Raw genomic sequence first — 56,736 nt, 5'->3', positions numbered from 1 at the left:
CGAACTGCCCAAACTGCTCTACGACTACAGCGCCCTCGAGCCTCACATCGACGCGCAGACGATGGAAATCCACCATTCCAAGCACCATCAGGCCTACGTTACGAACCTGAACAACGCCATTGCCGGCACCGACCTGGAAGGCAAGTCCCTGGAAGAGCTGCTGCAAAACATTGCGGCGGCCCCGGCGGCCGTACGCAACAACGGTGGCGGCCACTGGAACCACTCCCTGTTCTGGACCATCCTGGGCCCGAACGGTGGCGGCCAGCCGACAGGCGCCGTGGGCGAGGCCATTACCAAGGCATTCGGCTCGTACGAGAAGTTCAAGGAAGAATTTACCAAAGCCGCTACCACCCGCTTCGGCTCCGGCTGGGCCTGGCTCTGCAAGCAGGCCGACGGCTCGGTGCAGATCTGCTCGACGCCCAACCAGGACAACCCGCTGATGCCCGACACCGGCTGCAAGGGCACCCCGGTGCTGGGCCTCGACGTGTGGGAGCACGCCTACTACCTGAAGTACCAGAACCGCCGCCCCGACTACATTGCGGCCTTCTTCAACGCCATCAACTGGGACGAAGTAAACCGTCGTTTCAGCGAGGCTAAGTAGCCTGGATCCTGACCAGAAAAAGCCCGTCCCAGCAATGGGGCGGGCTTTTTGCTATTCCGTGGGGCTATGGCGGCTTACTGGGCCACGCCGGTAGTCGGGGGCTGCAGGTAGCGCTGCAGGGCCTGCACGTAGGCCTCGAAAGCGCTGATGCCCTGCGGGGTGATGGCGCAGCGGGTCAGGGGGTAGCTGCCGTTCATCTCGCGGGTTAGCGTCAGGTAGCCGGCTTCCTTTAGCTTGCCGAGCTGCACGCTGAGGTTGCCGGCGGTGGCGCCGGTTTTCTCCTTCAGAAACGTAAACTCGGCCTCGCGCACGCTCAGCAGCAGCGACATCACCGCCAGCCGTAGCTGGGAGTGCAGCAGCGGATCGAGTTCCTCAAACGGCGCGGCCATGGCGGAAGCGAGCTTTGAGCAGATGCCCGGGAATGATATAGCTGACCAGCACGGCGGCGGCCACCAGCAGGAGCTGCGTCGGAAACGGCACCATGAACGCCGCCGTGGCCAGCAGCCAGCACGCGGCCCCGCCATACACCAAAGGCCGGAACCGCAGCGCCCCGCCGCTCACAAACGTGCCCAGGCCATACAGCGCAATCAGCAGCGGGTAGACCTGCTGCCAGCCGTAGTGCATGCCGATACCGAGCACCATGATCAGCAGCACGCTGAACCCAATCCACAGAAAGCCCATGAAGTCGCTGAGCGGGGTGCGGGCCGTGCGGCGCTTTTCCTGCCGGTAGTGGTAAATGCCCGATACGATTCCGCCCAGCGGCATCAGCGCCCAGGGCAGCCAGGGCTTATCGAAGCCCGTGAGCAGCAGCACGTAATGCGCCAGACTGGCGGCCAGCACCAGCCAGCCCCAGAACAGAAAGTCGAACGAGTTGTCGCTCAGGTCCTGCTTGGCGGCCTGAATCATCTGCTGAATCAGGTGCAGGCTTTCGGGACCGGTAAGCGGTTTTTCAGTGGTTTCCATGGGGTGCTGACAGAAAAAAGAAAGTGAAACAGCCCGCACCGTGCGGACCTGGGGGTGAACAGCAGGGCCGCCGCTAGCCGGCCTTTGGCGCGTCGAGCAGAAAGTCAAAGAAAGGATTGACCCGCAGCGGTTCCGGGGCGCCGGCGGCCGGCGGCCGGCCGGCAGAGCATTTCGCCTTTGCCGACGGCAGGTCGGATGCCCCGGCGGCCCACCAGCTTACCAGCAGGGCCAGGCCACCAACGCCCAGGACCAGGCCGTACGACGGGCAGGCCACCAGCCACACCAGCAGCCCCGCGCTGAGCGGCAGCAAAGCCGCCAGGATGAGCCGCCCCGGGTAGACCGGGCGCTGAACGGAAAAGCGGGGCAGGGAAAAGCGGGCAGTCAGCATGGCAAAACCAGTTTGTTCCGAAGTATGATGCAAATATAAACCAGTTTACAATATAAACTACACTACGCTCCAAACTTTATTTCAGCTCCCCGGCCGGGCCTGCAAAAAGCGTTTAGGGCCATTTCTGATTTTAGCTATCTTTGACGTTCCGGCTTTTCCTCACCGGGCGTTTTGTTTTCCTTGTCTCCGCTTTTTGGCTGCTCTTTGCCGGCGTGCTGCTTTTTACCCGCGCCAGGCTCCTGCTTCCTTTCACCGTTTCGCCTTCCTGCCTGCCCACGGAAATCCGCTGCCTTCCCCAAGCCGGGTTTCCCATTCCCACCCCTTACTCTTCTAACCTGCCCCTGCATGAGTACCAAGCTGCGCCTGATTGTACTGAGCTTCCTACAGTTTTTTATCTGGGGCTCCTGGCTGATAACTATTGGCGCTTACTGGTTTCAAACTAAGCAATGGTCGGGGGCGCAGTTTGGCGCCATTTTCTCCACCATGGGTATTGCAGCCATCTTTATGCCCTCCCTCATGGGCATCATTGCCGATAAGTGGGTGAATGCCGAGAAGCTTTTCGGCGTTCTGCACATCCTGGGCGGCATCGTGCTCTTTACCATTCCGATGGTGGATAACCCAACCAGCATGTTCTGGGTGATGCTGCTGAACATGATGTTCTACATGCCCACGCTGGCCCTTTCCATTGCCGTTTCCTACTCTGTGCTCAAAGCCAAGGGCGGCGACGTGGTCAAGGACTACCCGCCCATCCGGGTGTGGGGCACCATCGGCTTTATCGTGGCCATGTGGACGGTGAGCCTGCTGGGTATCGAAAAGTCGTCGAGCCAGTTTTACGTGGCTGCCGCGGCCGCCATCCTGCTGGGCTTCTACTCCTTTACCCTGCCCGCCTGCCCGCCGCCCTCCAGGAATGCCCCGACCCGCTCCCTTATCGACGCGCTGGGCCTAAAGTCGTTTGCCCTGCTGCGCGACACCAAGATGGCCACCTTCTTTGTCTTCGCCCTCTTGCTGGGCGCGGCCCTGCAGCTTACCAATGCCTACGGCGACACCTTCCTGCACGATTTCGACAAGAACCCGGCCTACCAGGGCACGCTGGCCGTCCGGTACCCGGCCATCATCATGTCCATTTCCCAGATTTCGGAGACGCTGTTTATCCTGGCTATTCCGTTTTTCCTGCGGCGCTTCGGCATCAAGCAGGTTATGTTTTTCAGCATGATTGCCTGGGTGCTGCGCTTTGGCCTGTTTGCCTACGGCAACCCTGGCAGCGGCCTGTGGATGATTATCCTCTCCTGCATTGTGTACGGCATGGCCTTCGACTTCTTCAACATCTCCGGCTCGCTGTTCGTCGAAACCCAGACCGACTCCAGCATCCGGGCCAGCGCCCAAGGCCTGTTTATGATGATGACCAACGGCTTCGGCGCCGTGCTGGGCAGCTCGCTGAGCGGCATCATCATCGAGAAATACTTTACCCTGGCCGATGGCACCAAAGAATGGCCCAGCATCTGGCTTACGTTTGCGCTGTACTCGCTGGGCATTGCGGTGCTGTTCATCATCTTCTTCAAACACCAGCACACCCGGCAGCAGGAGGTTGCGGACGCCCACCCCGAGCCGCTGCTCTCCGTTGAGCAGGTCTAGGCCGGATCCAGCCTAAAGCACCGTTCCATGTGGCAGATCCGCTTGAAAACCGGGCCGCTAGTATAAAACGAGTTTATAAATAGCCTATTTCTGGCACATAAAAAATCCCGCTCTGCAGGCTGCAGAGCGGGATTTTTTATGTGCAAACAGATCTGTTTGGGGTCGGGAGCTTAGAACTGCTCGGCGGCGGCGAAATAGAAGTCGCCTTCGATTTTGGCGTTGTCGTCGGAGTCGGAGCCGTGCACGGCGTTGGCTTCAATGCTCTTGGCGTACTTTTTCCGGATGGTGCCTTCGGCGGCCTGCTCGGGGTTGGTAGCGCCAATCAGGGTGCGGAAATCGGCTACGGCGTTGTCCTTCTCCAGGATGGCGGCCACAATCGGACCCGACGACATGTACTTCACCAGGTCGCTGTAGAAGGGCCGCTCGGCGTGCACTTCGTAGAATTTGCCGGCGCGCTCGGGCGTCAGCCGGACTTTCTTGAGCGACACAATGCGGAAGCCGCCTTCTTCGATCATACTCAGGATACCACCGATGTGGTTTTCCTGGGTCGCGTCGGGCTTAATCATCGTGAACGTGCGGTTCGTGGCCATGGGGAAGCTGTTAGTAAAGCTGAAAAATGAAGTAGCGGAAGCAGGCAACTCCGGCAGGGAATTGCGGCCGCAAAAGTAGGCGAATAATCCCGGAGTAGTAAACGGGCGGCCGCAAAACCAGAAAAGTGGCGGCAGCCCCGCCGGGTTCCGACGGCCGCCCCGCGCTGGAAAAGCGCATTTCCGGGACGGCCCGGCGGCCCCGACGAACCCAAAGTGGGACCAGCTTTGTTAGGCAGACGGAATATCTGGAGAATATTTCCGACTTTTGCCGCCTTGCTCCCGGCTTAACACCCCGAATTTCAGCCACCTATCAGTAGGCAATGTCCACTATCAGCGACCTGAAGGAGCTGCTCGCGCAGCCCCGGCAGATTTTCATCACCACCCACCACAAGCCTGATGCCGACGCCCTCGGCTCTTCGCTGGGCTTAGCGGGCTACCTGCGGAAGAAAGGCCACCACGTCACGGTGGTCACGCCTTCCGACTACCCCGACTTCCTGGCCTGGATGCCCGGCAACGACTCCGTGGTGGTGTACGACGCGCGCCGCAACGACGCGCAGGTCCGCGAAATCATCCGTTCGGCGGAAGTCATTTTCTGTCTCGACTTCAGCTGCCTCGGCCGCATCAACGAGATGGGGGAATACATCCGTCAGGCCCCGGGCACCAAGGTGCTCATCGACCACCACCTGGAGCCCGAGCAGTTTGCCGACCTGGACTTCTCAAATCCCAAGGCGGCGGCGACGGCCGAGCTGGTGTTTGAGGTAATCCGGGACCTGGGCGACCAGGACCTGATCGACGTGGGCATGGGCGAGAGCCTGTACGCGGGCATCATGACCGACACGGGCTCGTTCCGCCACCCCAGCACCTCGCGCAACGTCCACCTGATCATTGCCGAGCTGCTCAACGCCGGTATCGACCTCTCGTCGGTACACCGCCGCATCTACGACTCGCACTCCGAGATGCGCCTGCGCTTTTTGGGCTTCGTGCTCAAGGACAAGCTGGTGGTGCTGCGCGAGTACAACACGGCCTACATTGCCATTACCCAGGATGAGCTGCGCCAGTACCAGTCCAAAACCGGGGACACCGAAGGGCTGGTCAACTTCGCGCTCAGCATTGAGGGCGTCGTGTTTGCCGCCGTGCTCATCGACCGTGGTCAGGCCGTCAAGATTTCCTTCCGCTCGGTAGGCTCGTTCTCCGTGAACGAGTTTGCCCGCAAAAATTTCAACGGCGGCGGCCACCACAACGCCTCCGGCGGTATCAGCCACGAGCCGCTGGAGGCCACCGTGCAGCGTTTTCTGGCCCTGCTGCCCGACTACCAGACCCAGCTTGTGACGGCGCCGCTAGCGGTTGCGCCGCCGACGGCGTAACTTGCCCCAAATTCTCTTCCTCAACCCTTCTTTTTTCATGCTCCTTCAACGTAATTTTCTGAGCCTGGCCCTGGCGGCCGGCGCACTGAGCCTGGCTTCCTGCAACAAAGGCGCCGGTGATTTCGCCAAGACTCAATCCGGTATCGAGTACAAAATCTTCAAAAATGAAGGCGGCAAGTACAGCGGCCGGGAAGTAGCCGCCACCGGCGACGCCACCTACAAAGCGCGCATGGGCAAGATCCTGGCGCTGAACGTAGAGTACCGCACCTACAAAGACTCGATCCTGTTCAACTCGCGCAAGCAGCAGGGCCTGCCGATGCGCATCGAGCTGCAGGACGTGAAAATCAAAGGCGGCATCGAAGAAGCCATTGCCATGCTGCAGCCCGGCGACTCAGCCATCTTCCGCTTCAACGTGGATACCATTTTCGCCAAGTCCTTCAAGCAGCCCGTACCGCCCTTCATGAAGGATAAAGCGGCTACCGATAAAAAGGCGCCCTCGTTCATGACCATGTACGTGAAGGCCGAAAAGCTGCAGACCCGCGACGAGGCTACCGCCGACCAGCAGAAGCAGATGGAAGAGCAGCAGAAGAAGATGATGGCCTATGCGGAGACCCAGCTCAAAAAGGACGACGTCATTCTGCAGAGCTACATCCAGAAAAACAACCTCGTAGCCAAGAAGGACCCGTCGGGTATCTATTACGTGGTGACCAAGCCCGGCACCGGCGCCGTGCCCAAGCAGGGCCAGACGGTATCGGTACTCTACAAAGGCACGCTGCTCGACGGCAAAGTATTCGACTCGTCGGAGAAGATGGGCAACAAGCCAATCGACTTCCCGCTGGGCGTAGGCCAGGTAATTCCGGGCTGGGACAAGGGCATTGCCCTGCTCAACAAAGGCACCAAGGCGACGCTGCTGATTCCGTCGTCGCTGGCTTACGGGCAGCGCGGCGCAGGGGCCGACATTCCGGCCGATGCGCCCCTGCGCTTCGACGTGGAACTGGTTGACGTAAAGTAGTCGTTAGCATTCCTACAGGCCGTCGTACCTGCGCCCTTGGGACGGGTGCGACGGCCTTTTTTACGTCAAGCTGCAATCCATGAATAAGCGTATTTCGGGTTTTTCCCTCCGCCTGGTTGTGCTGGTGGCCCTGGCCGCGGCCAGCCTGTTGGCGGCCTGCAAGAAAAATTACGTCAAGGTCGATGACAAGCTCATCCGCCAATACCTCGACGACCAGAAAATCACGAACGGCCAGCGGCAGGAGTCGGGTCTGTACTACGTGCCCCTGACCACCGACGCCACCCAGCCAATGCCGCGCACCGGGCAGACCGTCTCGGTGCTCTATACCGGCCGCCTGCTCGACGGAACCGTCTTCGACGCCACTTCCCGGCGCAACAACGCCCCGTTCAACTTCGTGCTGGGCCGGGGCCAGGTGATTGAGGGCTGGGACGAAGGCATTGCCCTGATGCACAAAGGCGATAAAGCCCTGCTGCTGATTCCCTCCGCCATGGGCTACGGCTCGGCGGGCTCCCCCCCGACGATTCCGGCCAACGCCGTGCTGCAGTTCGAGGTAGAGCTGGTAGGCATAAAGTAAAACCTGAGAAAACGGCCCCGGTTGTGCATGCAACCCGACGGGGCCGTTTTTTCTCTACTCAAGTATGAAGATGACAATTTCAACCAAACAACTGGTGCTTGCCCGTCTGGTCGTGGCGCTGCTGGCCTTGCTGCCGATGCTGTCGGCCTGCAAAAAGGAAACCGATCTGCAGAAGGAGTCCCGGCAGCGTGAAGAGCAATACCGGGCAATTGACGATGGCCTGATCCGGGATTATTTTACCCGGCACCAGATCACCAAGTTCACCCGGCTGGAATCGGGCGTCTACCTGGTCGATACCGACACGGTAACCGAAGGCACGGGCCCTACCATTCTCCCTGGCAAACGGGTGCAGGTAAAGTACATTGGCCGGTTCATCACCCCCTCGCGCGACAATGTAATCTTCGACCGATCGTACGGCAACCAGACGCTGTGTGAGTGCTTTGAAGTGACAGTCGATGCCGGCAGCGTGATTAAAGGCTGGGACGAAGCCATCAAGAATATGAAGTTGGGCACCCACAAGCTGGTTTTCATTCCCTCCTACCTGGCTTATGGCCCGGCCGGCTCTTCGCCGCTTATTCCCGGCGACGAGCCCCTGCTCTTCGACATGCGCATCACCAAGGTTAAATAAGTTTTTTCTGTCGCCTATGCTTCGCTCCGGGCTTATTGCTGCGCTTGGCGGGCTGCTGACGCTGCTACTGCCGGCCCCGGCCCGGGCTATGCCCGTGGCAGCCGACACCATCCGGCTGCTCAGCGGCGTGCGGTACGTAGTACATGTGCCCGGCACGGGCGCTAGTGCCCAGGCCGGCGACCGGATGGCGGTGCACTACACCGGCTTTCTGCCCGACGGCCACATCTTCGATTCTTCCGTGGCCCAGGGCAAGCCGCTCCGGCTGCGGGTGGGGCGGGGTGAAGTGATTCCGGGCTGGGATGAAGTGCTGCTGCTGCTGCCGGCCGGCACCCGCGCCTGGGTTGCTATTCCGGCGGCTCAGGCCTACGGCAGCCAGGGCGTGCGCAACCCCGATGACGACCGCCGGTTTCTGATTCCACCCGGTACAGATCTGGTATTCGAGCTGGAAGTAGTCCGTATTCGGTGATAAATAGTTTAAGCCAATAAAAAGGGCCTCTTCGGATTGAAGAGGCCCTTTTTATTGGCCAGTTTACCCGGCGGCGGCTACTCAGCAGCCAGCACCTCCGACAGTACAGCCAGGGAGCGAATCTCGCCGAGCTTCTCAATGTGCAGCTGGTAGTAGCGGATCAGCACGTCGAGCAGCTCCCGGCGGACCCGGCCGTTGGGAATGGTGGCGTGGGCAGGGTCGCGCAGCAGCTCGTCGAAGTAGTGGTCGAATTCGCGGAAGCGCAGCGCGGCCGGGCCGCCCCCGCTGGTGCTGGTGACGGGGGCGGCCGCAGCCAGCGCCACCTGCGTGGTGACTTCCTGCCCCGACTCGATACCGAACCCCAGGTAGCCGGCCAGCTCCAGCAGAAAGCCCAGCGTGAAGTTCTCGTAGCCCGCCGCCTGCTGATCGAAGGCCAGGATGGCATCGTGCAGGAAGTTGAACAGCGGCTCGTTCTCTTCTTCCTCCAGCAGCGTGCGGCCCACAATTTCGGCCAGCACCAGCACCACGCTGCTTTTATGCACATCGTAAGGCAGGGTACTGAAAGGAATGGCGCAGCGGTACTCCGACAGGCGGGCAATGCCACCCTGCCGGGACGTGTAGGCCACCAGATCGAGCAGGGTGAAGGGCTGAAATAAGGCGATGCGCCCCGGCGGCTTGGCTTTGCGCACGCCGTTTACGATGTACGTCTGCAACCCCAGCCGCTCGGTGTACACGCGGGCAATGATGGACGTTTCGCGGTATTTGATGTAGTTCAGGACAATGCCCCGGGTTTTGATAAGCATGCTCTTGTGCTGGGCTGATTCGTGGACGGGCCGATACCTTGAAACAACGGCAGGCGCCGAAATAACGCAGCGCCGCCGGCCCGGCCGTCGATTATTTTGCCACTACCGCCACTTTGCTGATACAGCTGTTTTTGCCGTCGGCATCCGACGACATCACCAGGTATACGCCCGACTGCACCTTGCGGCCGTTGTAGTCGGTCAGGCCCCAGGTGATGGTGCCGCCGCTGGCCCGGGTCTGGTACACGAGCTTACCCGTCACGTCGGTGATTTTCACGAAGCCGTTGTTGGCGACGCCGGAAATGCCCACCTGCCCGTCGAAATCGGTGCGCACCGGATTCGGCGACACCTTGGCGCACGATACTTCCCCTTCCGTAACGGTCGCGGAGCCGCGGTAGGTGATGACGCCGCCCGTGGTGACTACGAAGACCTCCCCGGTGCGGTTGTTGATGTCGATGTCCACGATGTTGTTGGTCGGCAGCGGGCTGTTGTCGGTAGTGAAGTGGAACAGCGCCTCGTGGGCATCCTCATCGAACAGCCACAGGCCGCGGTCGGTGCCAAACCACTTGCGGTTACCCCCATCCACGGCAATAGCGTGCACCACCTCGTCGCGCAGGGCCGCAAAACCGGTGGTGATGCCGCGCTGCACGAACGGCGTCTGGAAGTTGCCCGGGTTACCCGGCAAAAAGGCCTGGCTCGGGTCGCTGAACAGGGCCACGCCCTTGGTAGTACCCACCCAGATGTCGCCCTTGCGGTCTTTCACCACGTCGTAGATTTCCCCCGAGGGCAGCCCGTCGCCGCCCGCGGCAAACTGGCGGGCCGTTTTGGTTTTGTCGTCGTAGCAGATCATACCGCTGCCATCCAGCCGCGCCTGCGAGGCCCAGATGTAGCCGTTGTCGTCCAGGGCCAGGCGGTCCAGGTTCTGCGCCCCCGGGAAATAGGCGCTGCGGCGCCACACGTCGGCCCCCGGACTGTACAGGACCAGACCCGAAATACCGGCTTTGCCGTGGCGGTTTACCATCCACACGTTGCCCCCGGCATCGGCAGCCAGGTCGGTAATGCGGGTATAGGCCGGATTGTTGTCCGTAGCGGCCGACAGCAGCTGCACGCCGGGCGTACCCTGGGTAAAATTTTTAAACTTGCCCGGGCCCTGCCATTGCAGCAGGCCGTCGCCGTAGGTGGCAATGTAGAGCGTGCCATCGGGGGTACGGGTGCCGCGGGCCAGGTCTTTAATGTTAGGATACTGAGTCAGGGTGGGGTAGTTGGTACCCGTGAAGTTGGTCCAGCGGCCGTCCTTGTACTCGTAGAAGCCGCCATAATACTCCTGCTGCAGGTACCGGTCGAAGTAGCCGCCGCTGAACACGTCCACGGTGTTGGTGCGGGCATCGGCCAGTACGCTGAAGGCGCGGGCGCTGTCGGGGGCATTGGTTACGAAGCTTTCCACCGGCTGCCCGGCCGTCAGCTTGACCAGGCCCTTCTGGAAGTCGGCAACGTAAAACACGCCTTCCTTGTCTTGCAAAGCCGCCTGAGGGTCGGGCGTCTGGGCCAGCGTGGTCAGCCCGGTGATGACGCCGTTCTTGAGTACGGCTACCTGCTCGTTGGTGGCAATGAGCAAGCCCGCGGCGGAGGGCGTCAGCTGCCGGAACTGGTTGATCCGCGTGTTGGGCAGGGGCCGCCAGCCGTTCTTGCTGCCCCCAAACACCAGCAGCTCGCCGCCGTTGACGCCGGCGTACACTTTGCCGCCTTGCGTGGCCAGGGTCAGAAACGGGTCGAAGGTACCCGCCAGCTGGTCGGTAGTCCAGCGGCGGTAGTCTACCAGGTTGTCGGTGAGCTTGGCGCGCATCAGGCCGTAGGACGTAGCGGCGTAGAGCGTGTCGCGCAGCACGGTGGTCGAGTTGACCCGTACGGCCGAGCCGTTCGGGCCGATGTTGCCGTAGTTGTCGCGCACTTCCAGCTTGGTCATATCCAGCACCACCAGCCCGAAGTTGCTCGACAGATACGCCAGCCGGTTGTGAAAGAAGATGTGGCGGATGCTCTTGGCGCCGGTCAGCTGCTTGCGCAGAATGTCGGTAACGTTGCGGATGCTGCCGTCTTCCCGCAGCACGTCCAGGTTGCCGTTCCGGTACACCACCAGCGTCTGCCGGGTCAGGGCGTCGTAGGCCACGGTATTCACGCCCACGTCGTGCAGGCCGTCGCGGCGGGACAGCAGCTGGGTGGTGTTCAGGGCCTTGTCGTAGAAGAAGAAGGCATCCTTGGTGGCCACATAGATGCGGCCGCCGGCATCGGCCAGCGCCCGGGCCCGGTTGTTGGGTAGCTGCAGCTGCCAGTCGCCGAAGCCGGCGGTGCTCTGGGCCACTGTGGTGGCAGCCGTCAGCAGCAGGAAAGAGAGCAGGCCGGACCAGCGGCGGGTGCGTAGCAGAATACTCATGGGCGCAGAATAGCAGCGAGATAGAAAAACCTGAGACCCTAACGCCTTCCGGCCGGGTTTAGTGCTTGGCCACGGCGCCGGCGGGCTCCGTGTTTTTCTCCCGCATACCTTCCAGAAAGCACTGGCGGCAGCGGGCTTCGTAGGAGTCGGTTTCGCCGAGCAGAATTTTGCTTTCGGAAGCCGTGATGCGGAAGGAGTAAGAGGCAATTTCGCCGCAGCAGACGCACACCGCGTGCACCTTGGTCACGTACTCGGCCACGGCCATCAGCGCGGGCATGGGGCCGAAGGGCTTGCCCAGAAAGTCCATGTCGAGGCCGGCCACGATGACGCGGGTCCCGCGGTTGGCCAGCTGCACGCACACCTCCACCAGGGATTCGTCGAAAAACTGCGCTTCATCCACGCCCACCACGTCGCAGGCGCCGGCCAGCAGCAGCATCTCCTGGGCCAGGGGAATGGGCGTGGAGCGGATGCTGTTGGCATTGTGCGACACTACGTCCAGGGCGTGGTAGCGGGTATCGAGGGCGGGCTTGAAGATTTCAACCCGCTGCCGGGCAATCTTGGCGCGGTTAAGACGGCGGATCAGCTCTTCGGTTTTTCCCGAGAACATGGAGCCGCAGACCACTTCAATCCAGCCCCGGCGGGCGGTCATCTCACGGCTGGTGCCGACGCGGGGTTCTATAAACACAAGAGTATCAGTTTGCAGGTGCCAGTCGCCAGGTGCCGGGCGGCTATCCGAACAGCTAAAGTACGGCTTTCGGCGGCTAGGCCCAAAGGCAACTCCGGCGGCGGCGCACCAGCTACCAGAGCGTCAGGGGCCTAGCCTTCCGGGAAAGAGTGATGCCGGGCTACCCGCTCAGTCCGCATACCGCTGGTGGGGCAGCTTGGTGGCTTCGGGCGTGCGGCCCGTCACGTCGCCGGCGGGCAGGCGGGCCTGGCAGGTGAGGCGCTCGTGGGGCTGCAGGCGGCCGGCAACGCGGTAGCGCAACTCGGCATCGGTCGGCGGCGTTAGGTGGTCGAGTCCACCGCTGACCTCGAGCCGGCAGGTAGTACAGCGGCCTTTGGCCCCGCAGGCGTGCATCCAGTCGTGGCCGGCGGCCTGCAGGGCGGCGAGCAGCGTAGCGCCAGCGGGCACGCTTAATACGGCGCCAGGCAGGTTTTGCACGGTCAGAGTGGGCATCTTTACTTAAATTGCCCGTTGAATCAGGCTTTCAATGAACGACAAATATAGCCAAGCCAAGCGCCAACAGTACGGCCGCCGGCTGGCCGCCCACCTCTGCGACCAGCATTTTGCGCCCCAGCCCACCGCCGCCCTCGACGGCCCGGCGGTGCTCCGCTTCACCCCCATCCGGCAGGTAAACCTGTTTGTGGTGCAGCAGCTGCTGGCCCAGTGGACCGGGGAAATGGCCCGGCTGCGCAGCCCGTACTTCGATTTTGCGGCCGACGACGTACGCCAGGCCCTCACCCAGTTTATGAATACCCTCTCGCGCCGCATCCAGGTGAGCCGGGAGGCCTTCGAACCGCTGCTGGCCCGCGCCGTCAGCGACACGCTGGGCGTGGTGACCGACTCGGCCCTCACGTTTGAGGAAAAGCTGCTCGGGCCGCAGCCAACCACGACCGTGGAGCAGCTGCGCGACACGCTGCGCTACCTCGACATCGATAAGCCGCTGTTTCAGGGCTTTATCGACACGCTCACGCCGGGTACGCCGCTGGAGCGGGAGTTTCTGGCCAGCCGCTTCCGGCTCTACCAGGAAGCCAACTACAAGAACCACCAGCCGCTGGAGAAGCTGATCGGCGAATTCAGCGCCCTGCTGCCCATCACGGTAGCGGATCTGTGGACGGATGGGCCCGTGGCCGCCGCCCCGGCCACGCCACCGGCCGCCGCTCCCGTGGCGGAAGCTCCGGCCCGGCCCGCCGAGCCGCAACCTACCCTGGCACCAGCCGCTGCGGTACCGGTTGCAGTAGCGCCGCACCCGCCGGCCCCGGCATTAGCGGTGGTGGCGCCGCCGAGCTTTGCTGCCCCCGACCCAGCTCCAGCGGCAACGCCGGAAGCTGAGCCCGTTGAGGCCCCGGCCGCTCAGGAGCCCCGGCGGCCGCTGAGCGAGCCGGCCCCCGCCGGCGCAGTGCCGCTGTACGAGAAGCTGAAGGCGGAAAATGCCGCCCCGACTCCGCTCAGCGAAACCCTGCGTTCGGAAAATCCTACCGCCACGCTGGCCGATAAATCGGCGCCGAAGGTGGAATCGTTGCGGGAAGCCATTTCGATCAACCAGCGGTTCAGCTTCATCAATGAGCTGTTTAATGGCGAGAATATGGAGTACCACACCGCCATTCAGCACCTCGACTCCCTGTCCGGGGCTGAGGCCGCCAGGCGCTACGTGACCGAAGAGCTGACCCGGCAGTACGGCTGGGTGCGCAAGGAAGAGCACATCAATAAGCTGCTCCGGCTTATTGACCGCAAGTTTGCTTAAGCGCGCCGCCCGTGGCTACTGCTGACCGGCTGCCCGGAATTGTACTGCGCTGGCGGCAGCTGCTGCTGGTGTATCTGCTGAGCGTGGGCGTGCTGGCCGGCAGCGCCTACACCATGTACGTGCACTACGATTTCTCCCACTCCCTCGACACGCGCAGCTACCTGAGCGTGGCCCGGGGCGAGTTTCGGGGGGTGAGCATCACCCGGCGCTACCGGGTGGTGGTGCCGGCCGTGGCCGCTGCCGTGGCGTGGCCGCTGGAGCGGGTATACGCCCGCATCTGGCCCCAGCGCGCCACCACCGACTGGCCCCTGCGGCTGGCTTTTTACGTGGTCAACACCCTGATTCTGGCGGCGGCGGGGCTGTTCGTCTTCCGCAGCTGCCTGCTCTACGGGGCCTCGCCGGGCGCGGCGGCGCTGGCCGTGGTGGCGGTACTGTGCAGCCGCTGGGCCGTGTACATTGCCGGCCTGCCTCTGGTCGACAGCCTGTACGTGCTGGTGTTTGCCCTGGCCTTTTACGGCGCCTGCAGCAACTCCGCGTGGGCGCTGGCGGCCTGTATTCTGCTCGGGCCGCAGGCCAAGGAGTCATTCGTGTTTTTGGTGCCCTGGCTGCTGGTATTCGGCCAGCGCGCCCTGCCCTGGCCCCGGCAGCTGGCGGTGCTGGCCGTGTCGGGGGCGGTGGCCTACGGGCTGCGCCACTGGATTGACGCGCAGGCCGGGGCGGCGCCGCTGGAAAGCGTAAACAACGCCCTCGACCACCTGCACAATCTGGCTTATTCGCTGCGGCGGCTGTTTTCGGTGAAGGGCGCGGGCGAAATCTTCAGCATCTTCGGCTTCTTCTGGCTGGTGCTGCTGGCGGGGTGGCGGGGCCACCGGGCCACCGGGGCCGAGCCGCCCCGATTGGGCTGGGCTGGAGTAGCACTCGGGGCCGTGGTGCTGATTCATATGCTGCTGTCCGGCGACCTGGGCCGCATGGGCTACCTGGCGGCGCCGGTATTCGCGGTGGCGTTTGCGCAGCGGCTCACCTTTCATCCTTTCTTCGGCTGGCTGCGGCCAGGCGCGGCAGAAGCACGCCCTGAGGCAGGAGCCTAGCAACACCCGGCTACTCGGCCGCGGGTGGCAGAATCTCGGTGAGGTAGCGGGGGCCGAAAAACGTGGGGAACGAATCGAGGCGGACCGTGCGGAAGCCTTGCAGCAGGGCAGCATTCTGGTCGCCGTACACGATTTGGGCGCGGTCCAGCAGCCGGGGGCCACCGAGGCAGTCGGTAAAGACGCGGTGGCCGGCCCGCTGCTGGCGCTGCACCCAGGCCCGCAGCTGCGGGGCCGATTGCCCGGGCCGCTGCACGAGCAGCGTAGGGGCGGCCAGCACGTTGGGCAGGCCCACGGGATTGCCGGTGCGGTAGTGCAGCTGGTTCAGCACCAGGTTGTGGTTGTCCAGCAGAAACCAGTCGTGCGGCCGGGCCGGAATCCGGGTCAGCAGCTGGTCGGGGTTGGTAAAGCGCAGAAAATGCTGGGGCACGAGCCCGAAAGCCAGATTCCAGAGCAGCAGCGCGCCGCCCGCCGCGGCCAGCGCCCGGGCGGGCAGCCAGGCCCAGCCCCCGCCCACCACGGCCAGCAGCGCCGGCAGCATTGCCATAAACTCCGCGTTGCCGTCGGCGTAAGCCGCAAAAGCCAGCTGGGCCAGCAGAATACCGGCGTGGGTGCGGCACACAGCCCGGCCCCCCGCCGGCGGCACGTCAGCAGCTACCTCCCCGGCCCTGCGGTTCCGGAAGGCCAGCCAGCCGCTCCACGCCGCCCAGCCCAGTAGCCCCGCGCATACCAGCGGCACCACGGCCAGCCCCGGCGCCGCCCGCGCCAGCGCCGGCATAGAGCCGTGGACCTGCAGGAACGTGCGCCCCAGGTTCACTACCGTCAGCAGGGCGCCATGGGCAGAAACTCCGTTGCCGGCGAGTCCCGCGTAGTAATCGTGGAAGATGAAGCGCCAGAGCGCCGGGAGCGTCAGGGGCTCGTGCCAGGAAGGCAGCGCCGCCACGTAGGCGGCCGGCACCAGCAGGGCCGGCAGGGCGTACAGCAGCACGGCCCGCCCCTTGCGGGGCGCGTACCACCCCGTGCCGAGCAGCAGCCCCAGCCACCAGAAGAAGTGAATCTGGTGAAACAGGCAGGCCCCGGCCGCCCACAGCCCGCTCCAGAGCAGCAAACCCGGGCGCGGCGCAGGGGCCGTTTGGTAGCGCGCCCAGCTCAGGCTGGCCAGCAAAGAAAACAGCAGCGGCAGCACGTAGGCCTCATTTTCGGTGGCAAAGCGCAGCAGGCCGAAGCTGGCACCGGCCACCAGCAGCCACGGCGCCACCAAGGTAGCCGGCAGCTTCAGCTGGCGCAGAATCCGGCCCAGCACCCACAGGCCGGCCCCGGCCGCCAGGGCATTCAGCGCTTTGAGCGCCGCCAGCGTATCGGGCCGCGCCCCCAGCAGGTGCAGCAGCTGGGTCCAGAGCAGGCCGGCGGGGTTGTAGAGCAGGTGGTGGGGCAGCAGCAGCTCGTGCTCATGGCGCACGCAGGCCGCATAGTACCAGGCATCGAGCGTGGAGTTCTGGGTGGGCAGCAGCAGGCAGAGCAGGGTGAGAAAAAGAATTATGAATTCTGGATTCAGAATTCTGAATTGGCTGTGCCGCCGCCCTGACCGAGATTCATAATTCATAATTCCTATCGTACCAGATCCTGCTTGCGGTAGGCGTCAATGGCCAGCAGAATAAACAGCAGCGTGGTAAACGACCAGAGTGAGGAGCCGCCGTAGCTGAACAGCGGCAGCGGAATGCCCACCACCGGCGCCAGCCCGATGGTCATGCCGATGTTGATGGCGAAGTGGAAGAAGAAGATGCTGGCCACGCAGTAGCCGTAGGTGCGCCCAAAAACGGATTTCTGGCGCTCCGCCACGTACAGCACCCGGCCCAGCAGGGCCATAAAGAGGATGATGACGACCATGGTGCCGGCCCAGCCCCACTCCTCCCCCACGGTGCAGAAGATGAAGTCGGTGCTTTGCTCGGGCACGAAGTCGAACTTGGTCTGGGTGCCCTGCAGGAAGCCCTTGCCCACCAGCCCACCCGAGCCGATGGCAATCTTGGACTGCGTCACGTTCCAGCCCACGCCCAGCGGGTCGGCCGAGGGGTTTAGCAGCACCTCAATGCGCTTGCGCTGGTGGGGCTGCAGCACGTTGTTGAAGAAGAAGTCGACGCCGAAGACCATGCCGATGACTACGGCCCACACGCTTAGCGCCAGCGGCAGATGGTGGCGCATCACCTTGGTGTTGAAGGCAAACACGCCCACCAGGATGGCAGTGAAGGCCCCGATCAGCCAGAGCTTGGGCACCAGCAGCGCCAGGATGAGGATAACGGCCGCCGCGGCCAGAATGATCAGAATCAGCGGCGACATTCCCTCGCGGAAGTAGGCCAGCAGAAAGGCGGCAAACACCAGCGCCTGTCCGGTTTCGTTGGCCGCAATGATGAGCAGCGGCGGCAGCAGCGTGAGGCCGGCCAGCACCAGCTGGTCGCGGAAGTGCTGGTGGCGCAGGTTGATGCTGGCCATGTAGCGCGACACGGCCAGGGCGGTAATAAACTTGGCAAACTCGGCCGGCTGCAGGCGCACCGGCCCCAGCTCGAGCCAGGAGCGGGAGCCGGCAATGGGCCGGGCAATAAAGGGCGTGACGACGAGCAGCACAATCATCAGCCCGTAGAGCACGAAGGCGAAAGTGTCGTAGGCCTTGTAGTCGACCACGACCAGGATGACGATGAGCACCAGGGCCGTACCGATCCAGATGATCTGCTTAAACCAGTTGTACTGCATCAGCTCCGCGAAGCTCTGCCCGCTGAACAGGCCGCCGGCGGGCGCGTCAGACGAGTAGCTGGCGGCGTACACGTTCAGCCAGCCCAGGCCCAGCATCACGGCGTAGATGAGCACGGTGACCCAGTCGAGGCTGCGCGAATACCTAGCGGGAGAAGAAGCCATTTTAAACTATTGGGCAAAGATGCGGGAAAAACAGCTTCCCGGCGTTGCTGAAAAAGGGTTGGGAGTCGTCGACGGATGGCCCGGCCGGGTTAATGGTGCACGATGAAACGGTCGGTACCGGGACCAATCAGCCAGTTTTCCCAGCGGGGGTTGTTTACCTTGCCACGCAGGTACTTTTCCATCATCAGCGCCGCCATCGGGGCGGCGGAGCTGCCGCCGAAGCCGGCGTTTTCGATGAAGACGGCAATGGCGATTTTGGGGTCGTTGGCGGGGGCAAAGGCGGCGAAGGTGGCGTGGTCTTCGCCGTGGGGATTCTGGACGGTGCCGGTTTTGCCCGCCACCGCAATGCCGTAGCGGGCCAGGCTGGCGTTGGCGCCCGTAGCCCCGCGGCCCCCGTCGACTACCGCGCACATGCCCGGAATGATAGCCTCAAAGTGCTGCTGGTCCACGGTGGTGATGTGGCGCTGGGTATACTCGGGCAGCGGGCCGCCCGGGCCGATGCCGCGCACGAAGTGGGGCGTGTAGTAGTGGCCGCGGTTGGCAATGGTAGCCATGATGTTGGCCATCTGCAGCCCCGTGATGCCGATTTCGCCTTGTCCGATGCTGAGCGAGTACACGGTTTTGAAGTTCCAGTGGTGGTAGCCGCGCAGCTTGTCGTAGAACTCGGGCGAGGGAATCAGGCCCTTCTTCTCGCTGGCCATATCCACGCCCAGCTTGGTGCCCAGCCCGAACGACATCACCTGCCGCCGCCATTCGGCCAGACCCAGGCGGGCATCCTCGAACTTGTTGGTGGAGCGTCCGCGCAGCACGCTGGCCCGCATCACCTGGTAGAAGTAGGGGTTGCAGCTGTTCTTGATGGCAATGCTCAGGTTGCGGGGCGGCTCGTGGCGGTGGGTGCAGCGCACCAGCCGCCAGTTGCAGTCGAAGCCGGTGGCGGGCGTCACCACGCCCATCTGCAGCGCCACCAGCTCATTGACCAGCTTAAACACCGAGCCGGGCGGGTACGTGGCCATCAGCGGGCGGTTGAACAGGGGCCGTTCGGGGTTGTTGAGCAGCTCCATGTAGCGGTTGCCCATGCCCTTGCCGCTCAGAATGGAGGGCTCGTAGAGCGGGGCCGACACCAGGGCCAGAATCTCGCCGGTCCTGGGGTCCAGGGCCACGATGGAGCCGCGCTTGCCGGCCATCAGCGTCTCGCCGTACTTCTGCAGCTCGATGTCGATGCTGGTGTGCAGGTCCTGGCCGGCTACCGACAGCGTGTCGAACTCGCCGTTGCGGAAGGCGCCCTTCTCGATGCCGCGCACGTTGACCATCTTGTACTGCACCCCGCGCCGGCCCATGAGCTTCTGCTCGTAGTACGACTCCAGCCCGGTGATGCCCAGGTTGTCGCCGGGCAGGTACTTGGCGTACTTGGGCTTTTCGAGAAAGGCCGGGGTGATGGCGCCGACGTAGCCCAGGGCGTGGGCCATGTTCTCGGTTTTGTAGGAGCGGGCCATGCGGGCCTTGATGCTGAAGCCGGGAAAGTCGATCAGGTTGTCCTGAATGGCGGCCAGCTCGGGTGTACTCAGGTTTTGCACCAGCGGCGAGGCCTTCACCCGGGAGTAGGCGCGGGCTGCTTTCAGCGACGCCCGCAGCTCTTCCAGCGGCAGCTGCAGCAGCTCGCAGAAGCGGACCGAGTCGAGCTGCTTGACTTCGCGCGGCAGCACCATCAGGTCGTACACGGGCGTATTCTGCACCAGAATCTGGCCGTTGCGGTCGTAGATCAGGCCCCGGTAGGGCACCTGCACCAGGCGCTGGAGCGTGTTGCGGTCGGCGGCCAGCTTGTAGCTGCCGTCGAGCACCTGAATGTAGAAGAGACGAGCCCCAAATACCAGCGCCACGGCCAGGAAAATGGCGTGCACCACGTATTTGCGGCCTTCGAGGTATTGCAAAGCGAGAAAGAACTGAGGATAAACGTACTGCGGCCCCGCGGCCGGAGTAGCAAAGATACAACGACGCGCAGGTTTATTGGCGTATGCCGGGCCGGCCGCCGAACCAGTCCGAGCCGATTACCGGGTGCGGCGGGAGGGAAAAAACAGCAGCTGCACAATCAGCAGCGTGAGGCCCGTAAACAGGGTGCTGGCCCCTATTTTGACCAGCGTGAGGCCAAAGGCGCGGAACGAGCCCAGCTCGAGCAGGAAGAAAGCCGCGTGGTGGATAACGACCAGCAGCCCCAGGTACACCACAAACCACTGCCCGCCCATCTGGTGCACGTTCACCGAGTCGGCGGCGTCGTAGCCGTCGCGGGGCGTGAGCAGGCGCAGCACCCAGGGCCGCAGAAACGCCAGCAGCACGGCCGCCGCCGCGTGCACGCCGCCGGTGTCGTAGAACAGATCCATGCTCAGCCCCAACACAAAGCCCAGCACCAGCTGCACCACGATGGGCGTGGCAATGGGCAGAAACAGCAGAAAGCCCAGGTAGAAAAAGCACCAGCCCAGATCGAACAGCACCAGCTTGCTAATCAGGAACACGTGCACGGCCACGTAGAAGGCCAGCCGCAGCAGCTGAATCAGGATCACGCCGACTTCCCTCATGGCCGCACCTCCTCCCCTTCCGGCTTCACCCCCGCGCGCGTCTCCACGGTGTCGCGCTCCATCTTGGGCCGGCTCGTGACGACGTACACGTAGGTCAGCTTGGTAAAATCGACGGCCAGCCGTACCCGCACGGTCCAGAAGTTCTTGTCGGGCTCCTTCACGAAGGAATCGATAAGGCCGATGCGGATGCCTTCCGGGAAAATGGCGTTGTAGCCTGACGTCACCACGGTGTCGCCGAGCACGAGCTTGTTCTGCCGCGGAATGTAGTCGAGCAGCACGTGGGTGGGGTCGTCGCCGAGCCACTTGATGCTGCCGAAGGTATTGTCGCGCGCAATCTTGGCCGAAATCGAGGTCTTGGAGTGCAGCACCGACGTGACGGTGGCATAATGCTCACTGCTCACCTTGACGCGGCCCACCACCCCGGCGGCGGCCAGTACGCCCATACCGGGCTTCACCCCATCAAGTGTCCCGACGTTCAGGGTGAGGTAGTTATCCACATTGCGGAGTGAATTGTTGATAACCCGGGCCGGAATCAGTGGATAATCCGGGTCGCGGGCCGGAATCTGCTGCTGCCCGAGCAGCAAGGAGTCGGGACGGCCGCTCTGGCTCAGCCGGGCCTGGGTGGCGCTGTCCGGACTCACGGGCAGCGTAGCGGCCACGCGGCTGGCAGTGTCGGCCGGGTAGAGCTGCTGGCGCAGCGCCGCATTTTCGGCCACCAGCCCCTGGTTTACCTGCACCAGCCGGAAGTAGTCGTAGATGCGGGTGCGCCAGTCGAGCACCTGCCCCACGTAGGCGTTGGAGGAGTTGTAGAAAGCCGCGCCGTGGTAGTTGCTGTTGCGGACCAGCAGGATCAGACTCAGCACTTCCAATAGCCCGAACACCAGGACGCCCCGGTAGCGGAAAAGGAAAGTGAAGAGGTTTCTCATGGGGTAACTCTGAATTATGAATGCTGAATTCTGAATCGGAAACTAAGCAGACGCGGTGATGAAGTCAGCGCGGAGCACTTCCAATTCAGAATTCATAATTCAGCATTCAGAATTATGTAAGCAAAACGCCCTTGAAGGCCTGCAGGTCGTTGATGGCTTTGCCCGTGCCGCGCACTACGGCCCGCAGCGGGTCGTCGGCAATGTGAATCGGCAGCTTGGTTTTGGCGGCCAGGCGCTTGTCGAGGCCGCGGAGCAGGGCGCCGCCGCCGGTCAGGTGAATGCCGTTTTCGTAGATGTCGGCCGACAGCTCGGGCGGCGAGATTTCCAGGGCCTTGAGCACGGCTTCCTCGATCTTGGCCACCGACTTATCCAGGGCAATGGCAATCTCGGAGGACGTGACCTTGATAACCTTCGGAATGCCGGTCATCAGGTCGCGGCCGCGCACCTCGAAGTCGGGCGGAGTGACGTCCAGCTCGGTCAGGGCCGCGCCCACTTCAATCTTGATCCGCTCGGCGCTGCGCTCCCCGATCAGCAGGTTGTGCTGCCGGCGCATGTAGTCGAGGATATCCTGGTTGAACACGTCCCCGGCCGTCTTGATGGACTGGTCGCAGACGATGCCCGACAGGGCAATAACCGCAATTTCGGTGGTGCCGCCCCCGATGTCGATAATCATCGAGCCCACGGGCTGCTCCACGTCGATGCCGATGCCGATGGCGGCGGCCATGGGCTCCTGAATCATCCAGACTTCCTTGGCCCCGGCGTGCTCGGCGCTGTCACGCACAGCGCGCTTTTCCACTTCGGTGATGCCCGAGGGAATGCAGATAACCATGCGGTGGGAGGGCTGAAACAGACGACGACGGGTGTCGATCATCTTGATCATGCCCTTGATCATCTCCTCGGCGGCGTGGAAGTCGGCAATCACGCCGTCTTTCAGGGGCCGGATGGTTTTGATGTTGTCGTGGGTCTTCTCGTGCATCTGCTGCGCCTGCCGGCCCACGGCAATTACCTTGTTCGTTGTGCGGTCTTTGGCGATGATGCTCGGCTCGTCCACGACGATGATGCCGTTGTGGATAATGAGCGTATTGGCCGTCCCCAGGTCAATGGCGATGTCGCTGGTAAGGAAGTTGAAGAAACCCATTGAGTAGCGGCTGGTTAGGAGGAGGAGCTCAACTGGAGCCCGTGCAAAGTGGGCGCAAAAGTACGCAAGTTTCCGCGAAGCGCAGCCGGTAGAATACGGGCCAAGCCGTGGGCCGGAGCGCTGTCATTGCGAGCGAAGCGACGCAATCCGTCCCGGACAATGAGCCAAGAGTTGTGAAAGCAGAAAGCCCTGACGCAACGCGTGCGTCAGGGCTTTCTGCTGAATCAAGGGCAATGGCGGCGGCCGCTTTATGACTTGCCCCGTAAGGCTGCCAGCTCAGCCTCCAACTCCCGATTGCGCGCCTGCAGCTGCCGCTTGCGCCTGAAAGTCAGCAGCTTGCCTACGCTGCCCAGCAAGAGCCCCGCGAACAGGAGCGTGAAGCCTACAGTGGCGCTGGTCAGATGGCTGATGCGCACAAAGGCCCCACTCATCACCAGCAGGGTGCCCATGGCATACAGCAGAATTTCAGGCTGGCTTGATTTCACAACAGGGCAGACGACAGAGGTTGAGGAAAGAACAGGATTATCAAATATACACTATCCGGTTTGTCACCGCCTCCGTCTCAGCCACTAGTGCTTGAAGTGGCGCACGCCGGTCATCACCATGGCCATGCCCAGCTGGTCGCAGGCGGCAATGCTATCGGCGTCCTTGATGGAGCCGCCGGGCTGCACCACGGCGCGGATGCCGGCGGCACCGGCAATTTCCACGCAGTCGGGGAAGGGGAAGAAGGCGTCGGAGGCCATCACGGCGCCGTGCAGGTCGAAGCCGAACGCCTTGGCTTTCTCAATAGCCTGGCGCAGGGCATCCACCCGCGACGTCTGGCCCACGCCCGAAGCCAGCAGCCGCCCGGCCCGGGCCAGCACGATGGTATTGCTCTTGGTGTGCTTGCAGACCTTGGCCGCAAACACCAGCGCCTCGGTTTCCTCGGCCGTCGGCGCCGACTGCGTCACGACTTTAAAGTCGGCGGCCGTCTCGGTCTGGCGGTCGAAGTCCTGCTCAATCAGGCCATTGAGCAGCGTTTTCACCTGCTTGCGGGGGAAAGCCACGGGCTTCTGGCGCAGCAGAATGCGGTTTTTCTTGCTTTGCAGAATCGGCAGCGCCCCAGCCTCAAACTCCGGGGCAATGAGCACCTCGAAAAACAGCTTGTTCAGCTCCGCCGCCGTGGCCTCATCCACCGGCTGGTTCACGATGATCACGCCCCCGAAGGCCGACACCGGGTCGCAGGCCAGGGCGTGCCGGTAGGCTTCGGCAACGGTGGGCGCCTGGGCCACCCCGCAGGCATTGGTGTGCTTGAGAATAGCGCAGGCGGGCTCGCCGGCCGCAAATTCCTGCATCAGCAGCACGGCCGCATCCACATCCACGAGGTTGTTGTAGCTGAGCTGCTTGCCGTGCAGCTGGTCGAACAGGGCCGGGAAGTCGCCGTAAAAAGTGCCGGCCTGGTGGGGGTTTTCGCCGTAGCGCAGGGCCGTAGCGGGCTTCTGGCTGACTTTCAGGGCGGCTCCGTGCAGGGCAGTGCCCTGGCTGAGGTAGTTGAAGATGTGGGTGTCGTAGTGCGACGTGGCCTCGAAGGCGGCGGCGGCGTAGTGGCGGCGGTCCTCTAGGTCGGTGGCGCCGTTTTTGGCGCGCAGCAGCTCTGTCACGGCCTCGTACTGGTCGCGGCTGCTGACCACGAGCACGTCGCGGTAGTTTTTGGCGGCGGCGCGCAGCAGGGAAATGCCGCCGATGTCTATCTTCTCAATGATATCCTCCTCGGCGGCATCCGAAGCCACGGTTTCCTCGAACGGGTACAGATCCACAATCACCAGATCGATGGGCGGAATATCGTACTGGGCCGCTTCGGCCAGGTCGCCGGCTTCGTGGCGGCGGTGCAGAATGCCGCCAAACACCTTCGGGTGCAGAGTCTTCACCCGGCCACCGAACACGGCCGGAAAGCCGGTCAGGCTTTCTACGGCCGTTACTTCGGCCCCCTGCTCTTCCAGAAACTGCTGGGTGCCGCCCGTGGAGTACAGCTTCACCCCCTGCTCCTTCAGCAGCGCTACCAGCGGCTCCAGACGGTCTTTGTAATAGACGGAAACGAGGGCGGAGCGGATGGGCTGCGACATGGCAAGAAGGGGTTAAACGGGACGATTGGGACGCACGAAGGTAGCCACCTCCCCGCCGGGCACCCAACGCGTCGTATTACCGAATTGTTATGCTGCCACCAACCGCGTCCCCAAAGTCGTACGTAGTAGTATACCCGGGCCTGGCGTTTTCGGGGCCTGAAAAATCAACTAGCCCGCTCCTCTTTTCCTTTCTTCTATGTCCTTGCTGGAATATTTCGCGGCCGAAACAGCGGCCGCAGCCGCTACTCCCGTCCCTGATCGGCTACCGGAAATGCTGGCGGCTCCTACTCCCGAAGAAGCCGCCGCGGCGCTGGCCGGCCGGTTGGCGGCGCAGGCCGCGCTGACCGACCAGGAAGGCGGGTTCCCGACCGAAGAGTTTCAGTGGCTGGGAGCCGCGGGCCTGCTCACGGCCCCGCTCAGCCAAGCCCTGGGCGGTGCCGGCCTGCTGGCCCCGCCCCAGACGCTGAGCATGCTGCGCACCCTCAAGCACCTCGGACGCGGCAACCTGGCCGTGGGCCGGGTGTACGAAGGTCATCTGAATGCCTTACAGCTAACCCAGCGCTTTGGGCAGCCCGCGCAGGTGCAGCGCTGGGCCGCAGACGCGCGCCAGGGCCGGTTGTTCGGCGTCTGGAACACGGAAGCGCAGGACGGCGTGCATCTGGAGCCGCTTCCCGAAGGCCGGTTCCGGCTCCGGGGCAGCAAAACCTTCGGCTCCGGGGCCGGCCACCTTACGCGCCCGCTCATCACCGGCGCCCTGCCCGATGGCGGCTGGCAGATGTTCATTCTGCCGGCCGATGAGCAGCTTCCCACGCTGGACGCCTCGTTCTGGAAGCCGCTGGGGATGCGCGCCACCGCCAGCTTCCGCGTCGATTTGACCGGGGCTGAAATTGGGCCCCAGGACCTGCTGGGTCCGCCCGGGGCCTACTATCAGCAGCCGTGGTTCAGCGGCGGGGCCATCCGGTTTGCCGCCGTGCAGCTGGGGGCCGCCGAAGCGGTGTTCGACGAAACCCGCCGCTTCCTGCGCGACCTGGGCCGCCTGGATGATCCGTACCAGAAAATGCGCCTCGGCGAAATGGCGATGCTGGTCGAAAGCGGCAACCTGTGGCTGCGCGGGGCCGCCGACCACGCCACCCGCCCGGCGGCCGAAGCCGACGTCGCCGCCACCATTGCCTACGCCAACCTGATGCGCACTGCCATTGAGGAAATCTGCCTGCGCACCCTGCAGCTGGCGGAGCGGTGCGTGGGCGCCCGGGGCCTGCTGCGCCCCGAGCCCTTCGAGCGCCTGCACCGCGACCTGACCCATTACCTGCGGCAGCCCGCCCCCGATGCCGCCGTAGCCGACGCCGGCCGCTTTGTGCTCGCACACCCTACTCCCGCTCATTCGCTCTGGAATGCTTAAGGCTGCCCCCTTCCAATTCGCTGATTTTCCCCTGCTGCCCCCGGGCTTTGCGGCCTCCCTGGGCGCTACCGTCGTGGTGGCCCCTCACCCCGATGATGAGTCGTTGGGCTGCGGCGGACTGCTGGCGCTGCTGCGGCAGGCCGGCCAACCCGTCAGTACGGTGCTGGTGAGCGACGGCACCATGTCGCACCCAAACTCCCGCCGGTTTCCGCCCCCGGCCCGGCAGGCCCTGCGGGCGGCGGAGCTGCGGGACGCGCTGCTGATTCTGGGAGTTGACTCCCAGTCGACGCTACACCTGAACCTGCCCGACGGGGGAGTGCCCACCACCGGGGCGGCGGGCTTTGCGGCCGCAGTGGCCCGGCTTCGGGAGCATCTGACCGCCCAGCGTCCCCAAACCGTCCTGGTGCCCTGGCGGCGTGACCCTCACCCCGACCACCGCGCTACCAGCCAGCTGGTTGGGGCCGCCTGCGCCGGCTTGCCTACCCCGCCGCGCGTGGTGGAGTACGTGGTCTGGGCCTGGGAGCGGGCGGCGGCGGCCGAGCTGCCCCAGCCCGGCGAGGTACGCGGCTGGCGGCTCGATATTACCCCCGTGCTCGACGTGAAGCAGCAGGCCATTGCCGCCCACCGCTCCCAGCTCACGGCGGTAATCGACGATGACCCAACCGGTTTTCAGCTGTCCGCAGCTATGCTCGCTCATTTTGCCCAGCCGTTTGAGGTGTACCTGGAAGCAGCGGAATCCAGCCCCCGGTAGCCAGCCGGTTCCTGCGGATTCTTTCTTCCTGCCCTCCCACCAGCCTTTCGCCATGAATCAGAACCAGCCCCACACGCTGCCCCCCAGCTATTTTGACGCCGTGTACCGCGCCAATCAGGACCCGTGGAACTTCGAAACCAGTGCTTACGAGCAAGGAAAATACGCCACCACCATCGGGGCGCTGACCAACCCGAGCTACCCGCAAGCCTTTGAAATCGGTTGCTCGCTGGGCGTGCTCACCGAGCAGCTGGCTCCGCGCTGCGGGCACCTGCTGGCTGTTGATGTGGCCGAGGCTCCGCTGGTCCGGGCCCGGGAACGGTGCCGGTTCTTGCCCCAGGTGGAGTTTCAGCGCATGAGCCTTCCGGCCGAGTTTCCCGCCGGGGCGCGCTTCGATTTGATTGTGCTGTCGGAAGTCGGCTACTACTGGGCGCTACCGGACCTGGAGCGCACGGCGCTGCTGCTGCTGGCGGCCCTGGCGCCCGGCGGCCAGCTGCTGCTGGTGCACTGGACCCCCATTGTGCACGACTACCCGCTCACCGGGGCTGAGGTTCACGAGTTCTTCCTGCGGCAGGCGGGTCCCGCGGGTCCGTTGCGTCACCTAAGCGGGCAGCGCCACGAAACCTACCGGCTTGATATGCTGGAAAAAGCTTAAACCGCTACCGCTTCCCACGCCGCCACCTGCTGCCGCAGCTCGGCCGTGGCCTGGCTCAACGGCACCGGCAGCCAGGCCGGTGCGCCCTGGGCACGTAGTTGCTGAGCCCACTGCCATAGTCCGCCAAACGTAGCCGCTTGCCGCAGCTGCTGGTCCAGGCTCATGGGTAGCAGTCCCAGCTGGCGGGCGGCCTCCTGCAGGGCACTGGCCGGCAGGCCGGGCAGCAGTGGCGTCTGCTGCGAGGCCAGCTGCCAAAGCTGCCGCAGCTGTCGGCGCAGCCGCCAGTCAGCAACGAGCTGGGAGGCGCCCTCTACCAGCGGCTCCTGCTGCTGCTCCTGCAGGGCGGCCCACTGCCGCAGCTGCCACGAAAGCCCGACTGCCACGCGGCCCTCGTGGCGGTCGGAGGTGAATACGCGCACGGCGGGACTGTGGCGCACGCACAGGTCGTGGCGGCACAGCGCCTGGTACAGGGCTTCATCTTCCAGATACGCGACGGCCGGCAGCCCCCCGACGCGCCGGTAGGCCCGGGCCGTAATGGCAAAGCTGGCCCCGAAGTGCTGGTGGTGACGCGGCCAGGGGTCGGCGGCCGTCGGGTCAATCAAGTCTTCGAGGCGGGCGCGCAGCAGGCGGTAGGCCGTGTCGCGCAGGTGGTAGCGGCGCTGGGCCGGACTACCCGTGGCCCGCGGCGTCAGAATGCGCCCCCCGATGGCGTCGGCGCGGTGGGTACGCAGCTCGGCCAGCGTCGCGGCCACCCAGGTAGGACTCACGCGGGTATCGGCATCAGTGCTCAGGATTACGCCGTGTCCGCTGGCGACAAATTCCAGCCGGCGGCAGGCTTCGTCCATCAGCTGCCGCCGCGCGCGGCCTACGTGGGCCTCGGCCGGCGGCAGCATGATTTCGGCCACGTGCAGCGCCAGCGCCGGATGCAGGGCCGCAAAGTACCGGGCGACGGCCGCCGTCTCATCGTGGCAGTTGTTGGCCAGCACGATAATCTCATACGTTTCCGGGGCCAATGGGCAGCCGGCCAGATCGGTCTGGGCGGCCAGGGCCGCCAGGGTCTGGGGCAGCTGGTCGGCCTCATCCTTGGCCGGAATTATCACCACGGCCTGCAGCTTCCGCCGGGGCGGAGTGATGATGCGCCACGGCGTGAGCGAAACCAGGCCGGCGGTAGCTTCCTGCGCGGCATGAAAGCGTAGTGGGGAGACGTGTTCCATCCCTGCTCCTTACGCCAAATCGGGCCGCCAGGATGGTACGGAGGAGCTTTCCAATGGCTCTATTGACGTCTCAGACTCGTAAAAAAGCTGACTGACACAGTAAATTCTTCTTCAGCAGCCAGTTAAAAAGACTCGCCAATGCTGAAGTAGATACCTGAAGAGCCTCCGCGGCCCACGCCGTAGTCGAAGCGGATGTTGAGGCGGTCGGCGCGGTTGAACTGGAAGCGGATGCCGGCCCCGCCGCTGGCTTTCAGGCTGTTTTTGCCCAGCTCGGCTACGGTGTTGCCGACCTGCCCCAGGCCACCAAATACCACCCCGTTGAAGCGTCCGATCAGCTTGCGGCGCAGCTCGGCCTGCACGGCCAGCAGCTGCCGGTCGCGGTAGCGGCCCTCGTAGTAGCCGCGCAGGACTTTGTCGCCGCCTAGGTTGGCCAGCTCCCGAAAGGGCACGGTCCCCACGTGGAACTGCCCGACCAGCTGCGCCGCCAGAATGGTTTTACCCGCCTGATCCAGCGCGTGAAAATGGCGGGCATCGAGCAGGAAGCGGCTGAAGCGGAAGTCGCTGCCCAGCACGCCGCCGTTGAAAAAGCTGCTCAGCTCCAGGTAATTGCCGCGGAAAGTACTCAGGATATTGTCGCGGCCATCGTAGAGCAGCGAAGGCCCGAGGCCCGAGATGAACGTGTCTTCGGCATACTCCCGGGCAGTACGCGCCAGCAGCAGGCTAGGGCGCTGCTGGGGCGTGTCCTGGTCGATATTTTTGAGCACCTGCACGTCGCGCAGGTACGTGCCGCGGTACTGCAGGCCCACAAACAGGTTGCGGTGCACCTGCCGCAGTACCCGCTCATTGAAGATGAGCACCTTGTACTGGATGATGGACTTATCGTCGAGGCTGGTACCGGGGCCGAAGCCGTAATAGTTGATGGGAAACTTGTAGTAGTTGCTTGCCTCACCAGTCAGCAGAAACCGTTCGCCGGGCGTGAAGACGTTGTGCGTCAGCTGCACCAGGCTCTGGTTTTTGGTGGTGCGCCACGCCAGCAGCCGAGCGTTGGACTTGCGCACGGTGGAGTCGGTGCCGAAGCGCCACACCGGCAGCACCGCCAGCCCGTACCCCAGCCCGGTTTCGGGCTGCGAAAACACAATGGGAAACGGGATAAAGCTGGGCTTGGTCTTGCGCGCCACGGGGGCCGCCGTTGCCGGGTCGTCGGGACCGGGAGGACTGGTCTGAGCGCAGGTCAGGGCAGGCAGAGCCAGAGCCAGCAGTAGCGGATATAAAAAGCGCATAGGGGAAGCAAGGAACGAGCGGGTCGGGATGCCGACCACGGCAGGAAGTCAGGTGGCGGAAGATACGGTTTTGACGCTAACCAGCATTCCGGCCCGGGCGGGTCCGTCAGGGCTCTGCTGCTTTCCTGCACACTTCACCGCCGCACCGGGCGGATGTGGGCGGCAATCAACCCAGGCTGCTTTAAAACGCTTCTCCCACGGAAAAATACACCCCGGAATTGCCGCCGGACCCAACGCCGTAGTCGAGCCGGAGGTTCAGCCGGTCGCGGCGGTTGAAGTTGAAGCGCCCTCCTACCCCGGCGGCAAACTTGGTCCCGTCGGGCGAGAAGTCCTTGACCTGATTGGCTACTTCACCCACGGCCCCGAAGACGGCCCCGTCGATGCGCCAGAACAGCTTGCGGCGCAGCTCAGCCTGGAAGGTCATCATCTGCCGGTCGCGGAAGCGCCCTTCATAAATCCCGCGCATCAGCGTGGCGTAGTTGTAGATCGAGCCGCCCAGGTCGGCCCCGAAAGCGCTGAGCTCCCGGAAAGGCACCTTGCCGCCCGTATGAAACTGCCCCAGATACTGCAGGGCCAGAATGGTTTTGGTATTCCCAAACAAGGGCTGGAAGTGCCGGGCATCGATCTGAAAGCGGCTGAACGTGTAGTCGCTGCCCGCATACTTACCCGCAAACATGCTGTGCAGATGCAGGTACTGCCCCCGATAAGTAGCCAGCACGTTGTCGCGACCGTCGTAGAGGACGGCCGGGCCGAAGCCCGAGGTGTTGCCTCCGCCGGCTTCAAGAGCCGAGATGCGGCCGTCGTTTATGTCCTTCTGAAATTTATTGATGCCTCCTTCCTCGCCCGGCTGGTCGTACTTCACGCTGCGCAGGCCGGTGAAGCGGTACTGCAGACCGGCAAACAGGTTGGGCGCGATGCGCGGCATCACGCGCTGGTTGAAGATAAAGAGCTTGTAGGCGACCTCCGACTCATCGGCTTTACGGGTGTCATTGCCGATACCGTAATAAAAGAAGTTAACGTCGTAGTAGCTGATTTCGCCCAGCAGGTAGAGCTTCTCCCCGGGGGTAAAAACGTTGTGCGTGACTTGCAGGCTGGTCTGCTTTTTTTGGCTGATCCAGCCCACGAACCGCGCATTAGACTTGCGCGTGGTCGTATCGGTGCCGAAGCGCCACACGGGCAACACCGAGAGGCCCACGGCGAGGCCCGTTTCCTGCTGGGAAAACAACACCGGAATCGGCACAAAGCTGGGCTTGTCGCTGGCCTCCAGAAGCTTGGCAAACCGGCCCGTTTTCGGGGCTACAGCTGGCGGAGTGGCCGCGGCGGCGGCCGCAGAGGAGTCCGCAGGCGTAGTTTGGGCACGAACGGTGGTGCTCAGCAGCCCCAGGGCCAGCAGAGAGAATAGAAAACGCATACAAGGAAAGTTGGACAATACGGAACAGAACAGGGCCGGAATACAAAGAGTTATATACTGCCCTCGGCTGGTGCATCTGCTGCTAACGCAACCGTCGGGCTTACGGTTTTAGCCCGGCTTTGTCAGCACCATCGACACCACCCCGGCCAGCATAATCCACTTGCACCAGGCGCTCAGGCGGGCAAAGTCGCGGCGGCGGTCGGCACGGGCCAGCAGCCGGCCCAGCAGCAGCAGGGGCCCCAGCACCGTGAGCAGCAGCCAGCCCCCGAACAGCCAGTGGCCGCTGCGCCCAGCCTGCCCAGCCGCCCCCGCCACAAACACGACCAGGCACAGCAGAAAAAAGCCCGTCACCCACTTCGTGCGGGCCACACCCCACACAATGGGCAAGGTGCGGCAGTCGTGCTCGGCGTCGCCGCGCATATCTTCCGCATCCTTGACTATCTCGCGCACCATAGTGAGCAGGAAGGCGGCCAGGGCGTAGCCCCATACCAGGGGCAGGCCGGTGCGCAGCTGCAGTTCGGGCAGCAGTACCAGCGCTGCCGTGAGCGTGGCAATACTCAGGTTGCCGACCAGCGCCAGGCGCTTGAACCGAGCCGAATACCCCCACAGCAGCAGCGCCGAGCCCAGGTTGACCAGCCCCAGCAGCGGCGCCAGCAGCCCGGCCACCAGCACGCCCAGCCCCGAGAGCAGCAGGTGGGCCAGCATGGCATGGCGGCGGTTTACCACCCGCCCCACTACCAGCCGCTCGGGCCGGTTGATGGCATCAATCTTAACATCGTAGTAGTCATTGATAATATAGCCCGCCGCCGCCACGCACAGCGCCGCCAGCGCCAGGAGCGCAAACCGGCCGCCGTCCAGCGCCGTGAGGGGGCGGGCAGCCCCGAGCAGGTAGGCCCGGACCAGCGCCAAGCACAGGGCCATGATGACCAGATTGGGAAAGCGCACCAGCTGCCACAGCGCCGCCCAGCCGCCCGCCCGGGCGGGGCCGGCGGGCGGGGCCGGAGCAGACGGCGGGGCGGGTACGGGCATGGCAACGGGCGGATTGGGGTACAAAGATGGTGATACTGACCCGCAACCGACTCCGGAGTGGGCAGCGGCGCAAAAAGAAAGCCTCTCCAACCGGAGAGGCTTTCAAGCAAGCTAAAATAACCAGGGTAGGAAACCCTACACTTTCTTCACGTTGACTGCATTTACGCCCTTGCGGCCTTCCTGCGTTTCAAATTCCACGCGGTCATTTTGTTGGATCTGGCCCCCGTTAAGGCCGGTAACGTGCACGAAGAAATCTTCTTTCGTCGTGTCATCTGTAATGAAGCCGTAGCCCTTCGACTCATTAAAGAATTTTACGGTTCCTGTTTTCATGAAAGGAAAAAAAAGGATGAATGGATGAGTGGGTAAATATAGAGGGATTTTAGAAAACTGCAACTCGCTTTTGGCCCCTCTCACCCCGTACAAAAAGGTGAGGGAGCGGCTGTTATCCTTCCGCTGCACCCAGGCTAGTGCCAGGTTTGCTGCAGCTTCATAACGGTCTCAATCAGCTCGCGCACGGCGCCGTGTCCGCCCGGCAGGGCCGACACGTACTGGCTGATCTGGTGCACGTCGGCGGCCGCGTCGGCGGGGCAGGCGGCCACCCCGCAGCGGCGCATCACCTCAATGTCGGGCATGTCGTCGCCCATGTAGGCAATGTGGGCCGGATCGAGGCGGTAGGTGTTGATGTAGTTGTTGAAGATCTTCATCTTGTCATCAACTCCGAGGTAGATGTCGTGTACATCCAGCGACTCCAGGCGCTTGCGCACGCCTTCCTCTTCCCGACCCGAGATGACCACAATGCGGTAGCCCCGGCGCAGGGCGTGCCGGATGGCGTAGCCGTCGCGGATGTGAAAGGCCCGCGCCTGCTCCCCGGAGTTCAGGGCCAGCAGCGTGCCATCGGTCAGCACCCCGTCGACGTCCAGAATAAAGGCTTTGACAGCGGACAGGTCGGGGGCAGCAGGCGTAGAACTCATAGCGGGTTGGGTAGGAAAGACAGCGCCCATCGAAGGGGCCGCCGGGCTTATTTCTGGTTGTCGCGCCACTCGTACACCCATTTGGCCTGGATCTGCTCCAGATGGCCCTCGGTGGATTGCTCACGCTGGCCGGCAAAGTTGGGCAGGGTCATAATCCAGTCGAGCAGCTCGGTGAAGCGGATGCGGTAGATTTTGGCTTCGCCAAATTCAGCCCCGAACTTCTCATACAGCGCCATGGCAATGTCCTCGTGGTCGTTCCACTGGATGGGGGGCTCAAAGTGGGCCATAGAATTTGGGTTTCGTGTGTTCAGTGGCCAGTTGCCCGTCGAGGGTCGCCGGGCACCAGAACGGGCTGGCAGCCGGCAACGCGTAACCCGCAACTGAAATAGTTAGTGCCCCAGAAACTCCTGGGCGGGAATCAGAACCACCAGATCGTCGGTGCCGCCCTGTACCACGCACTGGCAGCCCAGACGGGAGTTAATGCGCGGGTTTACGGCCCGGTCAATGAAGTCCTCTTCTTTGTCGCTGATTTCAGGCAGGTCGTTTTCGCCCTGCAGCACATACACGTGGCAGGTGCTGCAGCCGCACACCCCGCCGCAGTTGTGCTGCAGCTGAATGTCGTTGTTGAGCGCAACGTCCAGTACCGACTCCCCCTGCGCCGCTACGTGCGTCTGCTCGGGCTGGCCGTCCTGAAACTTAAAGGTGATGTTAACGACTTTCACGGAGGAAGTGCTTGGGAAGGCAAAATGCGGGCACGAAGGTACGCACCCCGGTTTCCGAATCAAAGCGGCGGGAGCTCCTCGTTGTTTGGCGGCGGCGGCCCGCTTTGCGCCTGAATACTGTCGGTCAGCTCCTTATATAAGGCCAGCCAGCGGGGATGCGCCGCCAGCGCCGCCCGGTGAAAATCGAGCGTAGCGTTGTCGTGGCGCACGGCGGGGCCGGTCTGCACGGTGAAAGGGGGATGGTGCAGGGCTTTTTCCACCGTTTCGCGCACTAGGGGCGTGAGCAGCGCAAACGGCACCTGGGCCTGCCGGGCCAGCGCGTCGCTGATGCCCAGCAAATGATTGGTGAAGTTGCTGGCGAAGACGGCGGCCACGTGCAGGGCCTGCCGCTGCGGCGTGGCTACCACCAGCACCGACTTGCTCAGGCTCCGGGCCAGGACTACCAGCAGGGCCTCATCGGCCGCCGCCGTGGCCTCCACGCACAGCGGCACGCCGGCCCAGTCCACGCTCCGGCCCGGGCTGAAGGTCTGCAGGGGGTAGAACACGCCGCCCCGCAACTGCGGATACGCCTCAAAAACGCCCAGCGGCAGCGCCCCGGCCGTGTGGGCGGCCAGTGCGCCCGGCGGCAGAGCTACGGCGGCCAGCACTGCGGCTACTGCCGCATCGGGTACGGCCAGGATATATATGTCGGCGGCCGGCAACTCCCGCAGGCCCGCGCTGTCGAGGGCCTGGGCGCCGGGAATCTGGGCGGCCAGGGCCGCGGCGCTGCCCGCGGTGCGGCTCCACACCCCGAGAATCTGGTGGCCCGCCCGCCACAGCGCCGGCCCCAGCTGGGTGGCTACGCGACCCGCACCAAGCAACACAATACGAAGCGGAGAAGAATCTGCGGGCATAAAAAAGGCCTGTAATTAGGAGGAAAGGTACGAGGGTGAGTTTTAGCTCAATTTTATTATCTTCTTTTTCAAGGAATTTTAGCACCTTGTACTCGCGAAACCCTGTGATAGTGCTGACTTCCCAGCATCTGCCTCACGTTACCTTTTCAAGTTTTCTTTCTCCACCTTCTTCAACAACACCCTACCTTATGACGAACCCCTACACTACAAGTCGTCCAACCAAACGCTGGCGGCAGCTGGGACTGGCGGCAGCGCTGGCCCTGGGCAGCACTTCTGCCTACGCTCAGTTGGATTACGTTCCGTCCAATGCCTCGAACCTAGCCGGCACCTACACCGATCTGGCTACTACGGGCACGGTAATTACCACGGCTAACAACGACGACGCCAACTCGGCCGTTACGCCCATCGGGTTTAGCTTTACGTTTAACGGTACGGCCTACACCGATTTTGTTCTGAACACCAACGGCTTCATCAAGCTTGGTACGACGCCACCTTCGGCAGCTAACATTTTCAACTTTGTAGCGGCTCCCGACCTGAATATCATTGCCCCACTCGGCGGTATCGACTTGACGGGTGCTCCCAACCAGACGACCTCCCCAACCGAGTTCCGGGTTTCGACGACCGGTGCGGCGGGCAGCCGGGTCTGCACCATTCAGTGGGAAAACCTGGCCGATAAAACGGCGCAGTTTGCCACTATTCAGTTTCAGGCCAAGCTCTACGAAGGGTCGAGCCGGATTGAATTCGTATACGGCGCCTGGACAGCTGGCACAGCTGCCCCGATTGGCGTTGGTTTCCTGGTCGGCCTCAAAGGCGCCAGCGCAACGCCAGCCGATCGTCTTTTCGCCCAAAAGGCTTCCAGCGCTACGGCCTGGACCACGACGGTTTTTGCCGCCGAAGCCGGTGGGCTTATCCCTTCGCACTTTGTGCGTAACACCTTCCTGCCCGATGCCGGCCGCACTTACCGCTTCAACCAGGGTACCCCGGTACCAGTAGTAGATGCCACCGTGGCCACCGTTTACACGCTCGGCAAGCTGGCTACGCCCACCTCGCTGCCGCATGCGGTATCGGCGGCCGTGCGCAACCTGGGCAACCAACCCCTCACTAACCTGCCCGTAACCCTGACGGTAGGGGGAGCCAACACGTTCAGCAACACCCAAACGGTAGCCTCGCTGGCCGCCGGTGCGACGACGATCGTAACGTTTGCCCCGTACCCTGCCACGCTTGCGCTGGGTACCAATAACGTTAGCGTGCAGACCACCGTGTCCGGTGATGTCAACACGGCCAACAACACGGCTACCTACACGCAGGTCGTAACGCCTAACCGCGCTACGTACATCGACGATACTCAACCCTTCGCGGCCACGGGTATTGGCGCCGGCGCTGCTGATGGCGTCATCGCTACCAAGCATTTTGCCGTTCAGCCGGCCGCGGTCAACGAAGTAAAATTCACTTTCGCCGCCTCGGCTAACAACGTTCAGCCTTATCAGGTTGTCATCTTTGACGCAACCGGCACCGGTGGTACTCCTGGTGCTGTCCTCTACACCTCAGCGACGCTCACGCGGACGCCGGCGGCTGGCGCTGTCACGATTCCGCTGCCAGGCGTGCCGGTTTCGGGTGCCTACTACGTTGGCATTAAGGAGCCATCGGGCGGCACGTCCAATCCACAGATTGCCTACCAAAACGAAGACCCGCTGCGCGTGGCCACCTACTACTTCCGCGGCTTGCCCACGGATCCATGGACGGACATCAGCGCGACTACTTTTAAGACCCGTCTGGCTATGGAAGTTGCGTACGGAGCAGCGGCTACCTGCCTGCCTCCTACCGCCGTTACCGTTACGGGCACCACGGGCAACTCGGGTACCTTCACCTTCACGGGTCCGGCCAACGGCACCGGCTACACTGTTATCTACGGCGTAACTGGCTTCAACCCTGCTACCGGCGGCACCACGGTTACAATCACGGGTTCGCCGTACACCATTTCGGGCCTGAACTCGTCCACCACGTATCAGTTCTACATCCGCGCCAACTGCGGTGCTACGGATCAGAGCACGCTGTCGGGTCCCTTCTCCTTCACCACGGCTTGCATCGCTCCTATCATCACGACCTTCCCGTATGCTGAGAACTTCGATGGCGTAGCGGCCGGTACGCTGCCTTGCGGCATCACCGTAACCGACTCGAACAACGATGCCAACACTTGGTCTGTAATTGCCTCGACGTCCTCCGCTTCGGCGCCGAACGCCATGCGTTACAACTACAGCACGACCAACCCCGGTGATGACTGGTTCTTCACCCCGGCCATGTTCATGCGCGCTGGCACCCGCTACCAGCTCCAGTTCAAGTACCGCGCTAACAGCGCTACTTTGTATCCTGAGCGCATGGAAGTGAAGTTTGGCAACGCGGCTACGCCAGCCGCTATGACTACGACCATCTTCCAGAATGCCAACATCCTGGGTACGACGTACACCACCACTTCCCCTGGTACGGCCCCAACGCAGGTGGCCCCAATCGTGCCAGCGGCTAACGGTAACGTATTCATTGGTTTCCACGCCTACAGCCTGGCCGACCAGTTCTCCCTGTTCGTGGATGACATCACGGTAGTGGCCATCACCGGCACGTCGGCCGCGCTGGACCGCTCTATCAACGTATTCCCGAACCCATCGACGGGCATCGTAACGCTGGACATCAAAGGTGCCAACGCCAAAGGTGCCATGCAGGTAGAAGTAACCAACATGCTGGGTCAGACCATCCACACGTCTATGGTTAGCGACAATCAGCTCAACAAGCTGGACCTGTCGAACCTGGCCGCTGGCTTGTACACGCTGAAAGTGAAGTCGGGCAACGACTACTCGATCCGTCAGCTGGTTATCCAGAAGTAAATTCTGAGCAAGCTCAGAGTAGAAAAGGGCAGCCGCTTGGCTGCCCTTTTTTTGTGTCCCCAACGCTGGAGTATNATCTCGCGGCTCCAAGGCGCAATCTCGCGGCTCCAAGGCGCAATCTCGCGGCTCCAAGGCGCAATCTCGCGGCTCCAAGGCGCAATCTCGCGGCTCCAAGGCGCAATCTCGCGGCTCCAAGGCGCAATCTCGCGGCTCCAAGGCGCAATCTCGCGGCTCCAAGGCGCAATCTCGCGGCTCCAAGGCGCAATCTCGCGGCTCCAAGGCGCAATCTCGCGGCTCCAAGGCGCAATCTCGCGGCTCCAAGGCGCAATCTCGCGGCTCCAAGGCTGCGCCTTGGAGCTGGCTACCGGTGGCCACAAAAAAGCCCGGGCCATCCGGCCCGGGCTTTTCAGCTTTCCTGCAACAGGCCTGCTACACGGCGGCCTGGGGCTGACGGCGGGCAGTACCTTTCTTCACGACCGGGACCGGGCTCTGAGGGCTCCGACGGTTCTCGCGGCGGTGCTTCACCAGGGCCATGCCGAAGCCCAGGGCCATGAGCAGCGTGCCGCTCCAGAGCAGGTTGATGAAGGGCTTCTCCGTGGCTTTCAGGATGATGTAGTCTTTCTGAGTCGTGCTGACCCCGAAGGTGAACTTCTTGTTGGTGGGGTCCACGTTGATAAAGCTCAGGCGCAGGCCCAGGTCTTCCACTTCGTCCGGGATACGGCCGATGAGGCGGTTGCGCACCACAAACACCGGGTGTACGTGGTACTTCTTCTTCTCACCCGACACCATAAAGTCAGCCTGAATGGCCAGGTCGCCTTTAGTCAGACCCAGACCCGCGGTTTGCTGGGCGGGCTCCACGGCGCGGAACACGGCAAAGTAGTCGTTGAGGTAGATAGTGTCGCCGACGGCCAGCACGTGTTCCTTCACCTCGCTCCAGTCCTTTTCCTTGCTCGGGTCGGGCACGGAGCTGATGTGGGAGTAGATGTCGTGGCCGGGGAATCTCTTGATGTCGGGGGAAGCCAGCAGGCCGCCCATTTCTTCGTTTACCTGGCCCCGCGGGTAGAGCGTGAAGCTTTCCCCCGACTTGCGGTCTTTGTACTCGACGCGGTAGTAGGTGTTTTCGGGCAGGATTTCGACCGTGTCGCCGGCCTTGTAGTACACCTTTTCGCCGAGCTTGATGTCGTTGCGGGCCAGGGCCTTGTACTCGTCATCGGTGCGAAACAGCAGCTCCTTGTTAACGTATTCGGGCAGCCCGGGCACGTCGAAGTACTGGCCGGTATAGCTGATGTCGTAGCCGTCCATCGGGGCCATTTCGTTGCGCCACAGCAGCACATTGTCGCGGTTCAGCTCCTCGTCGAACTCCTTGGAGTAGACCATGCCCGACACATTCTTGGAAATAATGTTGGAGTAGCCCGACGAGGCCAGAATCCCCAGCAGCATCAGCGCAATGCCGATGTGGGCCACCGCGCCGCCCGACAGCGCTACGCGCCGCCGGAGCAGGGTGAAGATCATGCCCAAGTTGGCCAGCACCCCAAACAGGGCCGTGGTGAGCAAAGCAATGTAGGCCGGGCTCATCGTGAGCTTGTTGTAGCGCACCAGCAGAATCACCAGAGCCGCGCCCAGCAGGGTCAGAATGCCGGGCACCGTCAGCGAGCTGGACAGCGTTTCCTTGTCGTTGCGCTGCCACCACATGATCTGGGCCACGCCGGCCAGCAAGGCCACCAGCGCCCCCATCCAGAGCTGAATCTTGGTGTAGTGGGCAATCTGGTCGGCGGGCAAAGCCAGGTTGGACTTGATGCCGATAAAGCCCAGGAAGGCGTTGTAGACCGGAATGCTGGTGGTAAACAGCACCTGGAACGCGCCCAGGCACAGCACCGTGGCGCCGATAAATACCCACAGCTCGGGGCTGTAGGTGGTCAGCTCCTTGTCGGACACCGGAATTTCCTTCCACCGACTCACCAGCAGCCCGATGGCCAGTACTACGAACACACTGAGGTAAATCAGCAGCTGCCCGGACAAGCCCAGGTCGGTGAAGGAGTGCACCGAGGCATTGCCCAGCACGCCGCTGCGGGTGAGGAAGGTAGCGTAGAGAATGAGCAGGAACGTGGCAATGACCAGCACGAACGAGGTGCGCAGGGCCGTGCGGCTGCGCTGCCAGAGCACCATGCCGTGAATGGAAGCCACCAGCACCAGCCACGGAATGTAGACCGCGTTTTCGACCGGGTCCCAGTTCCAGTAGCCGCCGAAGTTGAGCGTCTCATAGGCCCAGTAAGCGCCCATCACGATGCCCACCCCCAGAATCAGCCCCCCGAACAACGACCACGGCAGGGCCGGCTTGATCCAGGCCGCCAGCTCCCGCTTCCACAGGCCGGCAATGGCGTAGGCGAAGGGGACTAAGGTCAGGGCAAAGCCCAGGAACAGCGTGGGCGGGTGAATCACCATCCAGTAGTTCTGCAGCAGCGCGTTCAGACCGGTGCCGTCCTTGGGCACGAAGTTGGGGTTGAGCTTGAAAACGGGCAGATCGGTGAGGAAGTCGCGCAGCAGAATAAACGGCGAGGAGCCAATCTTCACGTTGAAGACGACCACGCCCAGAATCATCGAAGTCAGGAACAGCTGCACGAAGGCAAACACGGCCATGACCGGCGCTTCCCACTTCCGGCTGAAGCGCATGATGCCCAGCCCGATGACCACGTGCCAGAAGATCCAGAGCAGGAAAGAGCCCTCCTGCCCTTCCCAGAAGCAGGAAATCATGTAGTGCACCGGCAGGTGGTTGCTGGAGTGGCTCCAGGCGTAGTAGTACTCGTAGCGGTGGGTGTAGATGATGTTGAACAGGCACAGAATGATGGCCACCACCGCCGCCGAGTGCAGGAAGAATGCCCCGCGGGCCAGCCGCAGCCAGCCGGCGTCGGTGTCGCCCAACGGCCGGCCCTTGCTGGCCATGAAGTAGGAATACGCCGCCACCGTGGCCGCCACAAAGGCCAGGATGACACTCAGGTGCCCGGCGTCGCCGATGAAAGTATTAAGCATTACTACGCATTAAAAGGGGAAAGCCAACCTGCCAGACTAGCTACCGGGTCAGCCGCAACTTGTTTTCTATTGGGAGGAAGTTCGGCGCCGGCGCAGCTGCCGGGCCCGCTTCTGCCACTCCTTCTGTTCAAACTGAGCTTGCCGAAGCATCTCGCGTGCAATGGTGATTAATTACTTTGGCAACGTCAGCACGCGAGATGTCTCGGCTACGCTCGACATGACGCTCTTTTTACCCTTAAATTCCCAGCTTACCGCTGCGCCGTTGCGCCCTTGATGTCCTTCTCGACGTACTTGGATGGGCACTTGAGCAGGATCTTGTCGGCCACGAACACGTCGTTGCGCATGGCCCCGGTGATGACTACCTGCTCCGACTTGTCGAAGTCCTGGGGCTTGGGGTTGAAGAAGATGACGCGCTGGGCAATGCGGTTGGTATCGACCAGGGTAAAGGCGAAGTAGTTGGGGTCGAGCGTGGGGTTGTACTCCAGCCCCATGATGTTTTTCTGGCCGTCGCGGGGCAAGCGGCCCACGACGTGCACTTTGGTCAGATTACCATCGGCGGCCCGCTCCCGGGCTTCCCGGAACGAGACGTACACGCTGGCGTCGCCGACTGTGCTCATGATGATGCCGATGGCTACGGCAATGACGGCAATGGCAAGGATGTGTGATTTTTTCATGATGCTTCCACAGCGCCGCTTCAAACGAGGCAGCTATACTGAACAACCAAATGGTCCCGAAAAATCCGTCGGGGCGGATACATTTTGCAAGTAACCACGGAGCAGGAGTAGCCGGCAATGACGAAAATCAGGCTGGCGGCGGCCACTGCTCAATTTCGGGCTACTCTTTAAGCTCCCGCTCCAAACGCGTTACTTTCCGGTCGAGGGAAATGAGCAGGGCCAGCAGCGCGGCCAGCACCACCGTGATAACGGCCACCACCACGTAGATTTTGCCGTCCTGGCGCAGGACGTCGGCCATTTCGGGGGAGTCGGCGGGCTGGGCGCCGGCGGGCAGCAGGGGCAGCAGCAGGCTCAGCGCCAGCAAAAAGGCCCGACGCAGCTTAGGCAAGCTGTTTTTCATATACTTTTTGTTTGAGCAGGGAAATGCGGCTGGCCACCTGGGCCAGCCAGAAGGCCAGCAGCGTCCAGCCGATAACGGCGGGGTAAAACACCATCCGCATGTCGCTGTCGAGGTCGTAGCGGGCAAAAGCCGGGTTGCCGCCCGCGCCGGGGTGGAGCGAGTCGGTAAGCCGGGGCAGGATGTAGAATAGCGGCATGGCCGTGAAAAAGGCGAAGATGTTGTAGATGGCCGACACCCGGGCCCGCTGCTGCTCGTCGGTAAACGAGGAGCGCAGCACCAGATAAGCGCCGTAGATGAGCATGGCAATGGCCGCCCCGTTGAGCTTAGGGTCATTGGTCCACCACGTGCCCCAGGTGTAGCGGGCCCAGATGCTGCCCGTCGCCAGCCCCACGCAGCCCATCAGAATACCGGTGCGGGCCGCTTCGTGGGAGCGGATATCCAGCTCCACCGTGGGGTTGCGCAGGTAGCGGATGGAATACACCACCGAAGCAATCAGGATGAAGGTCATGCCGAACCACATCGGCACGTGGAAGTACAGGTTGCGGATGGTTTCGTTAAGGATAGCCAGCCGCGGCACCGGCATCAGCAACCCCGCTACTGCCACGTAGAGCAGCAGCACGACGGTAAGGCCTTTCCACCAGTTATTTTTCATGAGCGCCAAAGAAAAGGGAACAGCAAGTAGGACACGGCCACCACAATCATGTTCAGAGCCACCAGCGTCAGCAAGGCGCTGCGGCTGGCTTCCAACTCTAAACCATCCAGCGCGTTTTTGGATACTTTAATCAGCAGCAGCAGCATCGGAATCATCAGCGGGAAGCCCAGCACGGCCATCAGCGTGCTGCTGTTGGTAGCCTTGGCAGCAATACCCGACACCAGGGTAAGCGTGGTAGCAAAGCCCAGCGCGCCCAGCATCACGTTGCCCACAAACAGGGTCAGGTTCTGCACGGGGTTGCCCAGCACCATGGCATACACCCCGAAGCCCACCAGCGCCAGCCCCAGCAGCAGCAGGGCGTTGTAGACAATCTTGGCCAGAATCACGGCCTGGGGCCGCACCAGGGTGTAGTAGTACAGCAACCGGCCCCGGCTTTCCTGCAAAAACCCCTTGGCCACGGCATTCACGGCCGTGAAGAGCAGGATAATCCAGAACAGCGCATTCCAGGCCGGCACCGGCAATTCGCCCCCTCGCAGGGCAAAGCTCAGGTAACACACGAACACCGTGCTGCCCACGTACAGCAGCATGCCGTTGAGGGCCGCCCGCTGCCGCCATTCCAGGCGGAAGTCCTTCTGAATCAAATACCAAACCTCGCGGAGGAGCAGCACGGCAGCGCAATGGGTGAACAAGGCCGCAAAGATACAACCCAACTCCCGGATAGGCGGCACTGCCCGTCATTATTCCGCCAGCCCCACCGGCCCAACCCGCCCGGCCCGCAAAAAAGGCTTGCCACGGTATGTAACGGGCCTTTTCTGCGCCGGCGGGAGCCGGAATCAGCTAGTGTGCCACGGCAAACTTCCCGTTGGCTACCGCCGGGACCTGGATTAGCCGGAGCTGTACAGGCCAGGGGCTGCGGCCGCCCAGGAAAAACGACCATTTTCGGGCCGCACCGTCCAGGCTACCACCACCCGGGCCGTGGCGTCATAGAGTTGCAGCACCACGGGGGCCGGCCCGGCGGGCAGCTGGGGCAAGTCCCAGGGGCGCCCGGTGCCGGGCGTCTGGTACTGGGCATAGCCTGAGCGGTAGCTGCCGAGCAGCAGTAGCAGGAGCAGGTTTTTATAGGCCCGCAGCAACAGGACGGCATAAACCGGCGGTGCGGTATTATTTAAAGCGCGAAAAAGCCGCTCAGGATACCCCAAGCGGCTTTTGCAGCAGTCCTGATCAAACTACCCGGTTAGAGGTCGTAGCCCAGGGTGAAATAGAATTTAGGCCCTTTCTCCACGTAGTCTTCCTGGCCCCAGGCGGCATCCGCCTTCAGGTAGAAGCCCAGCAGCGTGGTGCGCATTCCGAAGCCATAGCCCAGCAGCAGCGGATTGCGGTAGTTGATGACCGTGGCGGTGAAGACGTTGCCGTTGCCGCCGGTTACCTGTCGGTTAAACGAGTTGTTCTCATTGAAGGGGTTGGAGCCCGAGTACGCCGAGCCGGCGTCGCCGAAGGCCGTCAGCTGCAGGTTGCGGAAAAAGCCGGAGTAAATCGGCTTGCGCGACAGGTACTGAATGATAGGCACCCGCAGCTCGGAGTTGAACAGCACGTATTTCGGGCCGGTGCGCTTGCTGTAGTTGAAGCCCCGCAGGTTGGTAACAAACTGCTGGTAGAACATCTGGGTGGGGTCCAGCGGCTGGCTGTAGCCGCCTTCGTAGCGGTTGTTCAGCCAGTTGTCCATGCCCCCGAGGCGGAAGGTCTGCTCGGCGTCCCCGAAGAACTGCCCGTAGCTGACCCGGTTGGCCCAGATGATCTGCCGGTGCACCTTCTGGTAGTGCCGGATGTCGACGTAGATCTTGCCGAAATTCTGCTGGCCCTGATTCAGGTTGTTGAGCTGAAGCACCCCGATTTTCATCCGGGTGCCTTCCATCATGTTGACGCCGGTGGCAATGGCATTGTCAAACACCAGCTCCCCGCTTACGCCCGCGTAGTTGCGGCTGATATCCAGCGTGTCTTCCAGGAATTCGTCCAGGTACGTGCGCGACACGTTCACGTAGCGCGGCCCCCCGCGTACACTCAGGTTGTGCGTCAGCGGGTAGGCAATGGTCGGCGACACCTCGTGGCGGCCGTAGCGGATCCGGTAGCGGGAGTTGTTGGAGTCGAAGAAGTAAGCCTGCTTCTGGTAGCCGATGCTCCAGTCGTAGCGGTGCGTCAGGTTCGTGTATTTCGCCGTGATGTTGCTGGTGCGCAAATCGGTGAGGGCAAAAATGCCGGCCTGTACCCGGTGATTCTCAAACAGGTCCGACATATTGGCCTGCGCCACCAGGCCCACGCCCAGAATCGGGTCGGCCGCCAACGACGAGACGACGTTGTCGATGCTGAAGCGGTTGTCGTACTTGTAAGGGCCGGTCACGCTGGCCGCATCGGCCGTCGTCGTCGAGGGCAGGGCCACCACGGTAGCCGCCCGTTTGCGCTTCGTGGCCGGGCGCGTCGGCGTATCGTCCTCAAACTGGTAGTCGTTGGTGTTGATGTTGCCGGAGTTGGGCTCCGGGGCTTTGGCCGGGGCTTCGCTGGCCGGCTCCCCCGCCACCACCGGCGCCGGCTTGGGGGCCGCGGCCCGGCCCGGGGCCTTGGAGCGGTCCTCCAGGGTTTCCTGCCGCGCTGTCTTGTAGAGCTTCACGTTTTCGGGCAGCGGGTAGCTGGGGTAGAGATACACAAAGTCGCGGGCCCGGTCGGTGGCGACGAAGGCCAGGGCGCCGGTGACGGCGTTGTAGTCGTAGTCGTCCAGGTTTTGCATGAACAGGCTGACCGGCACTGCCTGACGGGCGCGGAAAGAGTATTTGAACAGGCTGCGCACGCCGCTTTCCTCACCCAGATACAGCAGCTCATCGTCGGACAGCACCCGGGGGCGCCCCTCGTTGGAGATGGTGCTGACCAGGGTTTCCACCGGCTGGGTACGCCCGTCGAGATGGTAGAGAAACAGGTCGTAGTTGTTTACCACGTTGCTGAAGCTGCCCTTGGCCGTGCCCGCCGAGTCCAGCCAGCGGTTCGAGCTGAAGACGATGCCGCTGCCGCCGGGCAGGAAGACGGGCTCGACATCGTCGAAGACGTCGTTGGTAAGCCGCTCCGGCGTGCGGCTGCCCGCTTTCAGCAGGTACAGGTCGTTCTGGCCGTTGCGCACCCCACTAAACACCAGCGACTTGCCATCGGGGGAGTAGTTCAGGTCCAGAATCTGGGTGAAGGGCCGGAAAATAGTGGAGCCTCCGCGGTTGAACACGCCGTCGACCAGCCGGAAGACGGCATTCGTGGGGCCGCCGCTGGCATCGCGCAGATCCAGGCTCATGTTGCCCCGACTGATTTCGGCTACCGCTACCTGCTCGTTGTTGCGCCAGGCCAGCACCGGCAGGCGGGTTTCTACCTGCTGGTCGGGCGTTTTGTAGCCGCTGCGGTGAATGGTGTGCCGCCGCGAGCCGTCCCGATTTACCACCACCACGCGGTAGCGGCCCCGCTCGTTGCTCACGTAGGCCAGCCGCTGCCCGTTCGGGCTCAGTACCGGCTGCGAATACAGGATGCCCTTGCGGTTGTTGTGAACTAGGGCCCGGTTTTCGTCGGGCACCACGTAGGCGGTCTGAGGCTGGGCATTGAGCTGGCGGTAGTACGCCAGCCAGTCTTTGAGGAACACCTTGTAAGGCACATTGAGCGAGCTGCTGATGCCCACTTCCACGTCGCGGGTGATGCGCGTCAGGTTGAGAATGTTCTGAACGGTGGTATAGCCGTAGCGCTCGGCAATGTAGTTCCACACGCTCTGGCCGGCCAGCTGCGGATTGCGCAGAAAGAACTGGGAAGCCTTGCTGCCTTCCTCTTTCTGCATCATGTCCCGCATATAGTTATCCATCTCCACGCTCCAGCCCTCGGAAGCATAGGCGGAGGCCCCCCCGATAAACCAGTCGGGCAGCTGTAGCAGGTAGCTGCTCTGAATCACTTCCTTCAGGGAGCCGCCGTACATCATATCGTTCAGCAGCACGCGGGTAATCTGGAAGCTCAGGTCGCGCTTAAATATAGTTTGCTGACCCTGAAAGGCAATCTGCACCTTGGTCATGCGCGTCAGGGCCGTTTCTCCCCCGGTCTGGAACTTGTCCACGTCCAGGCCCACGTTGCTCTGCCGCAGGTCGCCCACCGAGTTGTAGAGCATGATGGTGGTCTTGGAGTACGGATAGTAGCCAATCAGGGCCGTGACGCGCTGCAGCTCCTTCTCGGCGTACTCCGCCGCCCGCCGGGCCGTCACTTCGCCGCCGGCGTAGTAGTAAAAGTTGAAGTTCTGGGTGCTGAGCAGCAGCCAGTCGAAATCCTTGTACTGAATACGGACCCGGCCGAAAGGCTCCTGCGCCGATTGGGCCTGGGCCGTACCACCCGCCAGCAGGGCCGACAGCAGCAGCACCGGCAACGCCAGCTGCCGCAGCCGACGGGTCAGAAGAAAGGATAAGTGCTTCATAGAGAAGGCTAAAAACGGAGAAATCAGAGAGAACCGGCCGCCTGCGCCCGGGCAGCTACATACAACGCGTGATACCGCAGAATATTAACTTCGGGCCATAATTCCGTCGTGCCTTCCAGCGCGTCGGCCAGGTGGGCCGCCAGCCGCGGGGCCAGCATCACACCCTTGGAACCGAACCCATTGCATATACTCATAACCGGCCACTGCGGATGCGTGCCCAGCAGGGGTTTTCGGTCGCGCACCGCGGGCCGCACGCCCGCCTGCTGTCCGGTTACCACGAACGGTAAGTCGGTCATGCCGGCCAGGCGCTGACTTAGCTCGGTGCGGGCCTCCGCGGTGATGCCGGCGGCAAACGGCGGCCACCGGTACGTGGCCCCCACCCGAAACCGGCCTTCCCCCATCGGCACCACGTAGGCACCCTTGTTGAGCACCTGCGCTTCCGCTAACTCCCGGCACTGCACCTCTAGTACCTCGCCCTGGTTGGGCGTGATAGGCAGCCAGTTAAAGTAAGGATTCTGCACGGCGGCGCTGCCTTCGCAAAAAACGACGTGGCGCGCTGCCACCCCGCCTGCGTACGTCACGCCAGCCGCGCTGACAACAAGCTGCTGCGGGTCAAAAGTTTCGTGCCGCAGCCACCCATTTTCGCGGCCTTCGGCGGTCAGCGCAGCCAGCACTTCCTTCACGGCCACGTGCCCGCCACCCTTTACCAGCACGCCGCCAAACTCCTGCCTCACGCCCGTCGGGGGGCTGGCCGCGGGGTTTATTTCTTCCACAAAGTCCTGCCACGGATGATCGGCGCTGCGGGCCAGAATGGTGTTCTGCTCCGCCACCGAGGAAAACAGCTTGAGAATGGGCGTTTCAAACAGAAACTGCTGCCCAAAATGGGCTTCCAGCTCCCGGTAAAAAAGGCGGGCGGCGGGCAGCAGCTCCGCTGCCCGCCAGGCCAGGGCAAAGCGCTTGCCGGCTACCGGGTTCATCAGGCCCGCGGCCACGTTGGAGGCCGAGCCGGGGTTGAGCGTGTCCAGCACCAACACAGCGTGGCCGCGGCGGCGCAGCTCGTACGCCAGCGTAGCGCCGGCAATGCCGTGCCCAACCACCAGATAATCGTAAGTACTCATAGCGGGCAAGGTAACAGGAAAAGCAGAGCAGCGGGCCTGCTGCGCGGGGTTACTTCTTCCAAAACCACTTTTACGCGTACCGCAGGCCAGGCTCTCCGTAGATTGATTGCTCTGTAGGGCCAGCGGGCGGATGTTCGCGGCAAGTCTTGTACCTTACCAGCCCATTCTGGCCGGCACCCGCTGGCTTTATTTATCTGCTGCATGACCGTTTCCGGGTTCACTTTCAACGCCTTTTCCGAAAATACCTACCTGCTCCACGACGCTACCGGCCAGTGCGCCATCGTGGACCCCGGCTGCTACGACCGCGCCGAGCAAACGGCCCTTCGCTCCTTTATCGAAGACCAGGGCCTGCAGGTGGTGCTGCTGCTCAATACGCATTGTCATATTGACCACGTATTCGGCAATCAGTTTGTTCTCGACACCTATAAAGTGCCGTTTCTGATTCACGAGGCCGATCTGGCCACGCTGCGGGCCGTGCCGACGTACGCGCCTTCCTACGGCTTTCCCAACTACACCCCGGCCGAGCCCACCGGCTTTCTGACGGCCGGCGAGCCGGTGCAGTTCGGCAACACCACGCTGGAGGTCCGCTTTGCGCCTGGTCACGCGCCCGGCCACGTCGTGTTCTACCACGAGCCAACCCAGGTGGTTATCGGCGGCGACGTGCTGTTTCAGGGCAGCATCGGCCGCACCGACCTGCCCGGCGGCGACCATGCCACCTTGCTGGCCAGCATCCGCACCCAACTGCTCACCCTGCCCGATGCCGTAACCGTGTACTGCGGGCACGGCCCAGCTACCACCATTGGAGCCGAGCGGCGCACCAATCCGTTTCTGCGCTAACTCCGTTCGTTATCCTCAAGCATGAAGAACCATCTTCCCAACGCCGTCACGTGCCTCAACCTGTTTGCGGGCTGCCTGGCGCTGTGTAATATTTTTGCCGGTCACCTCGAAACTGCGGCGTACCTGGTGGGGCTGGCCGCGGCCTTCGACTTTGCCGACGGCCTGCTGGCACGGGCGCTGCACGCGTCTTCGCCCATCGGCAAAGACCTGGACTCGCTGGCCGACGTGGTGTCGTTTGGCGTGGTGCCGGGCGCCCTGCTGTTCCATTTGCTGCAGCAGTCGGCGGAGCTGCCGGCCTGGCTGCCGTACGCCGGCTTTATCGTCACGGTGTTTTCGGCGCTACGGCTGGCCAAGTTCAACAACGACACCCGGCAGACCAACTCATTCATTGGCCTGCCCACGCCGGCCTGCACGCTGGTCGTTGCCTCGCTGCCCCTGATTCTGGCCCACGACTCCTTCCAGCTGACGCCCCTGATTCTGAGTCCGTGGCTGCTGCTGGGCCTCACGGCCCTGCTGTCGGGGCTGCTGGTGGCGGAAATCCCGCTTTTCGCGCTTAAGTTCAAGAACCTCACCTGGGCCGACAATTCCCTGCGCTTCGTGTTCTTACTGCTGGCGGTGGGGCTGCTGATTGGGCTGGGCGCAGCGGCCGTGCCCCTTGTGGTGCTGCTCTATGTGCTGCTGTCGGTGGTGCGTCCTTCTTTCGGCTGATATTATGGATAGAAATTCCACAATATTTTCCCCTTTCCGCAGTTAAGTAGCCGCCCCGAAGGTGAACCGCTTCACGGCCCAGCGTGTTGCACAACCGCTGCCGCTATGTACCGTCTTAACCGCAACAAAACCACGTCTATGCGCTACTTTACTTTGCTCACTGCCTTCTGCTTGCTCCTGGGTACGACGGTTCGGCCGGCTCTGGCCCAGCAGACGGACTTGGTGGTCAGTGGCCAGCTCACCTGGAAGGGCTATGCCCAGGCTCTGAAAGCCAGCGGACAGCTGCAGCAGGTGCCCACTTTTGCCGGCAGCGCCTTTCTACCCGGTGAAGAAGCAGGCCGCTACCTAGTACGCATAAGCGGCCGCGTGGCCGAAGGGCAGATTCGCAATGCGGTGTATGCTCCCTTCTCCGCCACCGACGCCAAGCTGTTTGATCTGGCTAATCTGGCCAAAGCGCCGGCCGTCGTGCTTTCCGGCGGCATCGAGAAGCACCAGCCCGTCACGCTGGCAGCTGTGCTCAGCGTGCGGCGCAGCCCCCAGAGCGGTCAGCCCGAAAAGCTGATTTCTTTTGAGTACGCCTACTCCCTGAGTGCCGCTCCGCAAGTTGCGGCCCGTGGCATCAAGAGCCGGCCGCACAGCCCAACGTCGGTGCTGAAGCAGGGTCAGTGGTTTAAAATCGGCGTGCCCGAAAACGGCATCTACAAAATCGACAAGAACACGCTCAGGGCTATTGGCGTCAACGTGCAGGGCCTGGACCCGCGCCGCCTGCAGCTGTTCGGCAACGCCATGGGGACTCTGCCCCAGCGCAACAATGCCTACCGGCCCGATGACCTGGTTGAAAACGCGGTGTACGTGGCTGGGGAAGGCGACGGCAGCTTCGACGACAACGACTACCTGCTGTTTTATGCCCGCGGCCCGCACACCTGGAGCAGCGACGCCAGCACGCGCCTGTTCCGGCACACGCTCAACGCCTTCACGGACACTGCCTACTACTTCGTCAGGGTTGGCAGTGCGCCGGGCCGCCGCGTAGCGGCCGCGCCCGGCGCGGGCACGCCGACGGCTTCCATCAGCCAGTATGCTTACCACAACTACTACGAGCGGGACCTGGTAAACCTGATCAAATCGGGCCGCCAGTGGATGGGGGAAGGCTTTACCAGCGGCGCCGGCGCCAAGGAGTTTGCCTTCGCCACCCCGGATCTGGTACCGAGCTCCAACCTGCAGGTGACCTCCTACACGGCGGCCCGGTCGGCGGTCGGCATTACCACCCGGTTCGATCTTACCCTGAACGGAAACCCGCTGGGCAGCCAGAATATTGATGGTATTTCCGCCCTGACGCAGCTGTACCCGGAGGCGGCCAACGGGAGCTTGCGCACCTTTTCCACGGCGTTGCCGCCGGCGCCGGCCGCTACTACCCGGGTCGGGCTGTCGTACGCTGGCGGCTCCGACCCCGCGGCGCAGGGCTGGCTCGACTACGTGGAAATCAATGCCCAGCGGCAGCTGCGGCTTATTGGCTCCCAGGTCGACTTTCGCTCTTTCGAGAACATTGCCCCCGGCGCGACCAGCCAGTTTGTGCTGAACACGCCCGGCGCCACGGTCTGGGAAGTTACCAACCCGCGGCGGCCGCGCTCCTACACCGTGGATGGCGGCAACTTCCGGGCGGTTACCGACAGCCTGCGCGAATTTGTGGCCTTCACGGGCAGCAACTTTCCGGCGCCAATCGGCTTCGGGGCCGTGGGCAACCAGAACCTGCACGAGCTCAACCTCGACGGCCGCCTGGATATGGTTATCGTGACTTACCCGCCCTTCTTCGCGGAAGCCGAGCGGCTGGCCAACTGGCGGCGCACCAACGACAACCTCAACGTGCGGGTGGTTACGACCACGCAGGTATACAACGAGTTCAGCTCGGGTGGTCAGGATGTGACGGCCATCCGGGACCTGATGAAGATGGTGTACGACCGCACGCCGGCGGGCAAAACGGTATTTCTGCTCCTCTTCGGCGACGCCTCCTACGACTATAAGTCGGATCTGGCCAACAACCCGGACCGACTACCTGACTGGTGGAAAACCCGCTCCCCGCTCAACGGCGACAAGATCAACCAGAACTTCGTGCCGACCTACCAGTCGCGTGAGTCGTTTTCCGTGGCGTACGACCGGCCTAACTCCAACCCGGTCGGAACCGGTCCGTCTTACAACTCGGATGACTATTTCGGCCTGCTTGATGATAGAGAAGGCTACTGGAATGAAAGTATCTACTACAGCCGCGACTCGACCGAACTGCTGGACATCGGTATCGGCCGACTCCCGATCCGCACCCCGCGCGACAAGCCAGCTTCCACGGCGCAGGCCGCGGCGGTAGTCAATAAGCTGATTAGATACGACCAGCCGGTAGGCTTTGGCAAGTGGCGCAACCGCATCACCTTCGTGGCCGATGATGGGGATAGAAATTACCACCTCACCACCTCCACCGACCCGCCGGCCGAGCGGCTCACCCAGCTGCACCCCGAGTTCAATGCTCACAAAGTATACCTGGACCTGTATCCGCAGGTAATTGCGGCTGGCGGCCAGCGCTCCCCCGAATGCAACCGGGCTATTGATGAATCCATTGAGCAGGGCTCGCTGATTGTGCAGTACAGCGGCCACGGCGGCACCAAAGGCTGGGCTGATGAGCAGATCATGACCAATGCCTCAGTCCTCAACCTGCAGAACCGCGACCGGCTTACTTTCCTGCTCACGGCCACCTGCGACTTCAGCACCTTCGACAACCCCGAGTTTGATTCGGCCGGCGAGCAGGCCCTGACCGATACCAACGGCGGGGCCGTGGGCCTGCTCACGACGACCCGCCTTGCTTTCACGGGCTCCAACGATGATCTGGTAAACGCTTTTTACGCCAGTGCCTTCGAGCCGATCAACGGGAAAAAGCCCCGCATGGGCGACATTCTGCAGGCCACGAAAAACGGCAGTATCTCCGGCGTGCTCAACCGCAACTTCGTGCTGCTGGGCGACCCTTCGATGCGCCTGGCTTATCCGGATCAGCAGGTCACGCTCGACTCCATCAACGGCCGCCTGCTAACGGCTACCAACAGCGACACGCTCAAAGCTCTTTCGACGGTTACGATGTCCGGCAAAGTGCGAACCGGGGGCGCAGTCAACTCCAGCTTCAACGGGAAGGCCCAGCTCACGATTTACGAAAAGCCAGCCGTTGTTTCAACCCTGGGCAACGAGGACGCGCCGGTACAAGTCACGGTGCAGGAAAACGTCATCTACGCCGGACAGGCGACGGTGCGCAACGGTAATTTCCGGCTCCGCTTCGTGGTTCCCAAAGACATCAACTACAGCTTCGGGCTCGGCAAAGTCAGCCTGTACGCCTCCGATTCGGTGAGGCGGGTAGATGGACACGGGGCACGGTTGGTACCGGTGGGTGGTGCCAATATTCTGGCCCTGACTGACCGGGACACCCTGGCTCCCACCATTCGCCTGTTTCTCGATGACACTACGTTTGTTTTCGGCGGCCTCACGGGTACCACCACCACGCTGCTGGCCCGGCTGAAGGACAAGAGCGGCATCAATACTGCCGGCTCCGGTATCGGCCACGAAATCACCGCTACTCTGGACAATGACCCCAGCAAGCTCACGGTGCTCAACGAATTCTACACCGCCAACGTCGACAACTTTCAGCAGGGCCAGGTAAAGTATCTTTTCAAAGACCTGCCCACCGGGCCGCACATCCTGCGTTTGAAAGCCTGGGATACGTACAATAACTCCGCTGAGAAGGATCTTGAGTTCATTGCGGCCAGCAGCCAGAAACTGGCGCTGGAGCACGTGCTTAACTATCCGAATCCCTTCTCCACGACCACCACGTTCCATTTCGACCACAACCGCGCCGACGATGGCGATGAGCTGGATGTCCAGGTGCAGATATTTACCATCTCCGGCAAGCTGGTCCGTACCCTGCGTGCCACGGCTTTGGGCAGCGACCCGCATTTCAAGGCGCTGAGCTGGAACGGCCGGGATGAGTTCGACGATCAGCTGGCCCGCGGAGTATACGTCTACCGGGTCAGCGTCAAGTCGCAGCAAACCGGTACGATGGCCTCCAAATTCGAAAAGCTCGTCATTCTGAACTAAGTTTCCGGCACACTGTTGCCACTTTCGCCTACCTTCCGCCCCATTCGTTTTTCTTATGACATCACCGAAGTTGTCTTTGCGCGTTGCCCTGCTGCCGGGCCTGCTGGGCATGTCCCTGGCGGCCAGTGCCCAGTCCGACCCACGGACCATCACCACCGCTGTTCCGATTCTCACCGTCAGCCCCGATGCCCGCTCTTCGGCTCTTGGCGAGGCTAGCGTAGCTATTTCGCCTGATGCCAACTCGGCTTTCTACAACGCCGGCAAGCTGGGGTTTGTAAAGCACAAGTACAGCTTTTCCCCTTCCTACTCGCCGTGGCTGCGCGCTATCACCGACGATATGGGCATTGCAGGTCTTTCGGGCTTCGCCAAAATTGGGCAGCGCTCCGCCATTTCCGGCTCGCTGATGTATTTTGATCTGGGCACCATCTCCTTCCGCGATGAGCGCAACAACGACAACGGCAACTTCAACCCCAAGGAATATGCGGTAGCCATTTCCTACGGCCAGAAACTGAGCGACAACTTCGGCGTGGGCATCACCGGCCGCTTCATTCATTCCAATCTTACCGGCAATTCCATTTCTACGGATGCCAAGCCCGGTAACTCGGTGGCCGTCGATCTGGGCACATACTACACCAAAGACCTCACCATCGGCCCCCACGATTATAACTTGGCGTTGGGCGGCGCTATTTCCAACATCGGAAATAAGATGACTTACACCGACCCCACCCAGGCCGACTTTCTGCCCACCAACCTGAAGCTGGGTACCGCCATCACCCGCGAGTTGGACGCCTACAACAAGATTACCCTGACCGTTGACGCTAATAAGCTCCTCGTGCCGTCACGGTACTATTTCATCGGCGACTCCACCGGCCGGGGCCGCGAGGTGGCCAACCTGATCAAGACCAACAACGATGCCATTCGCGCCAAAGGAATTGTCAGCGGTATGTTCGGCTCTTTCAGCGATGCTCCCGGCGGATTCAAGGAAGAACTCCAGGAAGTTAACCTGTCGGCAGGTATGGAATACTCCTACAACGACCTGCTGGCTGCGCGCGTCGGCTACTTTTACGAAAACAAAAACAAGGGTGACCGGCAATACCTAAGCTTCGGCCTGGGCGTACGGTACCAGGTTTTTGGCGTCGATGGTTCCTACCTGGTCCCCAATCAGCGTTCTAACCCCCTGGCCCAGACTATCCGCGTGTCCCTGCACTTCAACTTCAACAAACTCGAAGAAGCCTTCGGTCCGAGCAACGATTCTACTCCGATCGACTAACCTGTTCCTATGCTCGACCGCAAAGTCGCCCCTCCCGTTCAGCCGCTGGCCAGCGTTACGCTGCCAGCGGCTGACGTGTTTTCGCTCCCCAACGGGGCGCGTCTGCACGTACTGCACAACGATGCTCAGCCCATCATCCGCCTCGAAGTAGCCTTGCGCGCCGGTAAGTGGCACGACCCTTCCCCGGGCGTTTCCCTGCTCACCGCCCGGATGTTGCTCGAAGGCACCCGTACCCGCACTGCACGCCAGATTGCCGACGAAATAGCCTTTTACGGGGCCTCTTTGGAATGTGAGCAAGGCTTTGATCGGGCTACGCTCACTCTCTACTGCCTCAGCCGCCATTTAGAAAATCTTCTACCCCTCGTTGCGGAGGTTATTGCGGCGCCGACTTTCCCCACCGTTGAGCTCGAATTGCTCAAGAGCCGCTCGATTCAGAACATGCGCGTGGAGCGCCAGAAAACCAGTTACCGGGCTTCAGAACGCTTTGCGCAGAATCTGTATGGCCCTGAACACCCTTACGGCATTGCTTTCAACGAGGAGCTATTTGGTCAGGTAGATAGAGAGGCGGTAGCCCTCTTTCACCAGTCACACTACCAGCTAGCCTCCAGCGAAATATTCCTCTGCGGCGCTGTCGATATCGGCCAGCAAAACCTAGTTTCGGAAGTACTCGGCACTCCCGTTTCGTCAGCTGGTATGGCTTCTTTGGTAAGGGCAAGCCCAAACCCTAATTTGCCAACCGACTATGTCGTAGTCCCCGATAGTTCACAGGCTTCCTTACGTATTGGGCGCTTGTGGCCGACTCTGACTCATCCGGATACGCATGCACTCCAGGTTCTCATCAAAGTCCTGGGTGGCTACTTCGGCTCGCGTCTGATGAAGAACATCCGTGAGGACAAAGGCTTCACCTACGGCATCTATGCCAGCATCAGTTCCCGCGAAAACGCCAATAGCCTCATTATCGGTACGGATGTAAATGCGGCCAGCACCGCCGCCGCGGTCGGCGAAATACACCATGAGTTGAAACGGCTCCAGCAAGAACTTATTCCTATTGATGAACTTCAGACAGTCAAAAACTACATGGCTGGCAAGTTTGCCAATGAGCTTGGTACCGTCTTCGAACAGTGTGATAAATACAAGAATATAGTATTCCTGAATCTGCCGCACACCTACTACAGTGATTTCTTAGCTCAAGTAGCTGAGGTGGATGCCGCCAAATTGCAAAACTTGGCTAATCAGCATTTAGCACCTGCAACAATGACTGAAGTGATTGCGGGTCCTAGATAGGTACCGTAAGCTCAATTGGGCCGACACGAAAAAGCCCCCGCTCATTACAAGTGGGGGCTTTTTCGTGTCGGCGCGATGCCCTATATTCTTCTATACTGAAGTGCTGACTTCTCTTAAAATCCCCTGCTGCTACTTGTTATATCCTTTGGCTCTGAAACTAATCTAAGAACCTAGTGCTTAGTCAGGGGAATTAGTTAACAAAACAAGCGGGTTAGCTGAGGTGGTCTAGCTATAGCGGATTCGTGAACAGTTCATCCCTATTTGGCGGATAGCCGTAGCCAGTAAGATGAATCCCTATTCGCTTGATTTACGCACCCGCGTGGCGGCGGCCTG

51 protein-coding genes (1 of these 51 only partly in view) are annotated in these 56,736 nt (G+C 62.4%); 18 read left to right on the top strand and 33 right to left on the bottom strand.

Annotated elements, in window-relative coordinates; all coding sequences use genetic code 11:
- Positions 1–601: the 3' portion of a superoxide dismutase gene (locus tag ABD842_RS09455; protein ID WP_345112875.1), read on the top strand. 8 nt of this gene lie to the left of the window's left edge; 601 of the gene's 609 nt are visible here — the last part of the coding sequence; its start codon lies beyond the left edge, outside the window; its stop codon occupies positions 599–601.
- Between the two features lie 74 nt (positions 602–675).
- On the opposite strand, the gene ABD842_RS09450 is transcribed toward ABD842_RS09455, so the two are convergent.
- The 3 genes from ABD842_RS09450 to ABD842_RS09440 form a co-directional block, all read right to left on the bottom strand.
- Positions 676–990 carry a winged helix-turn-helix domain-containing protein gene (locus ABD842_RS09450; protein ID WP_345112874.1) on the bottom strand — a complete coding sequence of 105 codons (315 nt, stop codon included), beginning with the start codon at positions 988–990 and terminating at the stop codon, positions 676–678.
- Entirely contained in the window at positions 974–1,564 is a 591-nt protein-coding gene (locus ABD842_RS09445; RefSeq protein WP_345112872.1) for a hypothetical protein, read from the bottom strand. Before ABD842_RS09445 ends, ABD842_RS09450 begins: the two co-directional genes overlap by 17 nt.
- Before the next feature lie 73 nt (positions 1,565–1,637).
- A complete protein-coding gene (locus ABD842_RS09440) occupies positions 1,638–1,952 on the bottom strand; it encodes a hypothetical protein (RefSeq protein ID WP_345112871.1) in 315 nt (104 codons plus the stop codon).
- Between the two features lie 345 nt (positions 1,953–2,297).
- Between ABD842_RS09440 and ABD842_RS09435 the strand changes: the two genes are divergently transcribed.
- Positions 2,298–3,584 carry a nucleoside permease gene (locus ABD842_RS09435; protein ID WP_345112869.1) on the top strand — a complete coding sequence of 429 codons (1,287 nt, stop codon included), beginning with the start codon at positions 2,298–2,300 and terminating at the stop codon, positions 3,582–3,584.
- 170 nt (positions 3,585–3,754) lie between these two features.
- On the opposite strand, the gene ABD842_RS09430 is transcribed toward ABD842_RS09435, so the two are convergent.
- Positions 3,755–4,174, bottom strand: coding sequence for a nucleoside-diphosphate kinase (locus tag ABD842_RS09430; protein ID WP_345112868.1), 420 nt, complete (start codon positions 4,172–4,174; stop codon positions 3,755–3,757).
- Positions 4,175–4,494: 320 nt separating this feature from the next.
- Between ABD842_RS09430 and ABD842_RS09425 the strand changes: the two genes are divergently transcribed.
- From ABD842_RS09425 to ABD842_RS09405, 5 genes are all read left to right on the top strand, one after another.
- Positions 4,495–5,538, top strand: coding sequence for a DHH family phosphoesterase (locus tag ABD842_RS09425; RefSeq protein ID WP_345112866.1), 1,044 nt, complete (start codon positions 4,495–4,497; stop codon positions 5,536–5,538).
- 37 nt (positions 5,539–5,575) lie between these two features.
- On the top strand, positions 5,576–6,550 hold the full coding sequence (locus ABD842_RS09420; protein WP_345112865.1) for an FKBP-type peptidyl-prolyl cis-trans isomerase: 975 nt from the start codon (positions 5,576–5,578) through the stop codon (positions 6,548–6,550).
- 79 nt (positions 6,551–6,629) lie between these two features.
- Entirely contained in the window at positions 6,630–7,124 is a 495-nt protein-coding gene (locus ABD842_RS09415; RefSeq protein WP_345112864.1) for an FKBP-type peptidyl-prolyl cis-trans isomerase, read from the top strand.
- A 64-nt stretch (positions 7,125–7,188) separates the two neighbouring features.
- Positions 7,189–7,752 (top strand): FKBP-type peptidyl-prolyl cis-trans isomerase, encoded by a 564-nt coding sequence (locus tag ABD842_RS09410; protein WP_345112862.1) that lies wholly within the window; start codon positions 7,189–7,191, stop codon positions 7,750–7,752.
- A gap of 16 nt (positions 7,753–7,768) precedes the next feature.
- Positions 7,769–8,218, top strand: coding sequence for an FKBP-type peptidyl-prolyl cis-trans isomerase (locus tag ABD842_RS09405; protein ID WP_345112860.1), 450 nt, complete (start codon positions 7,769–7,771; stop codon positions 8,216–8,218).
- Positions 8,219–8,295: 77 nt separating this feature from the next.
- Here the strand turns inward: ABD842_RS09405 and recO are convergent, their stop codons facing one another.
- The 4 genes from recO to ABD842_RS09385 all read right to left on the bottom strand — a co-directional run bounded on the left by recO (position 8,296) and on the right by ABD842_RS09385 (position 12,623).
- Complete coding sequence (gene recO, locus ABD842_RS09400) at positions 8,296–9,021, bottom strand: DNA repair protein RecO (RefSeq protein ID WP_345112858.1); 726 nt, start codon at positions 9,019–9,021, stop codon at positions 8,296–8,298.
- A 91-nt stretch (positions 9,022–9,112) separates the two neighbouring features.
- Positions 9,113–11,446 carry a type IX secretion system anionic LPS delivery protein PorZ gene (porZ, locus tag ABD842_RS09395; protein WP_345112856.1) on the bottom strand — a complete coding sequence of 778 codons (2,334 nt, stop codon included), beginning with the start codon at positions 11,444–11,446 and terminating at the stop codon, positions 9,113–9,115.
- Positions 11,447–11,504: 58 nt separating this feature from the next.
- Positions 11,505–12,131: a thymidine kinase gene (locus tag ABD842_RS09390; protein WP_425553169.1), complete on the bottom strand. Its 627-nt coding sequence runs from the start codon at positions 12,129–12,131 to the stop codon at positions 11,505–11,507.
- A gap of 168 nt (positions 12,132–12,299) precedes the next feature.
- A complete protein-coding gene (locus ABD842_RS09385; RefSeq protein ID WP_345112854.1) occupies positions 12,300–12,623 on the bottom strand; it encodes a 2Fe-2S iron-sulfur cluster-binding protein in 324 nt (107 codons plus the stop codon).
- Between the two features lie 34 nt (positions 12,624–12,657).
- Here ABD842_RS09385 and ABD842_RS09380 point away from each other — a divergent pair, with 34 nt between their 5' ends.
- Together ABD842_RS09380 and ABD842_RS09375 are read left to right on the top strand one after the other, a co-directional pair.
- Positions 12,658–13,911: a hypothetical protein gene (locus ABD842_RS09380; protein WP_345112852.1), complete on the top strand. Its 1,254-nt coding sequence runs from the start codon at positions 12,658–12,660 to the stop codon at positions 13,909–13,911.
- Positions 13,912–13,922: 11 nt separating this feature from the next.
- Positions 13,923–14,999, top strand: a complete 1,077-nt coding sequence (locus tag ABD842_RS09375) for a hypothetical protein (RefSeq protein WP_345112850.1) — start codon at positions 13,923–13,925, stop codon at positions 14,997–14,999.
- Between the two features lie 10 nt (positions 15,000–15,009).
- Here the strand turns inward: ABD842_RS09375 and ABD842_RS09370 are convergent, their stop codons facing one another.
- The 8 genes from ABD842_RS09370 to purH all read right to left on the bottom strand — a co-directional run bounded on the left by ABD842_RS09370 (position 15,010) and on the right by purH (position 24,639).
- Positions 15,010–16,599 carry a hypothetical protein gene (locus ABD842_RS09370; RefSeq protein WP_345112848.1) on the bottom strand — a complete coding sequence of 530 codons (1,590 nt, stop codon included), beginning with the start codon at positions 16,597–16,599 and terminating at the stop codon, positions 15,010–15,012.
- Positions 16,600–16,604: 5 nt separating this feature from the next.
- A complete protein-coding gene (gene rodA / locus ABD842_RS09365; protein ID WP_345112846.1) occupies positions 16,605–17,903 on the bottom strand; it encodes a rod shape-determining protein RodA in 1,299 nt (432 codons plus the stop codon).
- Positions 17,904–17,992: 89 nt separating this feature from the next.
- Positions 17,993–19,831, bottom strand: coding sequence for a penicillin-binding protein 2 (mrdA, locus tag ABD842_RS09360; RefSeq protein WP_345112845.1), 1,839 nt, complete (start codon positions 19,829–19,831; stop codon positions 17,993–17,995).
- A gap of 117 nt (positions 19,832–19,948) precedes the next feature.
- Entirely contained in the window at positions 19,949–20,473 is a 525-nt protein-coding gene (locus ABD842_RS09355) for a hypothetical protein (RefSeq protein WP_345112843.1), read from the bottom strand.
- Complete coding sequence (gene mreC / locus ABD842_RS09350; RefSeq protein WP_345112842.1) at positions 20,470–21,399, bottom strand: rod shape-determining protein MreC; 930 nt, start codon at positions 21,397–21,399, stop codon at positions 20,470–20,472. The genes ABD842_RS09355 and mreC overlap by 4 nt, the downstream gene beginning before the upstream one ends.
- 112 nt (positions 21,400–21,511) lie before the next feature.
- Entirely contained in the window at positions 21,512–22,537 is a 1,026-nt protein-coding gene (locus tag ABD842_RS09345) for a rod shape-determining protein (RefSeq protein WP_345112840.1), read from the bottom strand.
- Between the two features lie 248 nt (positions 22,538–22,785).
- Positions 22,786–23,022: a hypothetical protein gene (locus ABD842_RS09340; RefSeq protein WP_345112839.1), complete on the bottom strand. Its 237-nt coding sequence runs from the start codon at positions 23,020–23,022 to the stop codon at positions 22,786–22,788.
- Positions 23,023–23,106: 84 nt separating this feature from the next.
- Complete coding sequence (gene purH / locus ABD842_RS09335; RefSeq protein WP_345112837.1) at positions 23,107–24,639, bottom strand: bifunctional phosphoribosylaminoimidazolecarboxamide formyltransferase/IMP cyclohydrolase; 1,533 nt, start codon at positions 24,637–24,639, stop codon at positions 23,107–23,109.
- A gap of 196 nt (positions 24,640–24,835) precedes the next feature.
- Between purH and ABD842_RS09330 the strand changes: the two genes are divergently transcribed.
- From ABD842_RS09330 to ABD842_RS09320, 3 genes are read left to right on the top strand one after another with little or no spacing between them, the layout of a single operon-like run.
- Positions 24,836–26,038, top strand: coding sequence for an acyl-CoA dehydrogenase family protein (locus tag ABD842_RS09330; protein WP_345112835.1), 1,203 nt, complete (start codon positions 24,836–24,838; stop codon positions 26,036–26,038).
- Positions 26,031–26,789, top strand: coding sequence for a PIG-L deacetylase family protein (locus ABD842_RS09325; protein ID WP_345112833.1), 759 nt, complete (start codon positions 26,031–26,033; stop codon positions 26,787–26,789). The genes ABD842_RS09330 and ABD842_RS09325 overlap by 8 nt, the downstream gene beginning before the upstream one ends.
- 52 nt (positions 26,790–26,841) lie before the next feature.
- Positions 26,842–27,441, top strand: a complete 600-nt coding sequence (locus ABD842_RS09320; protein WP_345112831.1) for an SAM-dependent methyltransferase — start codon at positions 26,842–26,844, stop codon at positions 27,439–27,441.
- On the opposite strand, the gene ABD842_RS09315 is transcribed toward ABD842_RS09320, so the two are convergent.
- The 9 genes from ABD842_RS09315 to ABD842_RS09275 all read right to left on the bottom strand — a co-directional run bounded on the left by ABD842_RS09315 (position 27,438) and on the right by ABD842_RS09275 (position 34,961).
- Positions 27,438–28,655, bottom strand: a complete 1,218-nt coding sequence (locus ABD842_RS09315) for a glycosyltransferase family 2 protein (RefSeq protein ID WP_345112829.1) — start codon at positions 28,653–28,655, stop codon at positions 27,438–27,440. The two genes, ABD842_RS09320 and ABD842_RS09315, sit on opposite strands and share 4 nt — an antisense overlap.
- Positions 28,656–28,777: 122 nt before the next feature.
- The gene (locus ABD842_RS09310; protein WP_345112828.1) at positions 28,778–29,935 is read right to left on the bottom strand and encodes a BamA/TamA family outer membrane protein; all 1,158 of its coding nucleotides are present in this window, start codon (positions 29,933–29,935) and stop codon (positions 28,778–28,780) included.
- Between the two features lie 181 nt (positions 29,936–30,116).
- Positions 30,117–31,346, bottom strand: coding sequence for a BamA/TamA family outer membrane protein (locus tag ABD842_RS09305; protein ID WP_345112827.1), 1,230 nt, complete (start codon positions 31,344–31,346; stop codon positions 30,117–30,119).
- Positions 31,347–31,454: 108 nt separating this feature from the next.
- Positions 31,455–32,375, bottom strand: a complete 921-nt coding sequence (locus tag ABD842_RS09300; protein ID WP_345112825.1) for a geranylgeranylglycerol-phosphate geranylgeranyltransferase — start codon at positions 32,373–32,375, stop codon at positions 31,455–31,457.
- A gap of 135 nt (positions 32,376–32,510) precedes the next feature.
- Positions 32,511–32,705 (bottom strand): cold-shock protein, encoded by a 195-nt coding sequence (locus ABD842_RS09295; RefSeq protein ID WP_073112714.1) that lies wholly within the window; start codon positions 32,703–32,705, stop codon positions 32,511–32,513.
- A gap of 134 nt (positions 32,706–32,839) precedes the next feature.
- The gene (locus tag ABD842_RS09290) at positions 32,840–33,346 is read right to left on the bottom strand and encodes a KdsC family phosphatase (RefSeq protein WP_345112821.1); all 507 of its coding nucleotides are present in this window, start codon (positions 33,344–33,346) and stop codon (positions 32,840–32,842) included.
- A 47-nt stretch (positions 33,347–33,393) separates the two neighbouring features.
- The gene (gene iscX / locus ABD842_RS09285; protein ID WP_345112819.1) at positions 33,394–33,633 is read right to left on the bottom strand and encodes a Fe-S cluster assembly protein IscX; all 240 of its coding nucleotides are present in this window, start codon (positions 33,631–33,633) and stop codon (positions 33,394–33,396) included.
- Positions 33,634–33,735: 102 nt separating this feature from the next.
- Complete coding sequence (locus ABD842_RS09280; RefSeq protein ID WP_345112818.1) at positions 33,736–34,068, bottom strand: 2Fe-2S iron-sulfur cluster-binding protein; 333 nt, start codon at positions 34,066–34,068, stop codon at positions 33,736–33,738.
- Between the two features lie 59 nt (positions 34,069–34,127).
- Positions 34,128–34,961: a Rossmann-like and DUF2520 domain-containing protein gene (locus ABD842_RS09275; RefSeq protein ID WP_345112817.1), complete on the bottom strand. Its 834-nt coding sequence runs from the start codon at positions 34,959–34,961 to the stop codon at positions 34,128–34,130.
- A gap of 188 nt (positions 34,962–35,149) precedes the next feature.
- Here ABD842_RS09275 and ABD842_RS09270 point away from each other — a divergent pair, with 188 nt between their 5' ends.
- A complete protein-coding gene (locus tag ABD842_RS09270; protein ID WP_345112816.1) occupies positions 35,150–37,837 on the top strand; it encodes a T9SS-dependent choice-of-anchor J family protein in 2,688 nt (895 codons plus the stop codon).
- Positions 37,838–38,266: 429 nt separating this feature from the next.
- Here the strand turns inward: ABD842_RS09270 and ccsA are convergent, their stop codons facing one another.
- From ccsA to ABD842_RS09230, 8 genes are all read right to left on the bottom strand, one after another.
- Complete coding sequence (ccsA, locus tag ABD842_RS09265; protein ID WP_345112815.1) at positions 38,267–40,864, bottom strand: cytochrome c biogenesis protein CcsA; 2,598 nt, start codon at positions 40,862–40,864, stop codon at positions 38,267–38,269.
- Between the two features lie 248 nt (positions 40,865–41,112).
- Entirely contained in the window at positions 41,113–41,538 is a 426-nt protein-coding gene (locus tag ABD842_RS09260; protein WP_345112813.1) for a cytochrome c maturation protein CcmE domain-containing protein, read from the bottom strand.
- A gap of 160 nt (positions 41,539–41,698) precedes the next feature.
- A complete protein-coding gene (locus tag ABD842_RS09255; RefSeq protein WP_345112811.1) occupies positions 41,699–41,938 on the bottom strand; it encodes a CcmD family protein in 240 nt (79 codons plus the stop codon).
- Entirely contained in the window at positions 41,919–42,590 is a 672-nt protein-coding gene (locus ABD842_RS09250; protein WP_345112809.1) for a cytochrome c biogenesis protein, read from the bottom strand. Before ABD842_RS09250 ends, ABD842_RS09255 begins: the two co-directional genes overlap by 20 nt.
- Entirely contained in the window at positions 42,587–43,255 is a 669-nt protein-coding gene (locus ABD842_RS09245; RefSeq protein ID WP_345112912.1) for a heme exporter protein CcmB, read from the bottom strand. The genes ABD842_RS09250 and ABD842_RS09245 overlap by 4 nt, the downstream gene beginning before the upstream one ends.
- A gap of 219 nt (positions 43,256–43,474) precedes the next feature.
- Entirely contained in the window at positions 43,475–43,723 is a 249-nt protein-coding gene (locus ABD842_RS09240) for a hypothetical protein (RefSeq protein WP_345112808.1), read from the bottom strand.
- A gap of 101 nt (positions 43,724–43,824) precedes the next feature.
- Positions 43,825–47,064 (bottom strand): hypothetical protein, encoded by a 3,240-nt coding sequence (locus ABD842_RS09235; protein ID WP_345112807.1) that lies wholly within the window; start codon positions 47,062–47,064, stop codon positions 43,825–43,827.
- 23 nt (positions 47,065–47,087) lie between these two features.
- A complete protein-coding gene (locus tag ABD842_RS09230; RefSeq protein WP_345112806.1) occupies positions 47,088–48,182 on the bottom strand; it encodes an NAD(P)/FAD-dependent oxidoreductase in 1,095 nt (364 codons plus the stop codon).
- 201 nt (positions 48,183–48,383) lie between these two features.
- Between ABD842_RS09230 and ABD842_RS09225 the strand changes: the two genes are divergently transcribed.
- From ABD842_RS09225 to ABD842_RS09205, 5 genes are all read left to right on the top strand, one after another.
- A complete protein-coding gene (locus tag ABD842_RS09225) occupies positions 48,384–49,019 on the top strand; it encodes an MBL fold metallo-hydrolase (protein WP_345112805.1) in 636 nt (211 codons plus the stop codon).
- A 21-nt stretch (positions 49,020–49,040) separates the two neighbouring features.
- A complete protein-coding gene (locus ABD842_RS09220; protein ID WP_345112803.1) occupies positions 49,041–49,727 on the top strand; it encodes a CDP-alcohol phosphatidyltransferase family protein in 687 nt (228 codons plus the stop codon).
- A gap of 105 nt (positions 49,728–49,832) precedes the next feature.
- Complete coding sequence (gene porU / locus ABD842_RS09215) at positions 49,833–53,849, top strand: type IX secretion system sortase PorU (protein WP_345112801.1); 4,017 nt, start codon at positions 49,833–49,835, stop codon at positions 53,847–53,849.
- 55 nt (positions 53,850–53,904) lie between these two features.
- Positions 53,905–55,119 carry a type IX secretion system outer membrane channel protein PorV gene (porV, locus tag ABD842_RS09210; protein ID WP_345112800.1) on the top strand — a complete coding sequence of 405 codons (1,215 nt, stop codon included), beginning with the start codon at positions 53,905–53,907 and terminating at the stop codon, positions 55,117–55,119.
- Positions 55,120–55,128: 9 nt separating this feature from the next.
- Entirely contained in the window at positions 55,129–56,403 is a 1,275-nt protein-coding gene (locus tag ABD842_RS09205; protein WP_345112799.1) for a M16 family metallopeptidase, read from the top strand.
- Positions 56,404–56,736 lie beyond the last annotated feature (333 nt).

It is taken from the genome of Hymenobacter algoricola (assembly GCF_039539525.1).
GTDB classification, from domain to species: domain Bacteria; phylum Bacteroidota; class Bacteroidia; order Cytophagales; family Hymenobacteraceae; genus Hymenobacter; species Hymenobacter algoricola.
Note: the sequence above shows the minus strand (reverse complement) of the source record. Positions and strands in the feature narration are given on the sequence as shown.

Excerpts from the sequence above, each read along its gene's own strand:
- ABD842_RS09260 (WP_345112813.1), bottom strand. The coding sequence starts at position 41,538 with ATGAAAAAATCACACATCCTTGCCATTGCCGTCATTGCCGTAGCCATC.
- ABD842_RS09380 (WP_345112852.1), top strand. The coding sequence starts at position 12,658 with ATGAACGACAAATATAGCCAAGCCAAGCGCCAACAGTACGGCCGCCGG.
- ABD842_RS09345 (WP_345112840.1), bottom strand. The coding sequence starts at position 22,537 with ATGGGTTTCTTCAACTTCCTTACCAGCGACATCGCCATTGACCTGGGG.
- ABD842_RS09425 (WP_345112866.1), top strand. The coding sequence starts at position 4,495 with ATGTCCACTATCAGCGACCTGAAGGAGCTGCTCGCGCAGCCCCGGCAG.
- rodA (WP_345112846.1), bottom strand. The coding sequence starts at position 17,903 with ATGGCTTCTTCTCCCGCTAGGTATTCGCGCAGCCTCGACTGGGTCACC.
- ABD842_RS09450 (WP_345112874.1), bottom strand. The coding sequence starts at position 990 with ATGGCCGCGCCGTTTGAGGAACTCGATCCGCTGCTGCACTCCCAGCTA.
- ABD842_RS09205 (WP_345112799.1), top strand. The coding sequence starts at position 55,129 with ATGCTCGACCGCAAAGTCGCCCCTCCCGTTCAGCCGCTGGCCAGCGTT.
- ABD842_RS09355 (WP_345112843.1), bottom strand. The coding sequence starts at position 20,473 with ATGAGGGAAGTCGGCGTGATCCTGATTCAGCTGCTGCGGCTGGCCTTC.
- ABD842_RS09440 (WP_345112871.1), bottom strand. The coding sequence starts at position 1,952 with ATGCTGACTGCCCGCTTTTCCCTGCCCCGCTTTTCCGTTCAGCGCCCG.
- porU (WP_345112801.1), top strand. The coding sequence starts at position 49,833 with ATGTACCGTCTTAACCGCAACAAAACCACGTCTATGCGCTACTTTACT.
- ABD842_RS09320 (WP_345112831.1), top strand. The coding sequence starts at position 26,842 with ATGAATCAGAACCAGCCCCACACGCTGCCCCCCAGCTATTTTGACGCC.
- ABD842_RS09225 (WP_345112805.1), top strand. The coding sequence starts at position 48,384 with ATGACCGTTTCCGGGTTCACTTTCAACGCCTTTTCCGAAAATACCTAC.
- ABD842_RS09270 (WP_345112816.1), top strand. The coding sequence starts at position 35,150 with ATGACGAACCCCTACACTACAAGTCGTCCAACCAAACGCTGGCGGCAG.
- ABD842_RS09430 (WP_345112868.1), bottom strand. The coding sequence starts at position 4,174 with ATGGCCACGAACCGCACGTTCACGATGATTAAGCCCGACGCGACCCAG.
- ABD842_RS09250 (WP_345112809.1), bottom strand. The coding sequence starts at position 42,590 with ATGAAAAATAACTGGTGGAAAGGCCTTACCGTCGTGCTGCTGCTCTAC.
- ABD842_RS09445 (WP_345112872.1), bottom strand. The coding sequence starts at position 1,564 with ATGGAAACCACTGAAAAACCGCTTACCGGTCCCGAAAGCCTGCACCTG.
- ABD842_RS09230 (WP_345112806.1), bottom strand. The coding sequence starts at position 48,182 with ATGAGTACTTACGATTATCTGGTGGTTGGGCACGGCATTGCCGGCGCT.
- ABD842_RS09310 (WP_345112828.1), bottom strand. The coding sequence starts at position 29,935 with ATGCGCTTTTTATATCCGCTACTGCTGGCTCTGGCTCTGCCTGCCCTG.
- ABD842_RS09305 (WP_345112827.1), bottom strand. The coding sequence starts at position 31,346 with ATGCGTTTTCTATTCTCTCTGCTGGCCCTGGGGCTGCTGAGCACCACC.
- ABD842_RS09315 (WP_345112829.1), bottom strand. The coding sequence starts at position 28,655 with ATGGAACACGTCTCCCCACTACGCTTTCATGCCGCGCAGGAAGCTACC.
- ABD842_RS09275 (WP_345112817.1), bottom strand. The coding sequence starts at position 34,961 with ATGCCCGCAGATTCTTCTCCGCTTCGTATTGTGTTGCTTGGTGCGGGT.
- ABD842_RS09235 (WP_345112807.1), bottom strand. The coding sequence starts at position 47,064 with ATGAAGCACTTATCCTTTCTTCTGACCCGTCGGCTGCGGCAGCTGGCG.
- mreC (WP_345112842.1), bottom strand. The coding sequence starts at position 21,399 with ATGAGAAACCTCTTCACTTTCCTTTTCCGCTACCGGGGCGTCCTGGTG.
- ABD842_RS09325 (WP_345112833.1), top strand. The coding sequence starts at position 26,031 with ATGCTTAAGGCTGCCCCCTTCCAATTCGCTGATTTTCCCCTGCTGCCC.
- ABD842_RS09415 (WP_345112864.1), top strand. The coding sequence starts at position 6,630 with ATGAATAAGCGTATTTCGGGTTTTTCCCTCCGCCTGGTTGTGCTGGTG.
- ABD842_RS09410 (WP_345112862.1), top strand. The coding sequence starts at position 7,189 with ATGAAGATGACAATTTCAACCAAACAACTGGTGCTTGCCCGTCTGGTC.
- ABD842_RS09255 (WP_345112811.1), bottom strand. The coding sequence starts at position 41,938 with ATGAAAAACAGCTTGCCTAAGCTGCGTCGGGCCTTTTTGCTGGCGCTG.
- ABD842_RS09405 (WP_345112860.1), top strand. The coding sequence starts at position 7,769 with ATGCTTCGCTCCGGGCTTATTGCTGCGCTTGGCGGGCTGCTGACGCTG.
- iscX (WP_345112819.1), bottom strand. The coding sequence starts at position 33,633 with ATGGCCCACTTTGAGCCCCCCATCCAGTGGAACGACCACGAGGACATT.
- ABD842_RS09385 (WP_345112854.1), bottom strand. The coding sequence starts at position 12,623 with ATGCCCACTCTGACCGTGCAAAACCTGCCTGGCGCCGTATTAAGCGTG.
- porV (WP_345112800.1), top strand. The coding sequence starts at position 53,905 with ATGACATCACCGAAGTTGTCTTTGCGCGTTGCCCTGCTGCCGGGCCTG.
- purH (WP_345112837.1), bottom strand. The coding sequence starts at position 24,639 with ATGTCGCAGCCCATCCGCTCCGCCCTCGTTTCCGTCTATTACAAAGAC.
- ABD842_RS09370 (WP_345112848.1), bottom strand. The coding sequence starts at position 16,599 with ATGAATTATGAATCTCGGTCAGGGCGGCGGCACAGCCAATTCAGAATT.
- ABD842_RS09295 (WP_073112714.1), bottom strand. The coding sequence starts at position 32,705 with ATGAAAACAGGAACCGTAAAATTCTTTAATGAGTCGAAGGGCTACGGC.
- porZ (WP_345112856.1), bottom strand. The coding sequence starts at position 11,446 with ATGAGTATTCTGCTACGCACCCGCCGCTGGTCCGGCCTGCTCTCTTTC.
- ccsA (WP_345112815.1), bottom strand. The coding sequence starts at position 40,864 with ATGCTTAATACTTTCATCGGCGACGCCGGGCACCTGAGTGTCATCCTG.
- ABD842_RS09290 (WP_345112821.1), bottom strand. The coding sequence starts at position 33,346 with ATGAGTTCTACGCCTGCTGCCCCCGACCTGTCCGCTGTCAAAGCCTTT.
- ABD842_RS09300 (WP_345112825.1), bottom strand. The coding sequence starts at position 32,375 with ATGCCCGTACCCGCCCCGCCGTCTGCTCCGGCCCCGCCCGCCGGCCCC.
- ABD842_RS09220 (WP_345112803.1), top strand. The coding sequence starts at position 49,041 with ATGAAGAACCATCTTCCCAACGCCGTCACGTGCCTCAACCTGTTTGCG.
- ABD842_RS09435 (WP_345112869.1), top strand. The coding sequence starts at position 2,298 with ATGAGTACCAAGCTGCGCCTGATTGTACTGAGCTTCCTACAGTTTTTT.
- ABD842_RS09330 (WP_345112835.1), top strand. The coding sequence starts at position 24,836 with ATGTCCTTGCTGGAATATTTCGCGGCCGAAACAGCGGCCGCAGCCGCT.
- recO (WP_345112858.1), bottom strand. The coding sequence starts at position 9,021 with ATGCTTATCAAAACCCGGGGCATTGTCCTGAACTACATCAAATACCGC.
- ABD842_RS09420 (WP_345112865.1), top strand. The coding sequence starts at position 5,576 with ATGCTCCTTCAACGTAATTTTCTGAGCCTGGCCCTGGCGGCCGGCGCA.